Source organism: Clostridium sp. CTA-17, from assembly GCF_054767895.1.
In genome coordinates, this window is sequence record NZ_BAAABF010000001.1 from 865,071 (window position 1) to 922,741 (window position 57,671).

General features: G+C 28.2%; 56 protein-coding genes and 1 riboswitch (2 of these 57 cut by a window edge). Of the genes, 27 read left to right on the plus strand and 29 right to left on the minus strand.

Annotated elements, in window-relative coordinates:
* The 15 genes from citC to ACYUCG_RS03865 form a co-directional block, all read left to right on the plus strand.
* On the plus strand, positions 1-731 hold the 3' portion of the coding sequence (citC, locus tag ACYUCG_RS03795) for a [citrate (pro-3S)-lyase] ligase (RefSeq protein ID WP_415319054.1). It extends 307 nt beyond the left edge of the window; the window shows 731 of its 1,038 coding nt (coding positions 308-1,038); its start codon lies beyond the left edge, outside the window; it ends in the stop codon at positions 729-731.
* Between the two features lie 22 nt (positions 732-753).
* Positions 754-1,059 (plus strand): citrate lyase acyl carrier protein, encoded by a 306-nt coding sequence (gene citD, locus ACYUCG_RS03800; RefSeq protein ID WP_139933301.1) that lies wholly within the window; start codon positions 754-756, stop codon positions 1,057-1,059.
* Complete coding sequence (gene citE / locus ACYUCG_RS03805) at positions 1,047-1,937, plus strand: citrate (pro-3S)-lyase subunit beta (protein WP_415319053.1); 891 nt, start codon at positions 1,047-1,049, stop codon at positions 1,935-1,937. The genes citD and citE overlap by 13 nt, the downstream gene beginning before the upstream one ends.
* A gap of 3 nt (positions 1,938-1,940) precedes the next feature.
* Entirely contained in the window at positions 1,941-3,500 is a 1,560-nt protein-coding gene (citF, locus tag ACYUCG_RS03810) for a citrate lyase subunit alpha (RefSeq protein WP_460268157.1), read from the plus strand.
* 18 nt (positions 3,501-3,518) lie between these two features.
* On the plus strand, positions 3,519-4,031 hold the full coding sequence (citX, locus tag ACYUCG_RS03815) for a citrate lyase holo-[acyl-carrier protein] synthase (protein WP_460268158.1): 513 nt from the start codon (positions 3,519-3,521) through the stop codon (positions 4,029-4,031).
* 40 nt (positions 4,032-4,071) lie between these two features.
* Positions 4,072-5,217, plus strand: coding sequence for an NAD(P)-dependent malic enzyme (locus tag ACYUCG_RS03820; RefSeq protein ID WP_460268159.1), 1,146 nt, complete (start codon positions 4,072-4,074; stop codon positions 5,215-5,217).
* Between the two features lie 20 nt (positions 5,218-5,237).
* Positions 5,238-6,578 carry a 2-hydroxycarboxylate transporter family protein gene (locus ACYUCG_RS03825; protein ID WP_139933306.1) on the plus strand — a complete coding sequence of 447 codons (1,341 nt, stop codon included), beginning with the start codon at positions 5,238-5,240 and terminating at the stop codon, positions 6,576-6,578.
* 368 nt (positions 6,579-6,946) lie between these two features.
* Positions 6,947-9,181, plus strand: coding sequence for a formate C-acetyltransferase (gene pflB / locus ACYUCG_RS03830; protein ID WP_011592175.1), 2,235 nt, complete (start codon positions 6,947-6,949; stop codon positions 9,179-9,181).
* 286 nt (positions 9,182-9,467) lie between these two features.
* Positions 9,468-10,175, plus strand: a complete 708-nt coding sequence (gene pflA, locus ACYUCG_RS03835) for a pyruvate formate-lyase-activating protein (protein WP_460268161.1) — start codon at positions 9,468-9,470, stop codon at positions 10,173-10,175.
* A 262-nt stretch (positions 10,176-10,437) separates the two neighbouring features.
* The gene (mutS, locus tag ACYUCG_RS03840) at positions 10,438-13,167 is read left to right on the plus strand and encodes a DNA mismatch repair protein MutS (protein WP_460268162.1); all 2,730 of its coding nucleotides are present in this window, start codon (positions 10,438-10,440) and stop codon (positions 13,165-13,167) included.
* Between the two features lie 26 nt (positions 13,168-13,193).
* Complete coding sequence (gene mutL, locus ACYUCG_RS03845) at positions 13,194-15,218, plus strand: DNA mismatch repair endonuclease MutL (RefSeq protein WP_164809194.1); 2,025 nt, start codon at positions 13,194-13,196, stop codon at positions 15,216-15,218.
* A gap of 17 nt (positions 15,219-15,235) precedes the next feature.
* Entirely contained in the window at positions 15,236-16,168 is a 933-nt protein-coding gene (gene miaA, locus ACYUCG_RS03850; RefSeq protein WP_049039439.1) for a tRNA (adenosine(37)-N6)-dimethylallyltransferase MiaA, read from the plus strand.
* 43 nt (positions 16,169-16,211) lie between these two features.
* Entirely contained in the window at positions 16,212-16,454 is a 243-nt protein-coding gene (gene hfq, locus ACYUCG_RS03855; protein WP_003460455.1) for an RNA chaperone Hfq, read from the plus strand.
* 104 nt (positions 16,455-16,558) lie between these two features.
* Positions 16,559-17,839 (plus strand): methionine gamma-lyase family protein, encoded by a 1,281-nt coding sequence (locus ACYUCG_RS03860; RefSeq protein ID WP_283681417.1) that lies wholly within the window; start codon positions 16,559-16,561, stop codon positions 17,837-17,839.
* Between the two features lie 259 nt (positions 17,840-18,098).
* Entirely contained in the window at positions 18,099-19,004 is a 906-nt protein-coding gene (locus ACYUCG_RS03865; RefSeq protein WP_198610309.1) for a hypothetical protein, read from the plus strand.
* Positions 19,005-19,194: 190 nt separating this feature from the next.
* On the opposite strand, the gene lexA is transcribed toward ACYUCG_RS03865, so the two are convergent.
* Positions 19,195-19,806, minus strand: a complete 612-nt coding sequence (lexA, locus tag ACYUCG_RS03870; RefSeq protein WP_003452542.1) for a transcriptional repressor LexA — start codon at positions 19,804-19,806, stop codon at positions 19,195-19,197.
* 207 nt (positions 19,807-20,013) lie between these two features.
* On the opposite strand from lexA, the gene ACYUCG_RS03875 reads away from it, so the two are divergent.
* Positions 20,014-20,406, plus strand: a complete 393-nt coding sequence (locus ACYUCG_RS03875) for a hypothetical protein (protein ID WP_003477798.1) — start codon at positions 20,014-20,016, stop codon at positions 20,404-20,406.
* A 90-nt stretch (positions 20,407-20,496) separates the two neighbouring features.
* Here ACYUCG_RS03875 and ACYUCG_RS03880 read toward each other — a convergent pair whose 3' ends face one another.
* Entirely contained in the window at positions 20,497-21,504 is a 1,008-nt protein-coding gene (locus tag ACYUCG_RS03880) for a tyrosine recombinase XerC (RefSeq protein ID WP_306424323.1), read from the minus strand.
* An 858-nt stretch (positions 21,505-22,362) separates the two neighbouring features.
* The gene (locus ACYUCG_RS03885; protein WP_060796514.1) at positions 22,363-22,581 is read right to left on the minus strand and encodes a DUF3892 domain-containing protein; all 219 of its coding nucleotides are present in this window, start codon (positions 22,579-22,581) and stop codon (positions 22,363-22,365) included.
* 127 nt (positions 22,582-22,708) lie between these two features.
* Between ACYUCG_RS03885 and ilvA the strand changes: the two genes are divergently transcribed.
* Positions 22,709-23,908 (plus strand): threonine ammonia-lyase, encoded by a 1,200-nt coding sequence (ilvA, locus tag ACYUCG_RS03890; RefSeq protein WP_198614619.1) that lies wholly within the window; start codon positions 22,709-22,711, stop codon positions 23,906-23,908.
* A 40-nt stretch (positions 23,909-23,948) separates the two neighbouring features.
* On the opposite strand, the gene ACYUCG_RS03895 is transcribed toward ilvA, so the two are convergent.
* Entirely contained in the window at positions 23,949-25,418 is a 1,470-nt protein-coding gene (locus ACYUCG_RS03895) for an amino acid permease (protein ID WP_060796512.1), read from the minus strand.
* Between the two features lie 123 nt (positions 25,419-25,541).
* Positions 25,542-25,716, minus strand: a riboswitch (Lysine riboswitch).
* A 202-nt stretch (positions 25,717-25,918) separates the two neighbouring features.
* Here ACYUCG_RS03895 and ACYUCG_RS03900 point away from each other — a divergent pair.
* A complete protein-coding gene (locus tag ACYUCG_RS03900; protein ID WP_460268163.1) occupies positions 25,919-27,139 on the plus strand; it encodes a dicarboxylate/amino acid:cation symporter in 1,221 nt (406 codons plus the stop codon).
* Positions 27,140-27,173: 34 nt separating this feature from the next.
* Here the strand turns inward: ACYUCG_RS03900 and ACYUCG_RS03905 are convergent, their stop codons facing one another.
* Positions 27,174-27,506: a hypothetical protein gene (locus ACYUCG_RS03905; RefSeq protein ID WP_060796510.1), complete on the minus strand. Its 333-nt coding sequence runs from the start codon at positions 27,504-27,506 to the stop codon at positions 27,174-27,176.
* A gap of 275 nt (positions 27,507-27,781) precedes the next feature.
* On the opposite strand from ACYUCG_RS03905, the gene ACYUCG_RS03910 reads away from it, so the two are divergent.
* Positions 27,782-28,426: a YczE/YyaS/YitT family protein gene (locus ACYUCG_RS03910; protein ID WP_011010299.1), complete on the plus strand. Its 645-nt coding sequence runs from the start codon at positions 27,782-27,784 to the stop codon at positions 28,424-28,426.
* A gap of 32 nt (positions 28,427-28,458) precedes the next feature.
* Here ACYUCG_RS03910 and ACYUCG_RS03915 read toward each other — a convergent pair whose 3' ends face one another.
* The 3 genes from ACYUCG_RS03915 to ACYUCG_RS03925 all read right to left on the minus strand — a co-directional run bounded on the left by ACYUCG_RS03915 (position 28,459) and on the right by ACYUCG_RS03925 (position 30,209).
* Positions 28,459-28,677 carry a hypothetical protein gene (locus tag ACYUCG_RS03915; protein WP_003453540.1) on the minus strand — a complete coding sequence of 73 codons (219 nt, stop codon included), beginning with the start codon at positions 28,675-28,677 and terminating at the stop codon, positions 28,459-28,461.
* 62 nt (positions 28,678-28,739) lie between these two features.
* Positions 28,740-29,123 (minus strand): NUDIX domain-containing protein, encoded by a 384-nt coding sequence (locus tag ACYUCG_RS03920; RefSeq protein ID WP_003456607.1) that lies wholly within the window; start codon positions 29,121-29,123, stop codon positions 28,740-28,742.
* A 351-nt stretch (positions 29,124-29,474) separates the two neighbouring features.
* The gene (locus ACYUCG_RS03925; protein WP_003453545.1) at positions 29,475-30,209 is read right to left on the minus strand and encodes an HAD-IB family hydrolase; all 735 of its coding nucleotides are present in this window, start codon (positions 30,207-30,209) and stop codon (positions 29,475-29,477) included.
* 170 nt (positions 30,210-30,379) lie between these two features.
* Here ACYUCG_RS03925 and ACYUCG_RS03930 point away from each other — a divergent pair, with 170 nt between their 5' ends.
* Positions 30,380-30,916, plus strand: a complete 537-nt coding sequence (locus tag ACYUCG_RS03930) for an ECF transporter S component (protein WP_460268164.1) — start codon at positions 30,380-30,382, stop codon at positions 30,914-30,916.
* Between the two features lie 141 nt (positions 30,917-31,057).
* Here ACYUCG_RS03930 and xth read toward each other — a convergent pair whose 3' ends face one another.
* Positions 31,058-31,810: an exodeoxyribonuclease III gene (gene xth, locus ACYUCG_RS03935; protein WP_131439786.1), complete on the minus strand. Its 753-nt coding sequence runs from the start codon at positions 31,808-31,810 to the stop codon at positions 31,058-31,060.
* Positions 31,811-31,993: 183 nt separating this feature from the next.
* Here xth and ACYUCG_RS03940 point away from each other — a divergent pair, with 183 nt between their 5' ends.
* Positions 31,994-32,416: a GNAT family N-acetyltransferase gene (locus tag ACYUCG_RS03940; RefSeq protein WP_060796506.1), complete on the plus strand. Its 423-nt coding sequence runs from the start codon at positions 31,994-31,996 to the stop codon at positions 32,414-32,416.
* Positions 32,417-32,536: 120 nt separating this feature from the next.
* On the opposite strand, the gene ACYUCG_RS03945 is transcribed toward ACYUCG_RS03940, so the two are convergent.
* The 12 genes from ACYUCG_RS03945 to manA all read right to left on the minus strand — a co-directional run bounded on the left by ACYUCG_RS03945 (position 32,537) and on the right by manA (position 43,794).
* Positions 32,537-32,959, minus strand: a complete 423-nt coding sequence (locus ACYUCG_RS03945) for a GNAT family N-acetyltransferase (protein ID WP_139933321.1) — start codon at positions 32,957-32,959, stop codon at positions 32,537-32,539.
* A gap of 323 nt (positions 32,960-33,282) precedes the next feature.
* On the minus strand, positions 33,283-33,861 hold the full coding sequence (gene pyrE / locus ACYUCG_RS03950) for an orotate phosphoribosyltransferase (protein WP_110060708.1): 579 nt from the start codon (positions 33,859-33,861) through the stop codon (positions 33,283-33,285).
* 150 nt (positions 33,862-34,011) lie between these two features.
* Positions 34,012-34,911: a dihydroorotate dehydrogenase gene (locus tag ACYUCG_RS03955; RefSeq protein ID WP_460268165.1), complete on the minus strand. Its 900-nt coding sequence runs from the start codon at positions 34,909-34,911 to the stop codon at positions 34,012-34,014.
* 19 nt (positions 34,912-34,930) lie between these two features.
* The gene (locus ACYUCG_RS03960; protein ID WP_003469544.1) at positions 34,931-35,671 is read right to left on the minus strand and encodes a dihydroorotate dehydrogenase electron transfer subunit; all 741 of its coding nucleotides are present in this window, start codon (positions 35,669-35,671) and stop codon (positions 34,931-34,933) included.
* A 24-nt stretch (positions 35,672-35,695) separates the two neighbouring features.
* Positions 35,696-36,559 carry an orotidine-5'-phosphate decarboxylase gene (gene pyrF / locus ACYUCG_RS03965; protein WP_460268166.1) on the minus strand — a complete coding sequence of 288 codons (864 nt, stop codon included), beginning with the start codon at positions 36,557-36,559 and terminating at the stop codon, positions 35,696-35,698.
* A gap of 9 nt (positions 36,560-36,568) precedes the next feature.
* Complete coding sequence (locus ACYUCG_RS03970) at positions 36,569-37,768, minus strand: dihydroorotase (RefSeq protein WP_460268167.1); 1,200 nt, start codon at positions 37,766-37,768, stop codon at positions 36,569-36,571.
* Between the two features lie 21 nt (positions 37,769-37,789).
* Entirely contained in the window at positions 37,790-37,948 is a 159-nt protein-coding gene (locus ACYUCG_RS03975) for an aspartate carbamoyltransferase (protein ID WP_003475997.1), read from the minus strand.
* A 4-nt stretch (positions 37,949-37,952) separates the two neighbouring features.
* Positions 37,953-38,876 (minus strand): aspartate carbamoyltransferase, encoded by a 924-nt coding sequence (gene pyrB, locus ACYUCG_RS03980; protein ID WP_003453538.1) that lies wholly within the window; start codon positions 38,874-38,876, stop codon positions 37,953-37,955.
* A 428-nt stretch (positions 38,877-39,304) separates the two neighbouring features.
* Positions 39,305-40,084 (minus strand): serine hydrolase, encoded by a 780-nt coding sequence (locus tag ACYUCG_RS03985; protein WP_060795756.1) that lies wholly within the window; start codon positions 40,082-40,084, stop codon positions 39,305-39,307.
* Positions 40,085-40,318: 234 nt separating this feature from the next.
* Complete coding sequence (locus tag ACYUCG_RS03990; protein WP_060795754.1) at positions 40,319-41,419, minus strand: 6-phosphofructokinase; 1,101 nt, start codon at positions 41,417-41,419, stop codon at positions 40,319-40,321.
* 210 nt (positions 41,420-41,629) lie between these two features.
* Positions 41,630-42,544, minus strand: a complete 915-nt coding sequence (locus ACYUCG_RS03995; protein WP_060795752.1) for an undecaprenyl-diphosphate phosphatase — start codon at positions 42,542-42,544, stop codon at positions 41,630-41,632.
* A 272-nt stretch (positions 42,545-42,816) separates the two neighbouring features.
* Positions 42,817-43,794, minus strand: coding sequence for a mannose-6-phosphate isomerase, class I (manA, locus tag ACYUCG_RS04000; protein WP_060795750.1), 978 nt, complete (start codon positions 43,792-43,794; stop codon positions 42,817-42,819).
* Between the two features lie 260 nt (positions 43,795-44,054).
* Here manA and ACYUCG_RS04005 point away from each other — a divergent pair, with 260 nt between their 5' ends.
* From ACYUCG_RS04005 to ACYUCG_RS04020, 4 genes are all read left to right on the plus strand, one after another.
* On the plus strand, positions 44,055-45,410 hold the full coding sequence (locus ACYUCG_RS04005) for a Mur ligase family protein (protein WP_283681449.1): 1,356 nt from the start codon (positions 44,055-44,057) through the stop codon (positions 45,408-45,410).
* A 17-nt stretch (positions 45,411-45,427) separates the two neighbouring features.
* Positions 45,428-46,159, plus strand: a complete 732-nt coding sequence (locus ACYUCG_RS04010) for a type 1 glutamine amidotransferase (RefSeq protein WP_061427949.1) — start codon at positions 45,428-45,430, stop codon at positions 46,157-46,159.
* A gap of 242 nt (positions 46,160-46,401) precedes the next feature.
* On the plus strand, positions 46,402-46,590 hold the full coding sequence (locus ACYUCG_RS04015; protein WP_283681426.1) for a hypothetical protein: 189 nt from the start codon (positions 46,402-46,404) through the stop codon (positions 46,588-46,590).
* A gap of 18 nt (positions 46,591-46,608) precedes the next feature.
* Positions 46,609-46,806, plus strand: a complete 198-nt coding sequence (locus ACYUCG_RS04020) for a hypothetical protein (RefSeq protein WP_283681427.1) — start codon at positions 46,609-46,611, stop codon at positions 46,804-46,806.
* Positions 46,807-46,866: 60 nt separating this feature from the next.
* Here ACYUCG_RS04020 and ACYUCG_RS04025 read toward each other — a convergent pair whose 3' ends face one another.
* A complete protein-coding gene (locus tag ACYUCG_RS04025) occupies positions 46,867-47,769 on the minus strand; it encodes a DUF2156 domain-containing protein (protein WP_283681429.1) in 903 nt (300 codons plus the stop codon).
* Positions 47,770-48,025: 256 nt separating this feature from the next.
* Between ACYUCG_RS04025 and ACYUCG_RS04030 the strand changes: the two genes are divergently transcribed.
* Positions 48,026-49,288, plus strand: a complete 1,263-nt coding sequence (locus tag ACYUCG_RS04030) for a VanW family protein (RefSeq protein ID WP_460268168.1) — start codon at positions 48,026-48,028, stop codon at positions 49,286-49,288.
* Between the two features lie 29 nt (positions 49,289-49,317).
* Here the strand turns inward: ACYUCG_RS04030 and ACYUCG_RS04035 are convergent, their stop codons facing one another.
* The 3 genes from ACYUCG_RS04035 to yjeM form a co-directional block, all read right to left on the minus strand.
* Complete coding sequence (locus tag ACYUCG_RS04035; protein ID WP_139933334.1) at positions 49,318-50,094, minus strand: putative ABC transporter permease; 777 nt, start codon at positions 50,092-50,094, stop codon at positions 49,318-49,320.
* Between the two features lie 49 nt (positions 50,095-50,143).
* On the minus strand, positions 50,144-50,554 hold the full coding sequence (locus ACYUCG_RS04040) for a hypothetical protein (RefSeq protein WP_003453591.1): 411 nt from the start codon (positions 50,552-50,554) through the stop codon (positions 50,144-50,146).
* A gap of 114 nt (positions 50,555-50,668) precedes the next feature.
* Entirely contained in the window at positions 50,669-52,165 is a 1,497-nt protein-coding gene (gene yjeM / locus ACYUCG_RS04045) for a glutamate/gamma-aminobutyrate family transporter YjeM (RefSeq protein WP_139933335.1), read from the minus strand.
* A 312-nt stretch (positions 52,166-52,477) separates the two neighbouring features.
* On the opposite strand from yjeM, the gene ACYUCG_RS04050 reads away from it, so the two are divergent.
* Positions 52,478-53,056: a metal-binding protein gene (locus ACYUCG_RS04050; RefSeq protein ID WP_139933336.1), complete on the plus strand. Its 579-nt coding sequence runs from the start codon at positions 52,478-52,480 to the stop codon at positions 53,054-53,056.
* A 33-nt stretch (positions 53,057-53,089) separates the two neighbouring features.
* Here ACYUCG_RS04050 and ACYUCG_RS04055 read toward each other — a convergent pair whose 3' ends face one another.
* From ACYUCG_RS04055 to ACYUCG_RS04070, 4 genes are all read right to left on the minus strand, one after another.
* On the minus strand, positions 53,090-54,526 hold the full coding sequence (locus ACYUCG_RS04055) for a HAMP domain-containing sensor histidine kinase (protein WP_060796104.1): 1,437 nt from the start codon (positions 54,524-54,526) through the stop codon (positions 53,090-53,092).
* Positions 54,513-55,190: a response regulator transcription factor gene (locus ACYUCG_RS04060; protein WP_060796103.1), complete on the minus strand. Its 678-nt coding sequence runs from the start codon at positions 55,188-55,190 to the stop codon at positions 54,513-54,515. The genes ACYUCG_RS04055 and ACYUCG_RS04060 overlap by 14 nt, the downstream gene beginning before the upstream one ends.
* Before the next feature lie 237 nt (positions 55,191-55,427).
* Positions 55,428-56,690 (minus strand): 2-hydroxyacyl-CoA dehydratase, encoded by a 1,263-nt coding sequence (locus ACYUCG_RS04065; protein WP_283681434.1) that lies wholly within the window; start codon positions 56,688-56,690, stop codon positions 55,428-55,430.
* An 8-nt stretch (positions 56,691-56,698) separates the two neighbouring features.
* Positions 56,699-57,671 carry the final stretch of an acyl-CoA dehydratase activase-related protein gene (locus ACYUCG_RS04070; RefSeq protein WP_283681436.1) on the minus strand. It continues 1,955 nt past the right edge of the window, so the window shows 973 of its 2,928 coding nt (coding positions 1,956-2,928); the start codon falls outside the window, past its right edge; it ends in the stop codon at positions 56,699-56,701.

A 57,671-nucleotide genomic window follows, 5' to 3' on the forward strand; every position in this document is an offset into this window, starting at 1 on the left:
TTTTTATATACACAAAACCAAAGAATTCAAAGCTTTTTGAAAGTCTAGGTTATCACGAATTAATAAATATTCCTAATTTAGTTTCTTTATTAGAAAACAAATCAACAGGAATTAGAACTTATATAAGTAATTTACAAAAAGAATCTTATCTACAAGGAGCAAAGGTAGCTTCAATAGTTATGAATTGTAATCCATTTACAAAGGGTCATAAGTATTTAATTGAAAAAGCTTCAAAGGAAAATGATGTTGTTCATTTATTTATATTAACAGAAGATAAATCAGAATTTTCTACTAAAGATAGAATTAACATGGTTAAACTTGGAACTAAACATATAAAAAATGTTTTGGTACATGAGGCAGGGAAATATATTATTTCAAGTGTCACATTTCCTTCATACTTTATAAAAGAACAAAAAAATATTACAAAAGCTCATGCTTATTTAGATTTAACTTTATTTTGTGAGTATATATCAAAAGCATTAAACATTAAATACAGATATGTAGGAGAAGAACCTTTTTCAAATTTAACCAATGAATATAACCAATATATGAAAGAGATACTTCCTAAACATAATATACAAGTCATAGAAGTTAAAAGATTAAAAGAAGATGGACAAGCAATTTCAGCTTCTAATGTAAGAAGCTTATTGAAAGAAGGAAATCTAGGAAAAGTAGAGAGTTTAGTTCCTAAAACAACATTTGATTATTTATTAGACATAATTAAAAAATAATAAATATTTTGGAGGGTTTCATATGGAAATTAAAAAACCAGCTTTAGCTGGAACATTAGAATCAAGTGATTGTATAGTTTCAGTAGAGCCTTCAAGGGATAACACTATTGAAATTAATTTAACAAGTACTGTAAAAAAGCAATTTGGAAATGAAATTATAAGAGTTGCAAAGGAAACCTTAAAAAACTTAGGAGTTAACAGTGTTGTTATGGAGATAAATGATAAGGGCGCCTTAAATTGTGTTATTGAAGCGCGTATAGAAGCAGCAATATGTAGAGCTTCAGAAATAAATGAATTTGATTGGGGGAGTTATAGATGCCAAGATTAAGAAGATCAATGATGTTTGTACCTGGAAGTAAGCCTGCTATGATAAAAGATTGTACTATATATGGTGCTGATTCTGTAATGTTTGACTTAGAAGACTCAGTTTCTATAGCAGAAAAAGATTCTGCAAGAAGATTAGTTTATCATGCCTTAACCTCTATGGATTTTGGAGATACAGAAACTGTAGTTCGTGTTAATGCTTTAGATTCAGACTTTGGTATTGAAGATTTAAAAGCAATTGTAAGAGCACAGCCAGATGTTATACGTTTACCTAAAACTGAAACTGCTCAAGATGTTTTAGATATGGAAAAGGTTATTGCATCTATAGAAGAAGAAATAGGTCTTCCTATTGGAACAACTAAAATGATGGCTGCTATAGAATCAGCTTTAGGTGTTTTAAACGCTTATGAAATAGCAACCTCTTCAAAACGTTTAATGGGAATTGCCTTAGGTGCTGAAGATTTTGTAACTGATATGAAAACTAATAGATCTCCTGAAGGGAATGAACTTTTTGCAGCACGTAGTCATATAATATTAGCTTCAAGAGCAGCTAAAATTTCAGCTTTTGATACAGTTTATTCTGATGTAAATAATGAAGAGGGCTTTATTAAGGAAGCAACATTAATAAAACAACTAGGCTTTGATGGAAAATCCTTAATAAACCCAAGACAAATAGACTTATTACATAAAGTTTTTGAACCTACTGAAAAAGAAATTCTTAAAGCAATAAAAATTATAGAAGCTGCTAAGGAAGCAGAAAAACGTGGCTCAGGCGTTGTATCTCTTAATGGAAAAATGATTGATAAGCCAGTAATAGCAAGGGCAGAAAGAGTTCTTATGTTAGCTAAGGCTTCAGGAATATCATATGAAAAGGAAGTGTAATTTATGGGAATCAATAGTATCAATATAAATATACCAGATGACATATTAAAAGAGAGAAAAACTGTAGAATTTAAAGGAGAATTCTCATTAGAACCTAAGGGGAATATTCAAGGAAGAAAAATAACAGCAACTTTTTGCGGGAAAAATAAAAAGTTATCATCTATAGCTGAATCTATAGAAAAAGCAGGACTTAAAGATGGTATGACTATATCTTTTCATCATCACTTCCGTGCTGGAGATTATATTATTCGTATGGTTATGAAGGAAATTGCTAATCTTGGAATTAAGGATTTAAATCTTTGTGTAAGTTCTTTAACAAGTGCTCATGAATTTTTAATAGATTATATAAAAGATGGTACAGTAACAGGAATAGAAACAAGTGGTATTCGTGGAAAACTAGGAGAAGAAATTTCAAAAGGAATAATGAAAAAACCAGTAATTATCCGTTCTCATGGTGGACGTGCTCGTGCAATTGAGGCTGGTGATACAAAGATAGATGTAGCCTTTTTAGGTGTTCCTTGTTCAGATGAATATGGAAATGCCAACGGAATACATGGAAAATCTCAATGTGGTTCTTTAGGATATGCTATTATAGATTCTAAATATGCAGATAAGGTAGTTCTTATTACAGATACTATGATGCCATATCCTAATGTACCAGCAAGTATATCTCAACAGGATGTAGATTATATTGTAGGAGTTGAAGAAATAGGTGATCCAAATGGTATTGCTTCAGGGGCTACAAGATTTACAAAGGATCCTAAAGAGTTATTAATAGCAAAATATGCTTCTGCGGTAATTGAAGCTTCTGGATATTTAAAAGATGGTTTTTCAATTCAAGCAGGTACAGGTGGAGCTTCATTAGCAGTTGCTCGTTTCCTAAAAGAGAAAATGGAAGAAAAAAATATAAAGGCAAGCTTTGGCCTTGGTGGAATAAGCAAACAATTTGTTGATTTACATGAAGAAGGATTTATAGGAACATTATTTGATGTTCAAGGATTTGATTTAAAAGCTGTTGAATCTATTGGTAAAAATAATAAACATGTAGAAATAGATGCTTCTCTTTATGCAAATCCACATAATAAAGGATGTATTGCTAATAAATTAGACATAGTAATATTAAGTGCTTTAGAAGTGGATAAAAACTTCAACGTAAATGTTATAACTGGTTCTGATGGTTATATAAGAGGGGCATCAGGTGGACACTCAGATACTGCTGCTGGTGCTAAATTATCAATGATAGTTTCTCCTTTAGTTCGTGGTAGAATACCAACAGTAGTTGATAAGGTTAATACTGTAATAACCCCTGGTGAATCAATAGATGTCATTGTAACAGAACGTGGTGTTGCTATAAATGATAAGCTTTCTAAGAATAAAGAATTAAAAGAAAGATTAGAATCAAATAAAAATATTCCTATATTATCAATAGAAGAGCTCCATGAAAAAGCTTTGAAAATTACAGGGACTCCAGAACCTATAAAATATGAAGATAGAGTTGTTGGAATTGTTGAATACCGTGATGGTTCAATAATAGATGTTATACACAAGGTTAAAGAGGATTAAAAATCAAGAGGATAAAAAATGAACGAAAAGAATAAATTTTTGATGGAAATATTAAAAGGTAGAGAAGAGAGAGCATTTGAAATAAAAAAACTAAATGAAAGATTTCATGGAACTATTATATGTTTAACATTAAATATTCCTGGTCCAGATAAATTAGATGAACTTTATTATTATGCATTTAATGAAGCCACTAAGGCATTGGAGGCTTCATTAAATATACATGTTTTAAAAGAAAGATCTCCTCTTTCTGGATATGAAGCTTATTTTGTTTCAGATAAGGATATAAAAGAAATAAAAAAAATAGCTTTAACTTTAGAGGAAAAACATCCTTTAGGAAGGCTATTTGATATAGATATATTCTATAAAGACTTATCTAAAATAAGCAGGGAAGATTTAGGAGAGCCTAAAAGAAAATGTTTTTTATGTGGAGAAGATGCAGTATCCTGTGGCAGAAGTAGGAAACATTCAGTTTACGAACTTATTTTAAGTATAAAAGAAAAAATACTTCAGTATAAAAACAGTAAAAATTAATTAGTATAAAATATGGTATAGTTTGAAAAGAGGTAATAATATGACTAAGGACGAATTGTTAAAACAAAGAGAATTAGCTCATGGATTAATAAGTATAAACCCTAATTTTGATATAAATAATAGAGAACAATTATCACAAATATATACTCCTGGAGTATCAACTATTTGTAAAGAGGTTGAGCATCATCCTAGTATGGTGAAAACACTAACTTCTGTTGGAAATTCAATAGCTGTTATAACAGATGGTACGGCGGTTTTAGGTCTTGGGAATATAGGTACCCTTGCAGGATATCCTATAGTAGAGGCTAAAGCTTTAGTTTATAAAGATCTAGCTGGTGTAAACGCTATCCCATTATGCGTTGATCAAATAGGATGCAATGAATTAATTAAAACAATAAAAAATATATCTTCAAGTTTTAGTGGAATTCATCTTGAAGATATAAAGGCACCAGAATGCTTTTATATAGAAGATGAGCTTAAAAAAACTTTAAACATTCCAGTTTATCATGATGACCAACATGGTACTGCCATTGCTGTTTTAGGGGCTCTTTATAATGCATCTAAAGTAGTTAATAAGGATTTTTCAAAATTAAAGGTATTAATTTTAGGTGCAGGAGCTTCAGGAATTGCAACAGCAAAATTATTATTAAAGGCTGGAATAGAAGACATTATATTAGTTGACAAAAATGGCGCTTTAGTTAGTGGGGATGAAACTCTTAATGCTCCTCAAAAGGAAATGGCTAAAATAACAAATAAAGAATTAAAAAAAGGAACTTTAGAAGAGGTAATTAAAGGACGAGATGTGTTTATAGGTTTATCAGAAGGAAATCTTGTAACTAAGGAAATGGTAGAAAGTATGAATGATGATCCTATAATATTCGCTTTGGCTAATCCAATACCAGAGATAAAACCTGAAACTGCAAAGGAAGCTGGTGCAAGGGTTATTGCAACAGGTGGACCTTCTTATCCAAATCAGATTAATAATATATTAGTTTTCCCAGGACTATTTAAAGGGTTATTAGAAGCTAAGGCAACTGATGTAACTTATGATGTAATGATAGCAGTTAGTAAAAAATTAGCTTCCTTAGTTGAAAATCCAACTGCTGAAAAAATAATACCTGGAGTATTTGATGGTGATATAGTTAAGTCTGTTTCTGAAACTGTGGTAAAAAATATTGAGAAGTAGTTAATTTAGGGGGAGTTTATATGGAATTACAAAATAAAAAGGTAGATGGTAAAGAAGAGAGCTTGCTTAAAAAGTTTTTTAATATAAATCTTTTTGGAGTGCCAATGTTATTGTTTTTGGTTGGAGCAATAATCATAATATTAGGTATATCAACAAATTCATTACCAAAGGATATGGTTGGAAGTATATTTTTAATATTTACTTGTGGTATTGTTTTAGGTAAAATAGGTGATTCAATACCTATCTGGAAAGATTATTTAGGTGGAGGTGCTATTTTAGCATTCTTAGTAACTTCATATGCAGTTTATATAGGATTAATTCCTACCACTTATGTAAAGGATATCAAAGGACTTTTTGATAGTGGATTCTTAGAGTTATATATTTCAATAATGATTTGTGGTTCTTTATTAGCAATAGATAGAAAATTCTTAGCAAAAACTGTAGGTGGATTTATACCTATGGTAATTATTGCAACTTTAACTGCTGCCTTAGGCGCTGTAATAGGAGGATTAATTACAGGAGTTTCTCCAAAAGAAGTTATATTAAATTATGCCCTTCCTATTATGGGTGGTGGAAATGGAGCAGGTGCTATTCCTATGAGCCAAATTTGGGGACAAGTAACAGGAAAAGATCCAAAGATATGGTATTCATCAGCAATGGCAATATTAACAATTGCAAACATAATAGCAATATTAGCAGGTGCTATTTTAAATGGTATAGGTAATAAGAAACCTCAACTTACAGGTAATGGAGAATTGATTAAAGGGGCCAAAAATGCAGAATCTACAAAATCTAATTTCAAAGCAACATTTGAAGATGGAGCAGCAGGTCTATTTATAACACTTGCGTTCTACTGTCTAGGAAATTTATTTGGAAAAGGATTCTTCCCAACAATAGGTGGAGTTTTCATTCACCCATTTGCTTATATGGTTGTATTTGTATTAATAGCTAGTGGATTTAACTTGGTTCCAGAAAGAATTAGAGTTGGTGCAAAACAAGTTCAAAAATTTATGGTTGGTAATTTATTTTATGTTTTAATAGCTGGTGTTGGTATAGCAATGGTTGATTTTGGAGCTTTATTAAAAGCATTCAATTTAACAACTGTTATAATATCATTAGGTGCAGTTATTGGAGCTATATTAGGTCCTTGGATAACTTCAAAAATATTTGGTTTCTATCCTATAGAAGCTTCCATAGCAGCTGGATTATGCCATGTTAATAGGGGAGGTTCTGGAGACTTAGAAATATTAGGAGCTGCTAAGAGAATGAATTTAATGGCATATGCTCAAATAGCAACTAGACTTGGTGGAGCAATTATATTAGTTTTAGCAGGATTCCTATTTAGTTTATGGTTAAAATAATTTAAATAAATACATATATAAATGTCAATTAAGAGAGATTTTATTTAATTTAAGAAATAGAGTCTCTCTTATTTTATTTGAAAATTGTAATTTAAATTAAAAGTAAATGTCAGCTTGGAAATAATTGTGATTTTTTTATTTATAAATTATTAAGTATGTGAAAATTTTAAATATTTATTATTTATATTTTTTTAAAAATACCTTATAATTTAAGTGATTATTTTATAATTCGATTTAAATATTAACAAATTAATAAAAATTTTCCTGTAAGGTATTGAAATTGATTCTCAAAAGCTTTACAATGTGATGAAAATGTGTTAAATTTAGATTGATAAAAATTTTCAATTAAGAAAGAGGGGGTAGACCATATGTTTAAACAATGGGAAGGCTTTAAAGAAGGAGTATGGCAAAAGGGAATAGATGTTAGAAACTTCATACAAAAGAACTATACTGCATATGAAGGAGACAAGAGTTTCTTAGAAGGAACAACAAAAAGAACTGATGCAGTTTTAGAAAAAGCTCAAAAGTTAATTATAGAAGAAATAGAAAAAGGCATTATAGATGTTGCTACAGATAGAGTATCTGGAATAGACAATTATGAGCCTGGATATTTAGATAAAGATAACGAAGTTATCGTTGGTTTCCAAACAGATGCACCACTTAAAAGAATAGTTAATCCTTTCGGTGGAATGAGAATGGTTGAAAGTTCTTTAAAAGAATACGGCTATGAATTAGATAGCAGTATAAGAGAACATTTCAACGCTTATAGAAAAACTCATAACCAAGGTGTATTCGATGCATACTCAGCTGAAACAAGAGCTGCAAGATCTGCTGGCCTTTTAACTGGTCTTCCAGATGCTTATGGTAGAGGAAGAATTATAGGTGACTATAGAAGAATCGCCCTTTACGGTATAGATTATCTAATAGAAGAAAAGAAAAAAGATTATGCTAATATATCATTTGAAAGCGAAGGCTCAGTAGAAGAATATATTCAATTAAGAGAGAATGTTTCAGAGCAAATAAGAGCTTTAGAAGCAATAAAGTCAATGGCTGCAAGATATGGCTTTGATATATCTAAACCAGCTGCAAACGCTAAGGAAGCAGTTCAATTCTTATACTTTGGATACTTAGCTGCAGTTAAAGAAAACAATGGAGCAGCAATGTCTCTAGGAAGAACTTCTACTTTCTTAGATATTTTCATAGAAAGAGATCTTAAGGCAGGAACTTTAACTGAGTTAGAAGCTCAAGAATTAATAGATCAATTTATAATAAAATTAAGATTAGTTAGACACTTAAGAACTCCTGAGTATAATGATTTATTTGCTGGAGACCCAACTTGGGTAACAGAAGGTATTGGAGGTATGGGTGTAAATGGTAAACCATTAGTAACTAAAAACTCATTTAGATATCTTCAAACTTTAATAAACTTAGGACCTGCTCCAGAACCAAATATGACTGTTTTATGGTCAGATAGATTACCAGAAGGATTCAAAAAATTCTGTGCTGAGGTATCAATTAAAACTGACTCAATTCAATATGAAAATGATGAGTTAATGAGACCTATATACGGAGATGATTACTCAATAGCTTGTTGTGTATCAGCAATGCAAATTGGTAAGCAAATGCAATTCTTCGGAGCTAGAACTAACTTAGCTAAAGCTTTACTTTACACTATAAATGGTGGTATTGATGAAAAATCAGGTAAAGTTGTTATTAAAGGTTTAGAGCCAATAACAGACGAAGTTTTAGATTATGATAAATTAAGAGCTAACTATGATAAAGTTTTAGAGTACGTTGCTAAGCTTTATGTAGATACAATGAATGTTATCCACTACATGCATGATAAATATGCTTATGAAGCTGGACAAATGGCTTTACATGATACTCATGTAGGAAGATTAATGGCATTTGGTATAGCTGGTTTATCAGTTGTAGCTGACTCATTAAGCGCAGTTAAATTCGCTAAAGTTAAGCCTATAAGAGAAAATGGAATAGCTGTAGACTTTGAAATCGAAGGTGACTTCCCTAAATACGGAAATGATGATGATAGAGTTGACGATTTAGCTGTAGAAATAGTTAGAAAGTTCTCAAGTGAGCTTAAGAAACATCCATTATATAGAGGTGCTAAGCACACATTATCAATATTAACTATTACTTCAAACGTAGTTTATGGTAAGAAAACAGGTTCAACTCCAGATGGAAGAAAAGCTGGTGAAGCATTTGCTCCAGGAGCTAACCCAATGCATGGAAGAGATAACAGTGGAGCTTTAGCTAGCTTAAACTCAGTTGCTAAAATTCCATACTGTGAAGTTTGTGAAGATGGTGTATCAAACACATTCTCAATCGTTCCAGATGCTTTAGGAAAAGAAGAAGATTCTAGAATAGATAACTTAGTTGCTATCATGGATGGTTACTTCAAACAAGGAGCTCACCATCTAAATGTTAATGTATTTAACAGAGAAACTTTAATGGACGCTATGGAGCATCCTGAAAAGTATCCAACATTAACAATCAGAGTATCAGGTTATGCTGTTAATTTCAATAGATTAACTAGAAATCAACAATTAGAGGTTATAAGCAGAACATTCCACGATTCTCTATAATCTTATATAATAAGAGTGTATAAGGTTACTTAAAAAACCTATAAATATATTCTGAAAATTACTAGATTTCACTAAGAATTTATAGTTATTACTCCGAATATATTTCTAAAGCTTCGAAACTTGCTTCGCTTCGAACAGTCTCAGCTTTTTAACGAAATATATTCTACGTAATAACTTAAATTCTAAAGTTCATCTAGATATTTTCTTCATTATATTTATAGGGTTAATTAAGTTAAGACCTTGTACACTCTTTTTTGAAATGTTTACTGTAAGGAGGGACAGCATTATGGTTAAAGGAAGAATTCATTCATTAGAAACTATGGGGTTAGTAGATGGACCTGGTATAAGATTTGTAGTTTTTATGCAAGGGTGTGGAATAAGATGTGCTTTTTGTCATAATCCAGACACTTGGTGTAAAGAAGGGGGTACTGAATATACTCCAGAGGAGCTTGTAAATAAGATAAAAAGATTTAAAACATATTTTAATGCATCCGGTGGTGGTGTTACTTTCTCAGGTGGAGAGCCTCTTCTTCAACCAGAATTTTTACTAGAATGTTTAAAGTTATGTAAGAAGGAAGGAATACATACCACATTAGATACTGCAGGTGTTGGATTAGGAAATTATGAAGAAATTTTTGAATATGTTGACCTTATATTATTTGATGTAAAGGAAACTGATCCTGACAAATATAAGAGTTTAGTAAGGATTCCAATAGATAAATCCTTAGAGTTTCTAAAGGTAGCTCAGTCCATGAATAAAAAAATGTGGATAAGACATGTTGTAGTTCCTGGATATACAGATAATAAAGAAGATTTAATGAGAATTAAAAAATTTGTAGATGGTCTTAATAATATAGAAAAGGTTGAACTTTTACCTTATCATGTTTTAGGTGTAAATAAATATGAAGGGCTTAATATTCCATATAGATTAGAGGGAGTTCCACCTTTAGATAAAAAGTGGTTAAAAGAACTTGAAAAAGAAATATTTAATTAATATAATTATTTAGATAAAAACTAAAGTCTAATTTTAGGCTTTAGTTTTTTCTTACATAAAAAATATGTTAGAATAATTAGTATGACATAATTAACATTTTAAAAAATCAAACTATATTTTATTAACTTTTTAAAGAAAAGTTTTTGGGTTTTAGTAATTAAATGAAAAGAATTTATATTTAAAAGTTATAATAGTTATTCATTATGATATTTTTAGAAAATGTTATAAGGTTTTAGCATATAGAAATGATGGAGGTACTAAAATGAAGCTGACTCCGATGATGAGGCAATATTTTGAGATAAAGGAAAATTATAAGGATTGTATTCTATTTTTTAGACTTGGAGACTTCTATGAGATGTTCTTTGAGGATGCAGAAACAGCTGCAAGGGAATTAGAATTAGTTCTTACTGGAAGAGATTGTGGCTTAGAAAAAAGAGCACCTATGTGTGGAATTCCATTCCATGCATCTAATTCATATATAGGAAGATTAGTAGCTAAGGGATATAAGGTTGCTATTTGTGAACAAGTTGAAGATCCTAAAGTTGCTAAAGGAATTGTTAAAAGAGATGTTATAAAGGTTATAACTCCTGGAACATATACAGACTCTTCTTTTGTTGAGGAAACAAAAAATAATTATATAATGACTATTTATGCAGACTTAGAGAGAAATAGATGTTCACTAGCTATAACAGATATTTCTACTGGAGATTTCTTAGCTACAGAGGGAGAATTAGAAAAGGGAGTTATTTTAGATGAAATATCTAAGTTTAATCCTAAAGAAATAATACTTTTAGATTCTTTAGATCAAGAGCTTATAAAAGATATAACATTAACTACTCCAGCTTTAATAAGTAGAAAGCCTATAGAATATTTTGAGGAAAACTTTGAGGAAGTATTAAATAATCAATTTGGAGAAAAATCAAATTCTCTAAGTTTAATGATTAAGAAAGCAAGTAATGCTTTAGTTAAATACATACTAGATACTCAAAAAATAAGCTTAACCAATATAAATGATATAGAAGTATATAGTTTGGTTGATTTTATGACTATAGATTTAAGTTCTAGAAGAAATTTAGAGCTTACAGAGAATTTAAGAGAAAAAAGCAAGAAAGGTTCTCTTCTTTGGGTATTAGATAAGACAGAAACATCTATGGGAAGTAGAATGCTTAGAAGATGGATTGAAGAACCTCTTGTTAATAAGGAAAAGATAACTTTAAGATTAAATGCTGTTGAAGAATTATTTAATGATCTTTCTTTAAATGACTCTCTTAAAGAAGCTTTACATGATATTTATGATATAGAGAGAATATTAGGTAAAATTTCAAATAAAAATGCTAATGCTAAGGATTTAATAGCATTAAAAACATCTATAGGTAAAATTCCTAATGTAAAAGGAATTATAGAAAATTGCACTTCAAGTCTTCTAAAGAATTATCACCATAATTTAGATGACTTAAAAGATATTTATGATCTTTTAGAAAAATCTATAAAAGAAGATCCATCCCTAACATTAAAAGATGGTGATTTAATAAAAGATGGATTTAATGGTGAAATAGATGAATTAAGACTTGCTAAGACTAACGGTAAGGATTGGATATCTAGCTTAGAAAATAGAGAAAGAGAGTTTACTGGCATAAAATCTTTAAAGGTAGGATTTAATAAGGTCTTTGGTTATTATATAGAAATATCTAAGGCTAATTATAGTTCTATTCCTGAAGGAAGATATATAAGAAAGCAAACTTTAGCTAATGCAGAGAGATTTATTACTCCAGAACTTAAGGAGATAGAAGAAAAACTTTTAGGAGCTAGTGAAAAACTTTGCTCTTTAGAATATGATATTTTCCTAGATATAAGAAATGAAGTTGAAAATCATATAGATAGGCTAAAAACTACTGCTAAGATAATTGCTGAACTAGATTGCATAAGCAATTTAGCTTTTGTAGCTTTAGAAAATGATTTTATAAAACCTGAAATTAATGAAGATGGAGAAACTAAAATAGAAAATGGAAGACACCCTGTTGTTGAAAAGGTAATTCCTAAAGGCGAGTTTATTCCTAATGACACTATTATAAATAAAGATGATAATCAACTTCTTATAATAACAGGGCCTAATATGGCTGGTAAATCAACATATATGAGACAGGTAGCTATTATTACTTTAATGTGTCAAATAGGTTCCTTTGTGCCAGCTAATAAGGCTAATATAAGTGTAGTAGATAAAATCTTTACTAGAATAGGAGCTTCTGATGATTTAGCAGGTGGTAAAAGTACATTTATGGTTGAAATGTGGGAAGTTTCTAACATTTTAAAAAATGCTACAGAAAATAGCTTGGTTCTTTTAGATGAAGTTGGAAGAGGAACGAGTACATATGATGGATTAAGTATAGCTTGGTCTGTTATAGAGTATATATGTAAGAATAAAAATTTAAGATGTAAAACTCTTTTTGCTACTCATTATCATGAGTTAACTAAATTAGAAGGAGAAATTCACGGAGTTAGAAACTATTCAGTAGCTGTTAAGGAAGTTGATAACAATATTATCTTCTTAAGAAAAATAATAGAAGGTGGAGCAGATCAATCTTATGGTATTGAGGTTGCTAAACTTGCTGGTATTCCAGATGAAGTAATAAATAGGGCTAAGGAAATCTTAGAGAAACTTGAAATGGAATCTTCAAAGGATAACTTAGATTTAGCTCTTAAAGAAGTAAATGTTTCAAAAGAAGACATAGAAGAAGCCTCTATTACAATCTCTTATGAAGTTAAAGAAAATCTAGTAGAAGAGGATAAAATTGAAATTAAAGAAGAAGTTATTTCAAAATCTTCAGAGGCTAAAACACATAAAGAAGATGATCAAATACAATTGGATTTTTCTGCCATAGGAAAAGATAATTTAATAAAAGAACTTTCAGAAGTTGATATTTTATCTTTAAATCCTATGGAAGCTATGAATAGATTATATGCTCTAGTTAAAGAAGCTAAAAATTTAATTTAGCTTATGGGAAGGAGCTGTTATAAATTTTGAATAGAATAAATATTTTAAATGCAGATACAGCAAATAAAATAGCAGCAGGAGAGGTTGTTGAAAGACCCTCTTCTGTGGTTAAAGAACTTGTAGAAAATTCGTTAGATGCAGGGGCTAAAAATATAACTATAGAGATTCAAAATGGTGGAGAATCTCTTATAAAAATAATAGATGATGGCTCAGGGGTTCATCCAGAGGATGTTGAAAAAGCTTTTAATCCTCATGCTACAAGTAAAATAAAAGATACTTATGATATTTTTAGTATAAATACCCTTGGATTTAGAGGAGAAGCACTTCCTAGTATAGCTTCTATAGCAAGGGTTGATTTTAAAAGTAAAGTATCAGACTTTGACATGGGTAAGGAACTAATAATTAGCGGAGGAGAAAAAGAATCTTTAACAGATTGTTCTATGAATAGAGGAACTCAAATAGAAGTTAGGGATTTATTCTTTAATGTACCTGCTAGAAAGAAGTTTTTAAAGACAACAGCTAGGGAAAGTGCCTTAATAAATGACTTAGTAAATAGAATTTCACTGGCTAACCCAGATGTATCATTTAAATTATTTAATAACAATAAAAAGATTTTAAATACTTACGGTAATGGAAAACTAATAGATGTTATAAGAACTATTTATGGCAAGTCCACTGCTGAAAATTTAATATATTTTGAAGAGCATAAGGATACAGCTTCTGTTTATGGATTTATAGGAAATGATACTTTAGCAAGAGCATCTAGAAATAATCAAAGTCTTTTTGTAAATAAGAGATATGTAAAAAATAGAAGCTTAACTGTAGCTGTGGAAAATGCCTTTAGATCCTTTAACGTTACAGGTAAGTTTCCATTCTTCGTATTATTTATAGATACTTATCCAGAGCTTATAGATGTTAACATACATCCAACAAAATCTGAAATTAAGTTTAAAGATGAACGTTTTATATTCAAGGTAGTCTTTGATGCTGTTCATGCAGCTATGAGGGAATATGTAAAAGACACCTTTACTCTTCCAGAAGAAGAGGAGAAAAAATTTGAAGCTTTAAAAGAAGAAGTTATTCAGGAAAGCTTAGATAAGGAAATAAGTACCTTAGAAAAATTAAAAGAAAATATAAATTATAAGGTAAGTGAGGATAGAAAGAAGGAAGAGATTTATTCTTATAATCCCTCTAAGGATTATGAAGCTAAAACAGAGGTTAATATTCCAGTAGATTTCTTGTCTAAAGAAAATCAGGATGAATCTTCTAAGTTTAATAACTCTTTAGAAAATAATGAGTTTAAAGAGGTTTCAGCTAAAAGAGAGATTTCATATGATCCTATACTTATAAAAAATGAAATTAGGGATAAAGTAAGTGAAAATACTTATGATTCACTTGAAAGAAGTGATTATAAATGTAATAAGAATGAATATGGAAATTCCCTAGAGGAAACAATTTATAAGGAAGCAAAATTTCCTAAGCTAAAAGTTATTGGTCAATTTAATAAAACCTATATATTAGCTGAGTATGATTCTACTTTATATTTAATAGACCAACATGCAGCTCATGAGAAGATTCTTTTTGAGAAGTATTCTTCAGATATAGCTAAAAAGAAGGTTGAAATTCAGCCTCTAATGATTCCACTAGTAGTAACATTACCTACAGAGGATTATCTTTATTATGATGAAAATAAAGAGATTTTTGAAAAGGCAGGATTTAAAATAAGTGATTTTGGTGATAATTCTATAAGAATTGAAGAGGTACCATACTTTTTAGATAAATTAAATCCAACAGAGCTAATAACATCTATGATAAATAACTTAAAGAAAATGGGTACTGGAGAAACTGTAGAGGTTAAATATAATAAAATAGCATCTATGTCCTGTAGGGCGGCAGTTAAGGCTAATGATGTTTTAAGCATATTAGAAATGGAAAACTTAATAGAGGATTTAAGATATATAAATGATCCTTTCCACTGTCCACATGGACGTCCAACCATAATTAAATTTACTAGTTATGAATTAGATAAGAAGTTTAAAAGAATAACTTAAGGAGAGAGACAGTTTAAATGAATAATAATTTACTTATTATTGCTGGGCCAACAGCCGTAGGAAAAAGTGACCTTTCAGTAGATCTAGCAAAGAAGCTAAATGGTGAAATAATCTCTGTTGACTCTATGCAAATATATAAATACATGGATATAGGTTCAGCTAAAATTTCTAAGGAAGAAATGGGAGGTATTCCTCACTATTTAATAGATTTTGTTGATCCTAGTAAGGAGTTTAGTGTAGCTGAATTTAAAGACTTAGCTACAGAGAAAATTAAAGATATACAAAGTAGAGGAAAACTTCCTATATTAGTAGGAGGAACTGGACTATATATAAATTCAATCATATGCAATATGAATTTTGCAGAAAGTGATAAGGATGAAGAGTATAGAGAAGAGCTTGAAAAAATAGCTAATGAGCATGGAAATGAATATTTACATGAAATGCTAAAAGATATTGATTTAGAAAGCTATAATTCAATACATTTTAATAATAGAAAAAGGGTAATTAGGGCACTAGAAACTTATAAGTTAACTGGAAAACCATTTTCATCTTTTAAAGCTAAGAATAGTATTTATGAAACTCCATATAATATATATTATTATGTACTTAATATGGATAGAGCAAAGCTTTATGACAGAATAAACAAAAGAGTTGATATAATGTTTGAAAAAGGTCTTTTAGAAGAGGTTAAGAATCTTAAAGCCATGGGATTAACTGATGATATGCAATCAATGAAAGGTATAGGATACAAAGAAGTTTTATATTATCTTGATGGCAAAATCTCTTTAGAACAATGCATAGAGATGATTAAGCAAGGTAGCAGAAACTATGCTAAACGTCAGCTTACTTGGTTTAGAAAGGATCCTAGAGCTATATTTATAGAGAAAGATACTTTCGCCTCTGAAGAAGATATTTCTTCCAAAATTATTAATGACATAATAAATTCTTAGGTTTATAATTAAATTATATTAAAAATTTATGGAGGGCAATAGAATGAATAAGTCAATCAATAACCTACAAGATATATTCTTAAACAATGCAAGAAAGGAAAGAATTCCTGTAACAATATTTTTAGTAAATGGGGTTCAATTAAAGGGTATCGTTAAAGGGTTCGATAGCTTTACAGTAGTTTTAGATAGTGATGGAAAGCAACAATTAGTTTATAAACATGCTATAAGCACAGTATCACCAGCTAAACCTATTTTATTTAATAACGCGCAAGTTTTTGATAATTAAATATAGAAAAGAAAAATAGGTAAACCCTAGATGGTTTGCCTATTTTTTTTCTATATGATAAGATTTATAAATGTACGATATTTTAATAATGCGGGGGTATAATAATGCTTAATGCAACTATAGAATTACTAAAAAAACAATATGGTTTCACAGATGAAACTATAAAGCTTTATAATCAAGCTATAATTGATGTAGAAAATGAATTTAAAATATATGATGAAATAAGAGAATATAATCAATTAAAAGTTCTTAAGGCTTTCCAAGAGGAAAGAATTTCAGATAATCATTTTACTAATTCAACAGGATATGGTTATGGTGATATTGGAAGAGACACTTTAGATTTAGTTTATGCTAGAATCTTTAATGCTGAAAAAGCTTTAGTTAGACCACATTTTGTTAATGGAACTCATGCTTTAGGAACAGCTTTATTTGGAAACTTAAGACCTGGAGATACTATATTAGCTGTTACTGGTAGTCCTTATGACACTCTACATAGTGTAATTGGTATAAGTGGAGAAGAAAATATAGGTTCATTAAAAGAGTACGGTGTTAATTATAAGCAAGTAGATCTTGTAGATGGAAAGATTAACATAGAAAAAGCTTTAGAAATGATTAAAGAAGATGAATCAATAAAGCTAATACATATGCAAAGATCAACTGGATACGGTTGGAGAAATGCTTTCCAAGTTAAAGAATTAGGAGAAGCTATTAAAGCTATTAAAGAATTAAGAGAAGACTTAATAGTATTTGTTGATAACTGCTATGGAGAATTTATAGACATAATAGAACCTACAGATGTTGGTGCTGATTTAATAGCAGGATCATTAATTAAAAATATAGGTGGAGGAATAGCTCCAACTGGTGGATACATAGTAGGAAAAGAAAAATATGTAGAGCAAGCATCTTATAGACTTACTGTACCTGGTATAGGAGCAGAATGTGGATGCACATTTGGGGTAATGAAAGATTTCTACCAAGGATTATTCTTAGCTCCTCATGTTGCTGTAGAAGCCTTAAAAGGAGCAATATTCTGTGCTAGAATAATGGAGCTTGCTGGATTTGAAGTTCTTCCTAAATATAATGATAAGAGAAGTGACATAATTCAGGCTATAAAATTCAACGATAAAGAAAAACTTATAAAATTCTGTAAGGGTGTTCAATATGCTTCACCAATAGATTCTTTTGTTGAATGTGAACCATGGGCTATGCCAGGATATTCAGATGAGGTTATTATGGCTGCTGGTGCCTTTATTCAAGGTTCTTCTATAGAGCTTTCAGCAGATGCACCTATAAGAGAGCCATATATAGCTTATTTACAAGGTGGATTAACTTTTGACCATGCTAAAATAGGTGTATTAATAGCTCTAAATAACATTTTTAAATAATATGTCTAATTTAAATTAGTAAATACAAAAATTAACATAGGCTTTTATCAAAAAATAATAAGATTTACAAAGATATTTCTTCAAAATTATTTACTTTAAATCTTATTGAAATTTATTTTGATAAAAGCCTATTTTTTATATTCTTTTTATGGAATAAATCTTTTTTATAATATATAATTAAAAATAGCTAATAATTTAATATTACGTATTACGTTTCATATATTACATATCGTATTACAAAGAAAGGCAGGAGAGTGCTTTGGAAGAGAGCAGAAACAAAGAATTAAAAGTAAAAAGCTTTAGAGTAACTGAAGAAACTTTTGATAAATTTAAAAAAATAGCATCTGATGAGTTTGGAAATCAAGGACAATGTTTAGATGCATTAATATCACTGTATGAATTAGAGAATTCTAAATCAACATTAATAGAGAGGAAGTTAGAAATAGAGTCTTTTCAGGATTATTTAAACAAAATAAACCAACTTTTCTTAACTTCTCTTCAAATGAGTGAGGATGCAGGAAAAAGAGCAGAAGAGGAGTTTGTTAAGAAGCTTTCTATAAAGGATGTGACCATAGAGAGGCTTCAAAGAAGAGAAGAGGAACTTATAGAGAGAGATAAGACTTTAAAAGAGGATAATAAAGCTAAAACAAAGGAAATAGAAGAGCTTAAAGAAAATATAAAAACTTTAGAAAAAGATAAAAGTACTTTATCTCAATTAGTATCCAGAAACTATGATTTAATAGAAAAAAATAAAGAAGAAATAGCCTCTTTAAAATCTTTAGAATCTTTAAAAGGTGAAAATGAAGAGTTACGAAATAAGAGAGAAGAGGATAGAGCTTCTTTAAAAGAAAGAGAATCTCATATAAAATCTCTAGAATTAGAAAAAGAATCTCTTAAAGAAAAGTTAAATTTCTATGAAGAAAAAGAGAAGTCTTATAAGGAAGAGGTAGAATCATATAAAAAGCTTGTAGAAGCTATGAGAAAGGATCATAAGAAGGAGTTAGAGTTATTAGAGACTAAATACTCTAAAATGGCAGAAAAAGAGTCTGAGAAGCTTAGAAAGGATTTTGAAAGTAGGTTGGAATTGGAGAAAAGAACCTTAGAATTAGATATAAAAACTTTAAAATATGAAAAAGAAGTTTTAGAGAGTAAGTTGAATTCATAATTAATTGATTTGTGAATTGAATTAATAACTCAATTTAGATAATTTGTGTAATTTAATATTCTGTATAGATTATATAGTTGAATATTTAGTAAATAATAAGAAAATAATAACAATATAATAAGTTTTTATATTGTTAAATAAGAAAAATGCTAGGGAATTTTATGCGTTACAAATTTCCTAGCATTTTTTCTTAATAAGCTCTATAAATTCCTACTAATTTACCTAAAATAGAGCAATCTTCAACTATTATAGGTTCATAGTTTTTGTTTTCTGGTTGTAGTCTTATAAATCCATTTTCCTTAAAAAATCTTTTTATGGTAGCTTCATTTTCTATTAGTGCTACTACAATATCACCATTTGTTGCTACGTTTTTCTGTTCTATTATTGCTAAATCTCCATCTAAGATTCCGGCTTCTATCATACTGTCTCCAGTAACTTTTAAAATAAATAAATCATTATTGTGCTTAACGTAGTTTATAGGTATTTGAAACATATCTTCTATGTTCTCTGTAGCTAAAATAGGCATACCAGCAGTAACTTTACCTACTATAGGAATATCTATTAATTCCTTTTCTTCATTAGATAATTCTACTATTTCTAAAGCTCTTGGCTTAGTTGGATCTCTATATATTAATCCTTTTTTCTCTAATCTCTTTAAATGTCCATGAACAGTTGAAGTTGATTTCAAGCTAACTGCTTGACATATCTCTCTAACTGAAGGTGGATACCCCTTTGATTTTGTAAATTCAATTAAAAAGTTATATATTTGAGTTTGTTTATCTGAATTTTCCTTAATAATCATAGTAATTGCACCTCACGATTCTTTGGTAATATTATACCACAGTAAGGAGAGTATAGCAAACTTATGTTCTCATACCGTAACTTTCATAAAAACACTTAAAATAAGATGATTTTTGTATTATTTTTTATGGGAAAATAACTTTTTATTTGATAAAAAAGAGTATATTTGTTATAATGAAAAGATGATTTTTAAGTAAGAGGTGACTTTATGGATAAAAAAGTATTTAACAATGATGATTATTGTGATGTGTATAATGGGAAGATTTGCGATAATTGCGGTGATTGTCTAGAGATGCAAGGAATAGATACAAAAGCCATAAGAATAGCTGACATAGCAAAAGAAGTTGAAGAAAACAAGAAAATAGAAGAAACTCTTAAAAAACTTGCTGAAGAAGAACAAGAAGAAATGGAAGATGATTTAGAAGAAGAGCTTACAACAGAAACTTGGGAAGAGTATTTAGCTAAGCAAGATGAATATGAGGATGCTTTTGATCATATTGAATATCTTGAAGATATAGATTTAAATGATGATTTAACTATGGAAGAAATGACAGAAGAAGTATTTCCAGGGGTTAGAAAACTTAAAATAAAAGAAAAGTAGAAGAGTGTTTCTTATATAAAAGTGCTAAAAATACGAGGGTAGAACATATGTTCTACCCTCGTATTTTTTACATAAAATCAAGAAGTGGTGCTATTTTATATTTGCTAAAGGATTAGTTTTAACTGCTTCTCTTAAAGTTTCATCATCTACATGGGTATATATTTGGGTTGTTGAAATATTTTCGTGGCCTAATATATTTTGTAAGCTTCTTATATCTACATTACCATACTTATACATAAGTGTAGCAGCTGTATGTCTAAGTTTGTGTGGTGTATATTTTTGATCTTTAAATCCTGCATTTTCTATATGTTTTTTCACTAAAATCTCAACACTTCTTTTGTTTATAGGCCTATATTTACTTGATAAAAATAAGTATTTTTTAGCTTCTTCAGTAGCTTTTGAATCATTTCTATTTTTCAAATAGTTTTCTATAGCTGCAATTGAAGCTTCATTTAAATAAACAGTTCTTTCTTTATTTCCTTTACCTATAATAGTTAAGGTATCTCCTTTGATTTTTTCTATTTCAATATTACAAAGTTCAGATAATCTCATTCCGCAGTTTAAAAATAAAGTTAGTATACAATAATCTCTATAATAATTTTTATTTTCTTTATCCATAGAGTTTAAAACAGTTATACTTTGATCTAAGGTTAAATAAACTGGGTGTCTTTTATTTATCTTTGGAGATTCTAATTCTACTGTAGGGTTTTCATCTATTAGTTTTATTTTAGAATTTAAAAACTTAAAGAAAGATTTTAAAGTAGCAACTTTTCTAGCTCTGGCATAAGCACTATTGTTTCTAACTTTTTCTAAAAAAGCTAAAAATGCATATATATCAGATAGTGTTATATCCTTTATAAAATTATCACCTAAATCAGAAATTTCAACTTCTTCAATTTTTTCTAATCCAATATTATTTTCTAGACCTTTATAAACTTTTAAAAATTTAAAAAATAATCCTAAATCAACTGAATATCCTTTTACGGTGTTTAGAGATTTTCCTTTTACATTTTCTAAGTAGTTTAAGAATTCAATAACTCTTTTGGGGTGCTTCGATTTCTCTAAAAAATCAAATTTTAATTTATTCTTTTCGAGCAATTCATCTTGTTTGCTGTTTTTAAAATTTGATTTTTCAACAGAATCGCCACCTTTTTCTACTTCCAAAAGCTTGTCCATTCCAAGTTCTTTTAACCATCGTTTAATTATTCTTTGATTAACTTTATAGATCTCTGATAAATCTGTAATACTAAGCTTTCTTTTAAAAATAAAAATATAAATATCTTCAATTAAATCTTCATAGTCACGCTGGATATTTTGAGAATCGTAATAGTTATATATGTGATCAAGATTATTTAAGTCATCATTACTTAAATTTATATTCAGTAATTTTTTGATTTCTTGTGAGTATTTAAAATTTTCGAATTGATTCGCTTCATTATTCATAGTCTAAAATCCTTTCAAAGCCTTGATATGACTATATTGTAGCATATTTTATCAAAAAACACAACAACTTCGCTAAATGTATATTTAGCGAAGTTGTAAAATGGGGATATTTTAGAAATTCATATGTGTATTTTAAAACAATCTCAAAATTAGATCGTTTTTAGGCTTGCTTAACTCAAAAACTTTTTATTTTTATCAAGAGTAACTTCCGATAAAAATACTCTAAAAACATTTTGCTAAAATAATTAATTGTAATACTTTAAGTATTACATATAAAAGTAATACAATTAATTATAGGTTTATAATAAATATTTAATATACCTTAAGTATAACCAAAACCACAGTAAATATACATTATAAATAAAATAATATAATTTATACTTACTAATTTAATTACCTATATAAATTAAAGACCCTATTCTAATATCGCATTTAGATATTAAAATGCAAAAATAATGAAGATAGCTTAAATTTAGCTATCTTCATTATAATCTAAATATCTCCAACTTTTAATTATGATAATTCATCTAAGTTGTTACTTTCTTTCCCATCAGGAATACTTCTTAAATAAGCTTCCCCTTTCTTTGAATGAGAAATTATTACTCCATCAATCATTCCCTCTTCTGCAAGTTTTACACCTTCAGCTTTAGAAACAGTCTTCCCATTACTTAAAACATAATCTGTAATTTCTCCATTACTATTCTTTTTTACTTTAACTATAGAATCTGACATAATTATCACCTTCCTTTACTATTATTTTGCATACTTTTTTAAAAAATATTCCCTGTAAAAAATCATTTTTATTTGTTATAATTAAGTTATAAAAGGTTTACATAATGAGGGATGAGAGGTGATTATTTTGTATTTAGAAAAAATTATTAAAGCAAAAAAAAATATAGAAGATGTAGTTATAAAAACACCTTTAATATACAGTGAGGTATTTTCAAAGAAATCTGGAAACCAAGTGTATATGAAATGTGAAAACTTACAATTAACAGGCGCTTACAAAATAAGAGGTGCATTAAATAAAATAAGATCCTTATCAGATGAAGATAAAGCAAAAGGGGTTGTTTGCTCTTCTGCTGGAAATCATGCTCAAGGCGTAGCTTTTGCAGCATCACAAGCCAATGTTAAATCAACTATAGTAATGCCAAAGACTACTCCTCTACTAAAAATCCAATCAACAAAGGATTTAGGAGGAAATGTTGTTTTATCAGGTTATGTTTATGATGATGCATTTAATGAGGCTAAAAGAATTGAACAGGAACAAGGAGCCTTATTTATACATCCATTTAATGATATTGATGTAATTTGTGGACAAGGTACAGTAGCTTTAGAAATATTTGAAGATTTAAAGGATGTAGATGTTATTCTTTGTCCTATAGGTGGCGGTGGCTTAATAAGTGGAGTTACCTTAGCTGCTAAGGCATTAAATCCTAATGTTAAAGTAATTGGAGTACAGGCTGAAGGTGCAAATGCAATGGTTAAAAGTTTTAAGGCAGGAGAAATAATTGCTTTAGACTCTGTCGATACTATTGCTGATGGAATTGCAGTAAAAAGACCAGGTGATTTAACATTTAAATTTATAAAAGAATATGTTGACGATATAATAACTGTATCAGACCATGAAATTGTTGAAGCATTCTTTACCTTAAGTGAAAAACATAAACTTTTAGCAGAAGCTTCAGGCGCTGTATCATTAGCAGCCTCTTCTAAATTAAATTTTAAAGATAAGAACGTGGTATCAATAATAAGTGGTGGTAATATAGATATGGTTACTATAACTTCATTAATAAATAGTGCATTAGTAGCTAAAGGGAGACTTTTTGGCTTTAGTCTAGAAGTTCCTCATAAACCAGGACAAATATTAAAAATTGCTAAAGTACTTGCTGATACTAATGCTAATATAGTAAAACTTGAACATGATCATTTTAAAGCAACAGATGCTCTTAAGAATATGGTTATAGAAGTAACCTTAGAAACTAATGGCCACTCTCATATAGATGAAATTAAAAAAGCTTTAACAGATCAAAACTATGTAATAAAACAAATTTACTAATTTTAAAATAAAAAGAGGTGATTTTTCACCTCTTTTTTAGTTAGTAAGAAAATACTTCATCTTCTATACTCTCATCAGTATCTATATGATCCACACTTAAGTCAACGTCTTTTAAGTCTATTAGTTTAGTTTTATGCTTAATTTTATAATATGCAAATAATCCAAAGAATAAAGGTAATCCAATATAAGATGAAATTAATCCACCCCAGTCTACTCCATTTCTAACATCTAAATATGCATATCCTTGACCTAAAACTATTATTCCGCATAATATTAAAGCAATTATAGGTCCTAAAGGAAATAATTTAGCTTTGTAAACTAATCTGTTCATATCTTTACCCTGTGCCACATAAGCTTTTCTGAATCTATAGTGACATATTGCTATTCCAAGCCAAGCTATAAATCCTGATAATCCTGAGGCTGCTACAAGCCATACATAAACTGTATTTTCAGCATAAATACCTGTTAAGAAACATAAACTTGCAATTATTGTTGTTATTATAATAGCATTAACTGGTACTCCTCTAGAATTGGTTTTTTCGAAAATCTTAGGTGCCATTCCACTTTTAGCCATGGCATAAAGCATTCTACTTGATGCATACATACCAGAGTTACCAGCTGATAAAACAGAAGTAAGTATTATAGCATTCATAATTGAAGCAGCTCCAGCTAATCCTAATTTCTCAAATACTATTGTAAAGGCACTTGTTTCTACTCCAGCTTGAGCATTTGGCACTAAAGCACCTATTACCAAAATTGTTCCTAAATAAAATAATAAGATTCTCCAAAATATTGTATTAACAGCCTTAGGTACATTTTTTTCAGGATCTTCACTTTCTCCAGCAGCAACCCCTACTAATTCAGTTCCTTGGAATGAGAAACCAGCTATTAAGAAAATCATGAAAATTGATTTTGCTCCTCCAATAAATGGCCCTCCATTTTCATAGAAGTTTTTGAATCCTACATTATCTCCACCTAATATTCCAAAAATCATAAGAACCCCTACGATTAAGAATATTATAACAGTAGCAACTTTTACAGCTGCAAACCAAAACTCTGATTCTCCATAAGCTTTAGCAGATAATAAATTAAGAGTTAATATAATTACTAAAAATAATGCGCTCCAAACTATTGCTGGAACATTAGGAAACCAAAATTTCATTAATAAAGAGCCTGCAACCATTTCTGCTGCTATTGTTATAGCCCAGTTATACCAGTAATTCCATCCCAGAGCAAATCCTAAAGCAGGATCAACGAATTTTGTTGCATAAGCTCCAAAAGAACCTGTTTCTGGCATATATGTTGCCATCTCCCCTAAGCTTGTACATAAAAAATATACCATTACTCCTATAATTCCGTAAGCTACAAAAGCTCCTCCAACACCAGCTTGATGAAGTGTATCTCCCATTGCTAAGAAAATACCAGTTCCTATGGCACCTCCCATAGCAATCATACTAAGGTGTCTTGATTTCAAGCCTCTTTTTAGATTAGTATTTTGTTCTTGACTCATTTTTAGTCCTCCTTATGGTTTTAATAATTAAGCCATAAGTGATAACTAAGTTTTCGCTAACAAAAGAAACCCTTAAGCGTGTTTCATGCTTAAGGGTTCGTAAAGTTATATACAATACTCTTCTTTCATGATAGCACACCACAAAATAATTTGTGACAGTGTTACATATATTCTATGTAACCCCAACCTAATAGAATTAAAGCCTCTTCTAATGGTTTCGGCGATTCATCCTTTCACTTTGCTTCAATGTGCTTACCTCTGCAAAGATACTCTTAATCATCGCGCCTCTATCTCAGTTATTCACTTTATATTAACAATTATGAGATTAAATTTGCAAAATGTCAATATTTTTTTGTTGATAAATAAAAATTATAAACAAAAATTACTGAACAATTTATGAAATAATTTAGATTTTATTGTTGACTTTAAATCCTAACTATAGTAATATGTACTCATATAAAAAACATGTGTATTCAATAAGAATACAAAAGGGGGCTATTATGAAAAATTTATCCTTAATAAAAAGAATATTTGTTGCAATTATTTTAGGAATACTTATTGGGCTAGGATGTTCCTATATTAATTTAGATATACCTATTAGAATATTAATGACCTTTAATAGCATATTTGGAAATTTACTTAGTTTCTTAATCCCACTTATAATAGTTGGGTTTATAGTTCCTGGTATAGCATCCTTAGGAAATAAATCAGGAAAGGGACTTTTCATAACTACTTTAATTTCATATGCTTCAACATTTTTAATAGGAATAATTACTTTCTTTATAGGACGTTCATTACTTCCTAAATTTATAGTAAGTGCTTCTTTAAGCACTGGTTCAGTAAATGTTGATCCTTATTTTACAATTGATATTCCTCCAATGTTTGGTGTTATGTCTGCTTTAGTTTTTGCATTCTTATTAGGAATAGGAATATCAAGAATAAAAAATAGTTATTTATTGAAGGTATCAGAAGAGTTTAATCATGTTATTTTATTAACTATAAAAAATGTATTAATACCTTTAGTACCTATTTACATACTTTCAATATTTTCAAAGTTAAGTTATAATGGTGAGATTTTTACTACTCTAAAGTCTTTTGGACTTGTGTACTTAGTTTTATTTTCAATACAAGGATCTTATTTAGTGGTTCAATATGTTTTAGCTGGAACTTTAAAGAAAGAAAATCCATTAAAATTATTAAAAAATATGATTCCTGCATATATGACAGCTTTGGGAACTCAATCATCAGCAGCTACAATCCCAGTTACTTTAAATTGTACTAAAGAAAATAATGTTGACCAAGATGTAGCAGATTTTGTTATTCCTTTAGGAGCAACAATAAATTTAGCAGGTGATACTATTACTCTAGTTCTTGCATCAATGGCTGTAATGTATATGAAAGGACAAACTCCAACTTTCTCTGTTATGATTCCATTTATAGTTATGTTAGGAGTAACTATGGTAGCAGCACCAGGGGTACCAGGTGGCGGAGTTATGGCTGCTTTGGGATTACTTGAAGGTATGCTTGGATTTGGTAATGTTGAAAAATCCTTAATGATAGCACTGCATGCTGCTCAAGATAGTTTTGGAACAGCAACTAATGTAACTGGAGATGGAGCTATAGCTATAATAGTAGAATCAATATTAAAGAAAAGAAACAATACTAACATTAAAATTGAAGAGGCTGAAGAAGAATTCATTCCAAAGGTTAGTTGTAATTAAAAAAATGACTATGAGAATTTCTCATAGTCATTTTTTATTTAAGAATTATATTGCTACTTTTAGGGAATAATTGATCATATAAAGAATCAAAGCCCTCATCAGCTAATACTACTTCTGTATCATCATTTACATAAAATTGATTCATAGTATTCATTATAAGTTCATATTTCTTTAAATTACCCTCTTCAAGTAAAACTTCATAAAGATATGCTAAGTGATTTTGCATATACTCTTGCATTTCCTTAAGTTCTTCATCAGAAACTTTATTTTCTTTATGAAGCTTACTTACAGGTCCATTTCTAAAAATAAAATACGTTGAAGCTTTTGCTATTCTAGCAATATGTTCTTTAGTCTTAGTATCCTTCATATTTTCCACCTCTCCCATCTAACGTAATAATTATAAAATAAAATTAAGTACATTTCAATTTTCTTATTTATTCTAATATAGAAAGTTTTAACATTGGATTTTTGCTTAATTATGAATTTTTTTATTAAAGTATTAAATTTATTTGACATATAGATTAACAATGGTTATAATCATTTTGTTTGGTTTTCTTTTAAGTTTTTAAATACACATTAAATATTTAAATTCACATTCAAAAATACGATTCACAAAACTCAAAAACAAGGAGTGTATTAAAAATGAAAAAAGAAAAATTTATTCCTAAGCTTATATTTTTCTTATTAGGAATGGCAATCATACAATTAGGTGTTGTAATATTCTTATTAAGCGGAGCTGGATCAGATCCGTTTACTGTATTTACTCAAGGACTTTCAAAAGCTCTAAGCGTTTCAACTGGAACTGCTAACATGATAATACTTGTTACTTTAGTTATTGCAATCTTCATTGCAGATAGAAAACAACTTAAAGTTGGAACTTTTGTACTTGTTTTAGTAGTAGGCCCTACTATAGATGCAATCATGGGAATATTACATAGATTTGGATTAGATACTTCACTTAGTAACTTTAATTTATTTACAAAATGCGTAATTGTAGCTGTAAGCTGTATTATAATAGCTATAGGATTCTCATTCTTAGTTAGTACTGAATTAGGAGTTGCACCAAACGATTTAGTTCCTCTTATAATAAGAGATAAAACTAACTTCCAATACCGTTGGATACGTATCGGCTTAGATTTAAGCTTCCTAGTAGTTGGTTATTTACTAGCTGGTGTTGTAGGTCTTGGAACAATAATAGCAGTACTTTTCACAGGTCCAGCTATACAATTTTTTATGCCGCCATGTGAGAAAATTGTACATAAATTTATAGGCAAAAATGCTGCTTAATAATAGAAAAACAGTCCATATGGACTGTTTTTTTATATTTCTTGATATCTAGCTATAAGTTCTACTAATTCATCACAGAAAGCATCATATTTTTCTGTAGGATGTTTCACTGTAATTGTAATTTCTTCACCAATTTCTACTCTTTTCTGATCCGGCGAAAATGTAAATGCCAATGTATCTTCTCTGTTATATATAGGTTTTATAGTAACATGAAAATCTTCTCCTAAAATTTTCTTTCTTAATAATGTCATAATAATCACCTCACCGTTTTATTATAACAATAAAAGAAAAACATGCCAATATTGGCATGTTTTTATATAGTATCAAAAAAAGCGTTTATCTTTTCTAATTCTCCATTTGCAAAAGTATAATCATCTAAATCATCTTTATTTATCCATTTATATGTAGTTATATTAGCGCCACAAGTAATTTTTTCTTTTAAGGAACCTGTAAAAACTCTTAAAGTTTCTTCTTCATTAACATTTAAATCACATAGTTGATTTAAATCAAAAACTATAGTTTTTAAATCTTCCTTTATTGCTCTATTTGCGCATTTTTCTGGAGTTTCTCTTCCTTTTATTTTTCTTTCAAAAACATACCATAGGTGCTCATCTGCTTTTTTCCCTTTTCTTTTTGAAATTAAAATATTATTAAAGTCATCCTTTATAATAATAGAACAAAATTTAATATTACTCATATACGTCTCCCCTTTTACACATTTCGCTTTTTATATACATATTATAGCAAATTATTATATATTATTCCTCTATTTTAATATAAATTCAAATAAAGTTTTCAATGTTGTTTAATAGTTAATTGATTTTAAACTATCCAAGTTTTTTTATATTTTAACATATTATTTTATTAGTTTTTAATTTTCAATACATACTTTAATAGTAATATTTAACGAATAAAAAATTAAAATTTAAGCAATAAATTCATAATATAACGTATATTTATTGCTACTCAAAAAATACAAACCCGTAATTTTTGATAAAAAGACGAATTATAAGATTGATTAGTAAAAAATATATACTTCTTTTATAATCTAAAGAAGTTTTAAGTTATTTATATCTAAATCATAAGTAACATCTTTTCTTTCAACTATTACTTTAATTTTTTCCTTAATTTCATCACATTGAAGAACTTTAGTGATAAGCTCTCTTGTTGGATTAATTGCATATGGTATTCCAACATTTTTAAACATTGTAAAATCTCCAGAGGTATCTCCATAAGCATAACTATTTTCTAAGTCTATATTATGTTTTTCTTTTAATTCTAAGATAGCTTTTTCTTTGCTTTCAGAATCCCACATTGGAATTATATCTCCGTTATATGTATTATTATGATCAAGCTTATATATAGTTCCTTTAAAATCATTCATATTATATTTTTCTGACATTTCCTTTACAAGCTCATAAGGGGAGCCAGAAATAGCTATAACAATATGACCTTGTTCTTTATGCCATTTAATTCTTTCTCTAGTAAATGTATAAACCCTATCCCCTTTTTGTTCTATTACTTTCTTAGCTATATACTCTATATGATGATTGCTTATTCCTCTTATTGCTTCAGTATATATATCAACCATTTTTAGTAAATATTCATCATAACCACCTTGTCTTTTATCCCATTTTATGAATGATGGACGTACATCCTTATACCACTTAGTTTCATCAACTAATTCGTATTTTATTATTTTTTTAAATACTTCTGTTATTAATCCTTCTCTATATATTGTTCCATCAATATCAAAAAATGCTGCTATGTTTTTTTCTTTCATTTTTTTCACTCCTCTTCTGTAAAATTTCCATTTATGTATTTTTTAACAGTATATCATAAATAAATAAATTTTAAAGGGATTATATAAAATATAATTGTACCCATACATTTGATAATACATTGATAATATTTTAATATATAAATATATTTTGGTTCTGGAGGTAAAAAAATATGAATGTTAGTAGTAATAGTAAATTTCATAAGACAGTTTTCACAGCACTAATGATTGCAATAATATTTATATCAGCCAATTTAATAAGAATTCCTACCGTAGGAGGCTTTGTTCATCTTGGAGATTGTATGGTTCTTTTAGCAGCAGCCTTACTAGGGAAAAAGCGTGGAGCTTTAGCTAGTGGTATAGGAATGGCTCTTGTGGATTTATATAGTGGATATATAATTTGGGCACCTTTTACATTTATAATAAAAGCTTTAATGGCATATATAGCTGGGGCTATTTTAGAATATAATCATAGAAAAAGTTATTTAGTACCATTTTTAATCTCTGGTATATTCATGGTTGTAGCTTATTTCTTCTCCGGTGCAATAATAGCATTTTTATTTACAGGAAGCTCTAATACCATAATAGGAGCTTTAGCATATTCAGCAAAGGATATAATAGGTAATATACTTCAAGTTGGTGTTGGTATAGTTATAGCCTTACATCTTTCAAAAGTATTATATAAACAAGAAAAGAGAGCCTTTAATTAAAGTTTCTATTTAAATATAAAAAGACAAAAGAGAATGTATCAAATAGTGTTTAAACAAAACTTGTAAGTGAAATTCAATCTTTCTTGAATATACTTATAAATTTTATGTTTAACATTTAATACATCCTCTTTTTAGAAAAAACTATTCCATTATTAATTTAACAGGGCAGTGATCTGATCCTAGTATTTCAGTATCTATAGAAGCTTCTTTTATTCTATCTTCTAAATTATTTGAAACTAAGAAATAGTCAATTCTCCATCCAGCATTATTTTTTCTTGCATTAAATCTATATGACCACCAAGAATAAACTCCCTCTAAGTCTGGGTTGAAATAACGGAAAGTATCTATAAACCCACTTGATAATAGTGTAGAAAATTTATCTCTTTCCTCATCTGTAAAGCCAGCATTCTTTCTATTTGTCTTAGGATTCTTTAAATCTATCTCCTTATGAGCTACATTTAAATCTCCACATACAACTACACCTTTTTTAGATGAAAGCTCTAAAAGATAATTTCTAAAATCATCTTCCCATTCCATTCTATACTCTAATCTAGCAAGTTCACTTTGTGAATTTGGAGTATAAACAGTTACCATAAAGAAGTCTTCAAATTCTAAAGTTATAACTCTTCCTTCTTTATCATGATGCTCCATATTTATTCCATAATAAACATTTAGAGGTTCTTTTTTAGTGAATATTGCAGTTCCTGAATACCCTTTTTTCTCAGCATAGTTCCAGTATTGATAATATCCCTCTAGATCTAAGTCTATTTGTCCTTCTTGAAGTTTAGTCTCCTGTAGACAGAATATATCAGCATCTTCAGATTTAAAGTAATCTAAAAAGCCTTTTTTAACACAAGCTCTTAAGCCATTAACATTCCATGATATTAATTTCATTTAAATTTCCTCCTATACTTAATCAATATAAAATATAATTAAGTTTAAAATATAACAACTGATTTATTTATAAATTTAATTGTATATAATATATTGTAATAAAAAAATTTAAATAAATCATTATTTAATTTTAAATAATTGTAATATAATTATTTAAAATTAATAACAAGGGGGCTAAATTAAATGAATAAAGTAATTAGATTTGCTAATCAAAAGGACTTAAAGGCTACTATGGAATTTGATTTACACAAAAATGAAGAGGTTATTTCTAACAAAATAGATATGAAGGAAGTTATAGTAGCTGAATTAGATAACCAAGTTGTAGGTTGTCTGAAAATAGAGTATATATGGACTCATATACCTTTTATAAGTTATATAGTGGTTAAAGATGGACTTAGGGGTTCTGGAATAGGTGAAAGCCTTTTAAACTTTTTAGAGGAGTATTTAAAGAAAGAAAAAAATTCTGAGTTTTTATTAAGCTCTTCAATGACTGATGCTTCAAAAGCTCAAAAATGGCATATCAGAAGAGGATTTGAAGAGTGTGGATTTATTACTTCAATAAATGAAAATAACGTTGGGGAAGTATTCTTTAGAAAAAATTTATAATTACATATGTTATAAATTAAGAAAATGATATATTTAATAAAAAATATTAAAGTATTTATTAAATGAAATAAAGCAACAAAGAACATCATTTAAATATTGATGCTCTTTGTCTCTTTAAATTTACTCTATATAATTTACAAAAGCTACTCCATTATAAGAATCAATTGATTTAAATCCTATATTTTTATAAAATTCAATTGAGGAATCTTTATCCTCACTTATTAGAATCTTTTGCCTAACGTGTTTATATTCATCTAATACAGAATTAATCAAACCTCTACCAATACCATTACCTTGATATTCGGGAAGTACTACTATATCTTGTATGTATATTATAGTTAGTCCATCTCCAACAACTCTAATAAGACCTATTAATTTTTCTTCATGCCATGCTGAAATTATCTTTAATGAATTTTTAAATGCCTCTTCTAATTTTTCTAAATCTTCAGTATAGTCAAACCATCCTGCGCTTTCATATAAGGAAGAAATACTTTTTATATCCTTAATTAAATCTTTTTTTAAAATCACTTTTTCTAAATTCATAATACCTCTTTAATCAAAATAATATTTTTTTATTTATTATATTCAATATTAATCTATATAAACTTTAAATATTTTAGATACATTATGAGTTGAATCCCAAATACCATCCACTTGAAAATTATATTCTCCTTTTTTCCTCTGGAAGCATAAATAAAAATATACTCAACTTATAATATCCCTTCTTTATTATAATTAAATGTATTTTATTCTATTATAAGTAATAAAATGGAAAAATTCAATTACTTATAATAAGTTTTTAGAATATATTTTCTAAAATAAAAAAACTCTAGCTTTATAACTAGAGTTTTTATAAATTTATTCAATTATTTTATATTTCTGCTTCCTGGCTTTATGTAAGGAATTCCTTCTTTACATAGTGGGCAATTTTCTGCCTCAAAGCTTTCTATATCAAGTTTTATTGAACTATACATTGGGAAATCTGTTACATTTCCTGGAGTTCTATCTACTATACAAACTACTGCAACAACTTCTCCACCTTGTTCTTCAATTACCTTTGCAGCTTCCTTAAAGCTCTTACCTGTAGTTACAACATCCTCTGTTATTACTACCTTTTGTCCTTTTTCTATAGTAAATCCTCTTCTTAGAGTCATTTCTCCATTTTCTCTTTCAGTAAAGATTGCAGGCTTACCTAACTGTCTTCCTAATTCGTAAGCTACTATAACTCCTCCCATAGCTGGTCCTACAACTAAGTCAAAGTCTATATCTTTTAATTGATCAGCTACAACCTTTAATACTTTCTCAGCTTTTTCTGGGTATTTTAATAATTGAGCACATTGGCAATATCTATTTGAGTGTCTTCCTGATGATAATAAGAAATGTCCTTCTAATAATGCTCCAACCTCTTTTAATGTATCTATAACCATAGCGTCTGTATTTTTCATATTTAATTCCTCCAAAACTTTCTTATTTATTTTCTTAATATCTTCAAAATTACTTTTTATAAAAATCACTATATTAATATGAAGATAAATTTTGTGATTTAATAATCTTTAAAATATATTTATAAGCTTTATTAGCTATTTAATCTTTTATTACTTTATACACCCTACAATTTCATTAATATTTTTTAATCCTTCTTTTTTGCAAAAGTCTTCTAAGCCTTTTATTATTTCTATACCTGCTTTAGGATTTACAAAGTTTATTGTACCTATTTGTATAGCTGATGCTCCTGCCATCATAAATTCTATGGCATCCTCTGCTGTAGAAATTCCTCCTAATCCTATTACTGGAATGTCTACAGTTTTAGCAACTTCATGAACCATTCTAAGGGCTATAGGTTTTACAGCTGGGCCAGAAAGTCCTGCATACATATTATTAAATACTGGCTTTCTATTTTTTATATCTATTGCCAGTCCTTTTAATGTATTTATTAAAGAGATTGAATCTGCTCCTGCCTCGGCACATTTATATGCCATATTGCATATATTCTCAGCATTTGGTGATAATTTTACCATTAAAGGTTTATCACATATTTTTCTAACCTTAGAAACCACTTCATATGCTACATCTGATTGTATTCCAAAGGCCATTCCACCAGATTTTACATTAGGACAAGATATATTTAACTCTATCATGTCTATTTTTTCTTTATTTAAAAGAGATACTGCTTTTTCGTAATCCTCTATAGTAGCTCCCCCTACATTTGCTATTATATTTGTTCCTAGTTCTAACATTTTAGGAAGTTCTACTTCTATAAATTTCTCTATTCCTGGATTTTGAAGTCCTACTGAATTCATTATTCCTTGAGGAGTTTCATATATTCTTATTCCTTCATTACCTTCTCTACTATTAAGAGTTAGTCCTTTTGAACTTATTCCTCCTAATTCTCCCACATCATAGAAGTTATTATACTCAGCTCCAAAGCCGAAAGTACCTGATGCTGCTATAACAGGGTTTTTAAAATCTACTCCATTTATAACTGTTTTTAACATACTTTTAACCCCTCCTAAATTAGAATTCAACTTCTAATCCATTAAATACTGGACCATCTTTACAAGTTCTCTTATTTCCTGACTTGGTTTTACATGTGCATACTAAGCAAGCACCTACTCCACAAGCCATATGTTTTTCCATGGAAATATACACATTAACCTTAGCTTCTCTGCACATTTCAACTACCTTCTTCATCATGATTTCCGGTCCACAGCATAGCACTGTATCATACTCTTGAAGAGGAAGAATTTCTGTTACAAACCCTTTATGTCCATGTTTTCCTGTATTTGTTGAAATTTTAACCTCGTCTACATATTCTGATATTTCATCTACTAAGTATATGTCATCTCTAAATCCACCATAGAAATCCATTTTCATATCTTTATTATTTTTTCTAAGGCTTTTTGCAAGTTCTAGCATTGGAGCTGTTCCTATACCTCCACTTACTAAGGCAACTTTTCCGTAATCTTTATTTATATCGAAACCATTTCCTAAAGGACCTATTATTTCTATTTCATCTCCAGAAATCATTTTTTTCATCTCATTTGTTCCGGATCCAACAGTAGCATACACAAAACGTACATCATTCCCATTTACTTCACAAACACTTATTGGTCTTCCTAAGAAAGTGTTTGGAGTTTTTATCATATAAAATTGTCCTGCATTTATTTTAGCTTCATGCTCTACTACTAGTGAGTATATTCCCTCTACTAATTCAATATTTTCCTTTACTTTACCTTTGAAATATTCCATAGCCATAATCTGTCCTCCCAAGTGTTTTATCTATTTTAAAATTGCTTCTCTTATACTGTCTCTCATTAAAATGGCTTCTTTTCTAGCACATTCTGCAAAGTTTTTACTATCTTCCATGGCTTTATAGGCTAATAGTATCTTTCTTGAAGAGTTTACAATTCCACCATTTCCATTTTTAAGATAAGCTGCTACATCTTTAGCAGTTCCTCCCTGTGCACCATATCCAGGTATTAAAAATGGCATTGTATCTAATTTATCTCTCATTTCTTTTGCTTCTTCTTGATGAGTACAACCTACAACTCCACCTATTGAGCTATAACCATGTTTTCCTAAATAGTTTTTTCCTAGAGTATTTAACTTTTCTCCAACTACATCATAAACTTTCTTTCCATTTCCGGCTTCTAAATACTCTATATCTTCAGCTCCCTTATTTGAAGTTCTTACTAGTACAAATACTCCTTTTTCATTTTTTTCTATATAAGGTAAGTATGGATCTATGCTATCCATTCCCATATATGGATTTAAAGTTATAAAATCACTTTCAAAATCTCCTTCAAAGTGAGCCTTTGCGTACATTTTAGCCGTTGCAGCTATATCTCCTCTTTTTATATCAGCTATGATTAAAGCATTCTTTTCTCTTAAATAACTTAAAGTATTTTTATAAGCTTCTAATCCCTTAAGACCAAGAGCTTCGTAATAAGCTATTTGAATTTTAAAACATGCAGATACATCTAGTGTGGCATCTATTATTTCTTTATTGAAGGCAAATAACATATCGCTTTCATTTGAAAACTTACTTTTAAATTCCTCTGGTATATAATCTAAGCTTGTATCTAGGCCAACACAAACTACTCCGTTTTTTTCTACTTTTTCAAATAATTTATCAGCTATCATACATACCTCCTAAAATTCACCCTTATAAACTATTTTTCCGTCTTTTATTGTTAGCACTACATCTCCATAAAACTCCATTCCATTAAATGGTGTGTTTTTACTTCTAGATACTATATCTTCTTCTTTGAATATTCTTTTCTTGTTTAAATCTATAAGAACTAAATCCCCAATAAAACCTGGTTGAAGTTTTCCTTTATTTATGTTTAATAACTTAGCAGCATTTCCACTCATTAATTGACTTAGCTTATTTAAGCTTATGTTATTTTCCTTAACTAGCTTCGTATAACATATTGAGAAAGCTTGTTCAATTCCAATCATGCCAGGTGCTCCTTTTTCCTTATCTTCCTTTGAATGAGGAGCATGATCTGTTCCTATACAATCAACATAGTTCATTTTTATTGCCTTTATTAAGAAATTTACATCTTCTTCTTCTCTTATAGGAGGATTAACTCTATAATTACTAATCTTATTATTTAAAGCTAAGTGGTGAGGAGTTATTTCGCAAGTTACTTTAACTCCATCATTTTTTCCTTCTATTATATATTTCATAGCTTCCTTAGTACTTACATGAGACATATGAAGTCTACAATCTACAAACTTTGCTAGTGTAATCTCTCTCCATGTCATCATATTTTCAGCTAATCTCATATCAACCTTTGAAAACTCTGGGCTTTCAGCATGGGACATTACTATCCAGTTATTTTCTTTAGCTATTTTCATAGCCTCCATCATAATCTTAGAATCTGACACACCTTTACCGTCATCTGTTATTGCCTTAACATTAGGATTGCCCTCAAATTCTCTAAGATGATTTATTTCTTCACCTGATAAATTCTTTGTTATAGAAACTGTTTGATATAAATCTACTAAGCCTACCTCTTTACCCTTATTAACCACGTAATCTAATACTTTTTTTGAACTACAAACTGGTTTTGTGTTTGGCATTAAGGTTACTGTTGTGTATCCACCTCTCACTGCAGCCTTAGATCCACTTTCAATATCTTCTTTATATTCAAAGCCTGGATCTCTAAAGTGTGCATGAGTATCTATAAATGCAGGCATAAGTACTAAGCCTTTTCCATCTATTGTTTCACATTCCTTATTTAGTTCAGTTCCTAATTCTTTTATTAACCCTTTTTCTATATATATATCACCAAAAAAGTTGTTGCTTTCATCTATTAAATTTACATTTTTAATTAGCAAATTCATCTTAATTATGTCCTCCTAAATTTAATGCTTTTGAAAAGTGTTTTCTGCGTTACAATAATCACAATTGTATGTATTATTCTTTTTGTCTATTAAAGTAAAGCTTTGAGGAACATATTTTTCCACTTGAGTTATACATTTTGTGTTTTTACATTTATAATTTTGTAATTCTCTATTTTTCATCCTATTACGCCTCCCCTAAAAGTTTTGCCATTAAGGCCATTCTTACATACATTCCGCATTTGGCTTGCTTAAAGTAAAATGCTCTTGAATCTTCATCTACTTCATAGGCTATTTCATTTACTCTTGGAAGAGGATGAAGAACCATCATATCTTCTTTGGCACCCTTCATTTTTGCTTCATCTAATACATATACATCTTTTAATCTTTCATACTCACTTTGATCTACAAATCTTTCTCTTTGTATTCTTGTCATGTATAAAATATCAGCTTCTTTAATTCCTTCTTCTAAGCTAGTAATTTCTTTGTATTCTATATTATTTTTTTCTAAAATTTGCTCTCTAATATAATTTGGGATTCTAAGTTCTATTGGAGATATTAAGATGAATTTATTATTTTTATATCTTGAAAGTGCTTTTATAAGAGAATGCACTGTTCTACCGAATTTTAAGTCTCCACATAATGCAATTGTATTTCCTTCTAGGTTTCCTTTATATTCTTTTATTGTAAGAAGATCTGTTAATGTTTGAGTTGGATGTTGATGCCCTCCATCTCCTGCATTTATAACTGGGATATCTGAATACATTGAAGCAACTTTTGCTGCTCCTTCTAAAGGATGTCTCATTGCTATAAGATCTGCATAGCAGTTTACTGTTTTAATAGTATCTCTTAAAGATTCTCCTTTAGAAACTGATGAAGAATTTGGTTCTGAGAAACCTATAACTTGTCCACCTAGTCTAAGCATTGCTGATTCAAAAGACAATCTTGTTCTAGTACTTGGCTCATAGAAAAGTGTTGCTAGAATTTTACCATTGCATATATTTTGATATTCTTTTGGATTTGCCATAATTTGATGTGCTAATTTGAAAATTTCATCAAATTCCTCTATTGTGAAATCTGATGGATCTAATAAGTGTTTGTTTTTTAACATAAAATTTCACTCCTTTTTAACCTCTCTGTGTTAATTTAAAGAAGAAAAGTTATATAATTTTATTAAAAAAAGTCTTCCTAAGATAAGGAAGACTTTTCACGTATAAATAAATCCTTTAAGATTATAATTCAACTATATAACTTCCTTATTGACCTCTCTGGATCAAATTTAAAGGTTATTTTATTCAGCCTCTCTGGACTGCTTTTATTGTGCTTATAATATCATATTAAAATATTTATGTCAATAATGTTTTTAATAATTATTTTTATATTTTCAGTTAAAAATAAAACTTACAAACATATTTTGAGAATTGCTATATTCCTATAAGAATTTATAATAATTTAAATTCTAAAATCATTATAGATATTCCCTTCATACTATTTGTAAGTCTTATTATTAAGGTTTTATACAGCACATTAAATATTATATTAGTGCCAATTGTTCATGATGGCGTCCCAGGTCATTTTACCAGACTTTGCCAAAGTCACAGTTCCGTAGACTGAGTTAGGAATTCCACTTGACATCACCGTACAAGCAAAGTTTCCTTTTTGAGTATGAATTAAGGCCGTATCATTCTCAACTCCCTTTTTGTCTCCTGTTTTGCTTGATATATCAAACTTAAGGTTGTCTGGTATATATAAAGCTAGTTTGTTTTTAATCTGTTGTCTTGTAAGTATATCTATAAGCATTTGAGAGTTTTCTTTACTTAAGAAAGAACCCTCACTAAGTTTTTTCCAGGCTAAAGTTAAATCATAAGCTGTTGTATAATTTTCTACATCTGATTTGAAATTTCTTTCATCGGCAGTTTTTCTATTAAGCTCAGTATTTTTCATACCTAATTCTTTAATAGTTTCATTTATTTTATTCATACCAACTAAATCAATTATTTTATTTGCTGCTGTATTATCACTTTGGATTAGCATTGCTACCATAAGTTCAAATACAGTATAATCTCTCTCTCCAAATTCATGTATTATACCAGTTCCATAGACCTTATCTGAACTTTCTATTTTAACTTTATCCAAAAAGTCTATTTTGCCTTCCTCTACTTCTTTTATAAGAGCTATAGCTATAGGTAATTTCATACAACCTGCTGAAATCATTTTAACGTTTTCATTGTAACCATAAGTATAACCACTCTTTAAATCCTCAAAGAAAAAGCTATACGAACCAATTCTGCTCTCTAAATATTTTTGAACTTCTTTCATAAATACCCACCAGCTTTCTTTTAATGTTGCTTTTATTGTTGCCTTGTTTAAAGTGTACCATATTTTCAGAAAATTTTGAAGTATTAATTGTAAATTTTTTCTTGTTAACGTTTAATTTTTTTTGATTTTAATATACATATTTATCCTTATAATTTACTAAATTATAAGTGAAATTTTACTAAATAGAAAAGAAAACACTCATCAAATTTTAATTTGATGAGTGTTTTTATATTATTAATCAGCAAAACTAATTCCTATACTTTTAGCGGTGTTTACTAATTCACCTTCTGGATTTACATTTTTAGTATGTCCAATTACATTTTCTAAACTTTCATAGGATACTTTATTTCCTTTTAATGCAACCATGTTTCCAAATAAATTGCTATTTATAAGTTCAACAGCTTTAACTCCATATTTAGTTGAAAGTATTCTATCATAAGTAGAGGTGTTTCCCCCTCTTTGTATATGTCCAAGCACAGTGCTTCTTATTTCATGATTCTTTATTAATCCTTCTAAGTCAATGGCTAATTTGTTAGCTATTCCCCCTAGTCTTACTGGGTCTGGACTATCATCAACTATTTTAGAAACAACTACTTCTCCATCTTTAGGTTTTGCTCCTTCTGCAACTACAATAATTGTAAACTGTTTTCCGGCTTCTTCTCTTTCTTTTACTTTTTCAACTATTTTGTTTATATCGTAAGGTATTTCAGGTAATAATATTACATCAGCAGAACCAGCTATTCCTGATTCTAAAGCAATCCAACCAGCATTTCTTCCCATAACTTCTAAAAGCATTATTCTATGATGTGACTCAGCTGTAGTATGAAGTCTATCTAAAGCTTCTGTAGCTATTTCTGTGGCAGTATTAAATCCAAAGGTTACATCTGTGGCTAATAAATCGTTATCTATTGTTTTAGGAACACCTATTACATTTACACCTTTTCTTGAGAAATCTCTTGCAGAGGTTAAGGTTCCATCTCCTCCAATAACAACTAAAGCATCTACCCCTTCTTTTTTTAAGTTTTCTACACCAACATCAGAAACATCTTTTTTAACTATTTTGCCATTTTCATCTTCAACTTGATAATCAAATAGGTTGTCCTTATTTGAACTATGAAGTATTGTTCCTCCTCTATGAAGTATTCCAGAAACAGAATCAAGATCTAATTTTACAAAGTCATTATTATAAAGACCTCTATATCCAAATTTATAACCTATAACTTCATATCCATATTTTAAGATTGCAGTTCTGGTTACAGATCTTATTACTGCATTTAATCCAGGGCAATCTCCTCCCCCTGTTAGTATAGCTATTTTCTTAATTGGTTGCATCATATAAAATCCTCCTCCTAAACAATTTTACACCATAGTCTGTAAGTTTTTTACAATTACCTTCTAAGTAAATGATATCATAGAAAGCTTTGTATTTAAAGTAAAATTATTTTAAAAATTAAGAAAATTAAAATTTGTTTACAATAATATTAGTAAAACTATTAGTTTGTTTAATAAAAAAAAGACAAGGAGTTTAATCCTTGTCTTTTTTTATTAACTAATTACTTTAGTAAATATTAAAATAGCTAATACTATACCAGCAAATACTCTATATATAGCAAAAATTCTCATAGGTTTTTTCTTTAAGTAATTTATAAACTTGTCTATAACAACTAATGAAACTATAAATGCAACTATAAATCCTAAGATTAATGCTATTAAATAAGTTCCATCCATTTGAGAATAATCAAATTTAAATAATTTTAATCCTGATGCTCCAACCATAACTGGTATACCTAAGAAGAATGTAAATTCTGTAGCAACAGTTGTACTTAATCCAGAAATCCATCCTCCCATGATTGTTGATGCACTTCTTGACATTCCAGGCCATAAAGATAAACATTGGAAGCATCCAACTAATAATGATTGTCCATATGTCATTTTATCAATATCTTTTACAATTTTACTTCTTTTGGCTCTTTTTCTAAAGTTATTTTCTATAACTATAAGTAGTATACCACCTACTATAAATCCTACAGCTACAGTTTTAGTTGAAAATAAATATTTATTAATCTCATCATCAAATAAAAATCCTAGAATAGCAGCTGGTATAGTGGCTATAATTACATTTATACCAAATCTAAAACCAGTTTTTGATTCCGCAAGTCTTTTTTCATATTTTCTTTTATCACTTGATGTTTTTGAACCGATAAATGAAAATATGTAACTTAAGAACTCAACTACTGAGCTACTTATCTTTCTCCAATATAATACTACAACTGCTAGTATTGCACCTAATTGAATAACAACTTCATACATTTCAGGGAATCCACCTGATTGTGTATTAAAGTGAATAAGGTCACCAACTAGAATCATGTGTCCTGTTGAGGAAACAGGAACAAACTCTGTAAGACCTTCAACAACTGCGATTATTAAGGCCTTAAGTATGAATAAAAAATCAATTCCCATAACTACACTCGCTTTCTAATAATTAAGTTTTACTTTTTTATTATAATTTCATTAGTTAAATTTGTCCACTTTTACACAAATATAAATAAAAGAGTATATATAAAACTAATTTTAATAACAATTATTATAAATTATTATTACTTCAAGATTTTCTCTAAAAGTAATTCATAATTTATTATTTTAAATTAGTTTTCATATACTCTTTCTTTAAATTATACAATTAAATTTATTTTTGCTTTTAAACTTAGTTCTGTTTTTATTAATAAATATTATTAAGCTTTTACAACTGAAAGTATTTCTTCTTCAACCGCACCTTCTTTTGGAACATAACTCTTTAATAATGACATATTTCCTTTTAAAGAATATTTTCCTAAGGATGCTGGTATGAATATACTATCACCTTTTTTAATTGCTAATTCGCCTTCCTCTGAAGCTATGATTCCTTCTCCTTCAACACATGTAAATATGAAGAATCTTTCTTTATCGCTTTCCTCTTCACATACTCCATGTATATCATATTTTTCTAATGAGAAATATTCACATAGTGAAAGATAAGTTTTATCATATTGATCATATGAAACTTTTAATCCCTTAGCTTTTTCTCCTTTTAATGAGAAATCTATACAATCTAAAGCTTTTTCAACATGGATTTCTCTTCCTCTATTATAGTCATATACTCTATAAGTTGTATCACTATTTTGTTGGATTTCAGCTATTATAACACCTTCACATATAGCATGAACTAGTCCACTTCTTACAAAGAAAGTATCACCTTTTTTAACTTCTACTCTATTTAAATACTGATCAAATTCACCAGTTTCTATAGCTTTAACAAATTGTTCTCTAGTACAATCTTTTGTTCCTACTATTAAATTAGCTCCTTCAAAAGCTTCAACAACATACCAAATTTCAGTTTTTCCAAGTTCTCCTTCAACTCTCATACCATATTCATCATTTGGATGAACTTGAACTGATAATTTATCCTTAGCATTTATTAATTTTACAAGTAGAGGAAATTTCTCTTTTGATATTTCAGTTCCTACTAAGTCACTTCCTAATTTATCTATTAATTCATCTAATCTTAAACCTTTATATTCACCATTTTCAACTATACTCATTCCATTTGGATGACAAGCAACATCCCAAGTTTCTCCTATCATTCCTTCTGGCATATTGTCTCTGAAAAGTTCAAAATCTCTTCCACCCCAAACTTTATCATAGTATAAGTTTTCAAATCTTATTGGATACATTTAGTATTCCCCCTAGTCTAGTTTTTTTATAGTCATTTGTATAATTAATTCTATTTAATTATAACCTTCCTATATATAATACAATATTTCTACATATATTGCATTGTAAAATTTCTAGTAAGTATAGAATAAATACATTTAATTATTTAATAATAAAAAATTCCTTCTTATTATTAATAAATTACTATATTGGTAAATTAAATACTTTGTGCTATACTATAATAGTTTAAGAAGATTGACTAAAAAGTAATTGTAAGGTGGTGTTTAAAATAGCTATTAAATCTTATCTAAGCATAATCTTATCTAAAATGACACAATTTATTTCAAAGAAAGTTTTTAAAGGTGGAACTAACTTTCCAGGTAAAGTAGCTTTAAAAATCGATAGAAACATTTTAAAAGTAGTTTCTAAAAATTATAAAGTTATTTTAGTTACTGGAACTAATGGAAAGACTACTACTACTTCAATGATATATAATGTCCTTAAAGGTAATGGATTAGATGTTATAACTAATGCTACTGGAGCAAATCTTTATCCAGGAATAGTTAGTACATTCGTAGCTAATTACAAATTCTCTTCAAATAAAGAAAGATATGCAGTAATTGAAGTTGATGAAGCTAACTTAAAATTCATAACAGAGTACATAACTCCAGAAATAATAACTGTAACAAATCTTTTCAGAGACCAGTTAGATAGATATGGAGAGGTTTATACTACTCTAAGTAAAATATTAGAAGGAGTTGTTAAAGTACCAAGTACCACTCTTCTTTTAAATGGAGATGAATCTTTATTAGGAAGACTTGATGTTAAAAATCCTAAAGTTTATTATGGATTCGAAGTTTCTCCAAATAATAATAAGAATATAGAAATTAATGCTGATGCTAAGTTCTGTAAGTTCTGTAAAGAGCCTTATTCTTATAACTTTATAACATATAATCATCTTGGAAGTTTCTACTGTCCTAACTGTGGATTCAAAAGAGAAGATTTAAAATATAAGGTAGAAGAAATAGTAGAACTTACCCCTGAAAGTTCTAAGGTTGTTATAAACGGTAGTTTATTTACAATAACTCAACCTGGTACTTATAACATATACAATGCATTATGTGCTTATTCTGTTGCAAAAGAATTACATATTAATGATGAAATTATTCAAAAATCATTCTCTAATCAAAGTTCATCCTTTGGAAGACAGGAAACAATAAAAATTGGAGATAAGGAAGCTAGAATTATCTTGGTTAAAAATCCAGCTGGATATAATCAAGCCTTAGATACTCTTCTTCTAAATTCAGAAAGCTTTGCTGCAGCATTCTTATTAAATGATAATTATGCAGATGGTAAGGATGTTTCTTGGATCTGGGATGTTGATTTTGAAAAATTAAATTCAATGGACTTAAATGAAATATTTATCTCTGGAATGAGAGCTTATGATATGGCTGTAAGATTGAAAATTGCTAATCTACCAGTTGAAAAGTTTTTAATAAAAGAAGATTTTGATGGCTTAACAGAGGCAATCAAAAATTCTAAGGAAAACAAGGTTTATATCCTTGCAACTTATACTGCTATGATTAACTATAGAAAATACTTACATTCCAAAGGTTATATTGATAAGCTTTGGTAGTTAAAGGAGAGATTCATATGGAATTAAATATATGTCACTTATATCCTGATCTACTTAATGTTTATGGAGATGTAGGAAATATTTTAATATTAAAGCATAGAGCAAAATTGCGTGGAATCAAAGTAAATGTAATAAATGTTTCTATGGGTGATAAATTTGATAAAGATAATTACGATATAGTATTCTTTGGTGGTGGTCAAGACTTTGAGCAATCAATAGTATCTGATGACTTAATAAACCTAAAAAAAGATGTTCTAAAAGAATATGTTGAAGAAGGAAAAGTTCTTTTAGCTATCTGTGGTGGATATCAACTTTTAGGTAATTATTATACTGCCCCTACTGGAGAAAAAATAGATGGCTTAGGAATTTTAGATATATATACTGAAGGTGGAGACACTAGATTCATAGGTAACACAGTTATACATAACGAAGAATTTGATGAAACTTATGTTGGTTTTGAGAATCACTCTGGTAGAACATTTATTGGAGATTTAAAACCTCTTGGAAAATGCATTCATGGTTATGGAAATAATGGTGAAAGTGGTTATGAAGGATGTATTTATAAAAATACTTTCTGTACATACTTCCATGGATCACTTTTATCTAAGAATCCAGAGCTTGCAGATAGAATTTTAACATTGGCTCTTAGTAATAAATATGATGATGTTTCATTATCACCTTTAGATGATACCTTTGAAATTAAAGCTAAGAATGTCATGATAGATAGATTAAATAATGAAAATAAATAATTTTTTTTAAAACAGAGATTTTTCTCTGTTTTTTCTATTTTTATTTTTAATTTGATTTATTTTTTCTTTTTTATTTTAATAATCATTTACGAGTATATTATTTAAGATAATATTTTGTATATAAACTATAATATTTAATTTTTAAAAGGAATTGTAAGGAACTAGTTAATTTTATTTCCACTTATTATTTCTATTAAATATACACAAGCTATAATTGAAAAAATTTTAAAGGTGGTGTTATTATGAGAAATAATGCAAAAGATAATTTTAGACTTGCTATTAATGAACTTTGTTCTTGCCAAAATCACTTAAACAATGCATATATGAACTTAACTGAAGAAGAAAATAGAACAGAAGTACATGCTGCTTTAAAATCTGTTGCTAGTGCTATAGAACATGCCCAAAATAATTACAACAACTATGGAGATTAATTTTAAGGAGTGTTAGTTATGGGAGACTCAAATAAAAATATAAAAAGAGAACTTAATTTTGCAGTGAAAAATGCTCTTCACGCTCAAGAATATATAAATTTAGCTTTAAATACAGTTGAAAAGAATGAAAATAAACAACTTATTCAAAATACATTAAATAATATAAATAGATCTATAGATATGACAAAAACTTCATTCTATGGATTTAAAGAATAAAATAAATTTAAAATTATATGAATAAAAATAGAATATTAAAATAAAGTGAGACTAAAAAACTCACTTTATTTTAACTAAATATTTTCTTTCAAAAAACTTTGGGTTATAAGACATTTTAGATTTTCTTAATCCTAACACACCTAAATCCTCTTCTCTATTAACATATTTTAAATCTGAAAAAGAATTTTTTAATAGTGCATTATTTATAAAAGCATATGCTCCTTTGAATTCTCTTAGGCACTTCTCCACATGGACTATATACATGCTATCATTAAATCTCTCCCCTATGGAAATTCCTATTAATTTATTGTCCACATAAAGTTTTATTAAATCTAGGTCTAATTCACCTAAATAATTTATTAAGTTCCTTGTTCCATCTATTTCAGCTAAAAACTCATCATCAATTTCTTTATTTTCTAAAGACCATTCATCTAAAAATTCTAAGCATTCTTTCTTTTCTTTATTATCTAAAAAACTTTTAAAGAATGCTGTTTTATAATTATAGTTTTTAATAAACTGATAATATTTATTTCTTTTTTTTCTAAATTTTCTTCCTGATAAATTTCTTAAATCATCAAAGTTATATACATAATCAAAGTTATTTATTTCATCCTCAAAAATTAAATTCTCCTTATATATAGCTTCTAACCTATTAAGAAAATTTATGTTTACATCTCCAAATAACCATTTACTCTTTTCTTTTTTTCTTATGGATTCTAAATAGTCAATAATATTTATTAAAGAATTATCATCTATATCCCCTAAAGGTTCCATGAAAAAAACTCCATTTTTATTATCATATTTTTTAATAATAAAAATATTATTTACTATATCGTATTCTATTTCATTGAACTCTTTCCACATAAAAAGAGTAGCAAAAGAATATTCGCAGCTTAGAAATTTGTTTTTATCTATATATTTGTAGTAAAGAGATTTCTCTTTTAAAGTAATTTTTTTAAACATAATTCCTCTTAAAATTTTTAGCTTATTAAATATAATATGAAAAATACCTCAAAGTTGTATATTTTTTCAATATTATATATTATAATTAAAAGAGGTTAATATAAAATCTACTAAACATAAAACTTTTTTACTATATAATTAAAACTATTTGAATAAAGCAAATTATGTAAAATCTACACATTTTATTTATATTTATTTGTTAAATTATACTTACATATTTTTATAATATTAATTAATAATAGTTGAGGTAATAAAGGTGAGAAGTAAGAGAATAAAAAAATTAAATTCAAAAAAGATAGCACTACAAATTTCACTAGTACTTATAGCTTTATTCTTAATTTTAATTTCTGTAGTTTTATTTAAAACTTATTCTAGTAAAGATGTTACTTATGAAGGAATTTATGTTGAAAACATTAATATGTCAAACCTAAGTGAGAAAGATCTAAAGGAAAAATTAAATGAGCACTACTCTAATTTATTAAATAATTTTAAAATAACTTTTAATTATAAGGACAATTTTAATGAAACTTTTTCAGCAAAAGATTTAGGTTTTTTCTTTGATATTAACAATTTATCTAACGAGATTCTTTCCTTTGGAAAAAATAGTAATATATTTTCCAATACAATAGAAAGATTGAATTTAAAATCTAATCCAAAACATTTTCAGTTTAAACCTGAATCAAACTCAGAGATTTTAAGTGAAAAACTTTCTGAAATAAGTAATAAAATTGATAAAGAAAAGGTTGAACCAACTATTTCTTTTTCAAATGATTCTATATCAGCAACTAAAGAAAAAATTGGGTACAAGCTTGATTTAGAAAAGCTTACTTCTGAAATAATTAATGATTTAAATAATAGTCATGATAGTCTAAATTGCACTATTGATATACCTGTGGAAGAAATAAAACCTAAATTAACCCAGGAAACTGTTGATAACATGGTTATTTTAGGCTCTTATACTACTAAACTTCCTAGTTTAACAGGAGGTCGTACTAAAAACATTAGCAATTATTTAAGTAAGCTTAATGGTACCGTATTAATGCCAGGAGATATTTTTTCTGCTGATAAGGAAGGAGAAGATAGAACCGAAAGAAACGGTTATACTTATGCCCCTGGTTATATTGGAAACAAAGTAGTAGATATATTAGCCGGTGGAATATGTCAAGGAGTTACAACTCTTTATAATTCAGTATTATATGCGGATTTAAAAATAGTTGAAAGAGCTCCTCACAGCCTTCCAGTAACTTATGCTCCTATAGGTAGAGATGCTACTATGGCAAGTGGAGTTATTGACTTTAAGTTTCAAAATAATATGAATAATCCAGTTATTGTTCAAACTTATATAACTTCTTCTGGACAAGTTAAATCTAACATTTGGGGTATAAAAGAAGACCCAGGAAAAGAAATAGTTATATCTGTAGATCAACATGGGCCTAAATCATCAACAACTTATAAGGAAACTTATGAAAATGGAGTATTAGTAAAAAAAGAAGTGTTATCAAAAGACAAATATAATTAAAATAAAGGAAGCCAGTTAATTGGCTTCCTTTATTTTAATTTATCTTCTTTTCTTAATTTTTGAAGTAATTCATTGTATCTCTTATGTTTCATATTAGGGAATGCTTTTAAAAGTCTTCTTTGAAGAATATTATTTTTTCTTAGAGATTTAGCTCTATTTAACATTTCTTCTTTTAAATTAGCCTCACGTTTAAATTTACTCATAGTAAGTTCTAACTCTCTCTCAGTCTTATCTATAAAGGAAATTCCAAATTCCTCAAACTCCTTAGATAAATCTTGAAGATTGTGTAGTTTTGAATTTAATTTAAGCATAGCTTGTACTGTTACTACAAAATCAACAGCAATTATAGCTGCTAAAATTATTGTTACAATAAACACTATCTTTTCTGGAAATTTACTAACAAAATCAACTATAATAGGATTTATAAACTCAACTAATACAACTGACAATATACCAAACAGTGTGGAATTAAGTAAGCACACTCTTCCATGAATATTAAACTTATGTTTTGAATAATCCCACCACTTCGTATGGAATACTACCTCTAATAAAAAAGAAGTAATATACTCTAAAACTGATGTAATTATTATTCCTAATATAAATACTAATATTACGTTACTTTTATAAACATCTAAAAATGTTAAAACAAAAAAAGCTCCAAAGCCGTATACAGGGCATAGTGGCCCATTTAAAAAGCCTCTATTTGTAAACTTGTGATCTATTATATAACAATATATAACTTCACAGCACCATCCTAAAAAGCTATATATTATTATATACAAAATATTATATATAATGTTTTCCATAACTATAAAAAGAGAATTCCTCTCTTTTTAACTCACTTCCTTTCATAGTTTACTGATTATTTAGTATATTCTCTGCTTCAGGAGAAGCTATTTCCATGCCATATATGCCTAAGTCATTTACTGCTGTAATATTTACTACTACTTTTCCCTCGGATCCTTTTTGAAAATAGCCTGCTAATATTTCTTTATGAGAATCTCCTAAAATATCTGTATAATACATAACTAAAGAACCATTTCCCTCTGCTTTTACCTTTACTTCCTCTGAACCACCTGCTTTTATACTTGGTACACTAATATTTTTACTATTATTGCTATAACTTATTTGTAAACCACTTATTTCTTTATTAGTCTTATTATTAATAATGACTTTATATGTAGATTGGTTACTAAAAAAATAAAATCCTACTCCTATTAATACTATCAATATAACACCTAAAATAATTAATGTTTTTTTCTTCATATGCTACACTCTCCATTTTATTATTGTTAAAATAATTATACTACATAAATTCTATAAGAATCCATATTAAGAAAATATAAGAAAAACAACATCTTAAAAAGATGTTGTTTTAAATTATTTATTTTTCATTTTCTTTTCATAATTATGATAAAGTATAAAAGCAATTATAGAAAAAACTATTGGACCAGTTATTTGGAATGCCATAGCTGTATAATCCTTATCCTGAATAACAGGCTTTATTATTGTAAATAAATTTGCAAATCCAATTGTAAATGTTACTATTATTGACCAAATTAATGATGATTTATATGACTTATACATAACAAATGGTTTTTCTATATGTTTTTTCTTTTTAAATGCTGGGAAAGCTCCAGATAAGAACATATATGGTATTGTCATGGCCACATTACCCATTAATATTAAATAACTAAAGAATTTATTTGCAGATTCTCCACCAAAAGAAGCTACTAATATAAATATAACAACAACTATACATTGAATCCACATTGCATTAACTGGCATGTTATTTTCATTTAATACTGTCCATTTTTTTGGCCAAATTTCTTTAGGTGTTCCTTCTATTAATTGTTTAATAGGTGCATAGCTTAATGTAAAGAAAGCTCCCATTAAGGCTAACATCATTGAAAGACCTATGTATCTTGCAAACCAAGCTCCTAATTGAAGTGAAGCATTAGTACTCATACCAAAAGCTTGACCTAATTTTACACCTAAGTTCTGAATTACTATATATGCTACATTAGCTAGGTTAACATTATCCCCTGATAATACTTCTTGCCAATTTGTAAATAATCCAACACAAAGTATTCCAACAGCATATCCAACAGCTATTATTATAGATGCAATCATTAATCCTTTTGGGAAGTTCTTTTTAGCATCTTTAGTTTCATCAACTAATCCACTGACAGCTTCTAGTCCACCATAAGCAAAAACTGCAAAAACTAAAAATCCTAATACACCTATTGGTGATTGGTAAGATGGATTTTGTGCATGAACAAAGGCAGCACCATTTATTACCTGGGCAGGTTTAAATCCATTGCTTACAAAAACAATAATTGCTCCTAAAATAAGTACTATGTTTGATAATGCAACAACAGTTCCTCCAATTGAAGTAACCTTTGTTATACTCTTTAATCCTTTAGATGCTGCATAAGTTATAACTATTATAAGTATTGATCCTAATACAGCCATTGTCTGTGGAACACTTAATCCAAGTAAAGACCATGTTCCTGTAGTGTCCTTTCCATATATAACATTTGAGAAAGGAATCCATATTGATGATGAGTTACTAACTAACCATATTAAATTTGATGAATACCACATGAATGTAACTATGAAGGCATATTTAGGTCCTACAGATTTAGCCATCCATGAGTATATTCCCCCTCTTTCCTTTCTAAATGCTGCTCCATATTCTGCCATCATAAAAGCATATGGAATTGAGAAAGCTAATGCTGATATTATGTACCATGGAATAGCACTATATCCCATTAAATAAAAGGCCTTTGGCATGTTAGCAAAACCATATACTGATGTGAAAATCATTAATATAAGCGCTGTTAAAGACAATTTACTTTTATGTTCTGAGCTCATATTTTTCCTCCTTGGTTAAATTATTAAGTTATAATATTTTTATGCATATAATATACCATCTTATCATAAAATTTAAATATTTTAAATATTTTTTGAACTATATAATAATAATTTATTAATATTTAGTTAATATTTTATTATTATTATAATATCATCAGAAAATCAAAAGTTTTTTTATTAATTAAATTACTCTGTATATTATGATAAAATAATTCAAAATAAAAGTTTTAATATGTTAATATAATAAAATATATTATATTACTCCAAAATATGTTATATTATTATTATAAATATTTTTTGTGGGGTGATATTTTGGCAGCAGGAAAAACACATGACAAAATTACGGTTATTATGACCCCTTTTATAGCTTCTTTCTTTTTATTTATAAATATGATCTTCTTAGAAGACTTAGGAAGTAGCCTCGCCTTTACAATATTAGGCGTATCTATATATATGTTTGGTGGATATATGTTTTCCGGAGATTTAGATATTAAAAGTAGAGAATTTAGAAGATGGGGTTATTTAAAGTTTATTTGGATTCCATACCAAAAACTATTTGAACATAGAAGTGTTTTTACACACGGATTTATATTAGGACCTATAATAAGAATACTTTATGTATCTATTATTCCTATAACAATTTCTTCATTGTTATATTCTTTTTCCATAATTAATATATCTACACCAGAAATGTTAAAGTTAGTTTTTAGTTTTATATTAAAGAATAAAGTTTTATTTGGTAATATGGCTTTAGCCTTATTTTTAGGTTCTGGTCTTCATACCATAACTGATATGATATATAGTTATTTTAAAAAGAAATTCTCTTATAAAAAGAGAAAAGCAAGTAAGAAATATAGTAGAAGCAAAAGACCTGCAAGAAGGGTTGCATGATAAAAAAGGCTTAGCTATTAAAGCTAAGCCTTTTTATTTTATTGGTAATTCTATAACAAAATTGCACCCTTTTAAAGGACTATTACTTAAGTAGATTGTTCCTCCATGTTTTTCTACAATTTCTTTACTTATAGTTAATCCTAACCCTGAACCACCCTTTTTAGAATTTCTTGATTTTTCTTCCCTAACAAAAGGATTAAAAATATGTTTTTTTATTTCTTCACTTAAACCTATACCATCATCACTAACTATTATTTTAACTTTATCCTCTTCTTTTTTTAGACTTACTAAAAACTTAGTTCCTTTTTTATTATATTTAACACTGTTTATTATTAAATTGCCTATAGCTCTCTCAAGCCTTTTATTATCAAAATCTAAATAAAGCGTATCCTCACTTATTTCAAAATCAAAATCAAAGTCTTTCTCTTCTAAAAGATATATGTAATCAGCTATTAAATTTCTTAAAAATTCGCTTAAATCTTGATATTTTTTATATAAAATAAATTCAGAACTTTGAAGTGTATAAAATTCAAATAGTTCCATTATCATTTCATTTGCTCTTTCTCCATTGTTCTCAATTATACTTATATACTTATGTAAAGATTCTCTTTCAAGATCTGGGTTGTTTTTTATAATATTAGAATATCCTATTATACTTGATAAAGGAGTCTTTAAGTCATGGGCTATATTTCTAACAAATTCTTTTCTCAACTTTTCTGATTCCTCTTTTAACTTCTTTTCCTCTTCTATTTTAGAGGCCATATTATTAAAAGCCTCTCCAAGCTCCTCAAACTCATTGTTTTTTTCTATGTTAATTCTAGTAGAATAGTCCCCTAAAGATAATTTCCTAACTCCATTCATAAGTTTATCTAAAGGTTTAGTAAATGTCTTAGAAGTTAACTTTGAATAAAGAATTAAACTCATTGTAAAAATAAAGATATATAAAGAAATCATAATATATACAAATATCTTAAATCCGATTTTAGGATTTCTAGTAAAAATTTTTCCGAAGTTTTCCTCAGGTATTCTAGTAATTACAAAGAATCTTCCTTCCTTGCTATAGCCAGTATAAGATAAATAATTCTCATCTATATTAATTCCATGCATTTCATCCATCAAAATTTTACTGAATTCTTCACTTGAATATTTATCTCTTTTTACCTTTTGATCCCCAATTGTTTCTATTATATTTAAATCCTTATCTATGATTTCAATCCATCCACCATGCTCTGTTACATAATCTTGATTACTTATACTGTTATAGTCTTTATTTTCTATCTCTCCTGAAAGTATTTTAGAAGCTTCATTTTCTATTGGTTCACTTTTTAAATATATACTAATTCCTATAATAAAAGAAATTATAAATATAGTAGCAGTTATAATTGTTATAAGTAAAAATACCTTAAGATAATTTCTAAGTAATATATTTGATACCTTATATCTGTTTTTTCCTAGATTAAATTTTTTCAAACCTATATCCTATCCCTCTTATAGTTTTTATCTTACAAGGATTTTTAGGATCTTCCTCTATCTTATCTCTCAAATGGCTTATATGAACCATTATAGTATTGTCATCACCTAAATACTCCTCTTGCCATACATTTTCATATATTTGTTTTTTAGTAAACACTCTTCCAATGTTGCTCATAAGCATTTCTAAAATTTTAAATTCCTTTGCGTTTAAAGTTACTATTTCTCCATCTTTTTTAACTGTACATCCTTCTTTGCTAAGTTCTAAATTTCCTATTTTTATAAGTTCATTTTCTCCAGAATATTTATAACACCTTCTTAAATTTGATTTAATCCTAGCCATAAGTTCTACAGGTTTAAAAGGTTTTATAACATAATCATCAGCCCCTAAGCCTAAACCTAATATTTTATCATCATCCTCAATTTTAGCAGTTAAAAATATAACCGGAATCTGACTCCATTCCCTTAACATCTTTAATAAATTAAAGCCATCTATTCCATCCATCATAACATCTAATAAGGCTAAATGTATGTGTTCTTTCTTTAAGATTTCTAAGGCTTCTAGTCCATTTACAGCCTTAAAGACAGTGTATCCTTCCTTTAATAAATGTAATTCTAAAAGATTTCTTATATCTTGTTCATCCTCAGCTATTAAAATATTCATATTCCCCTCCTATATAGTAATTCCTTAAATACATTATAATATTAAACCCTACATTTGCTAAACTTAAAATTATATTATTTAAGATATTTTTAAGCTTAATATTTAACTTAATCTAGTATTATTTCTCTTTATACAACATATAACTAAATTTTTAAATAAAAACTATTTACAAAATTAAAATATTAAAGATTAAGGTCTCAAATAAAAAACAATTCCTTATTTGAGACCTTATATTTATTAGTTATTTAATATATATTCACTTAATTTAGCATTAGCTAACATTAATTTTATTCTATTTTCTTGATTTACCTTTGTTGAAGATGGATCATAATCTACAACAACTATATTAGCTTCTGGATGTTTCTCCATAATTCCTCTAATCATACCTTTTCCAACTATGTGATTAGGAAGACATCCAAAGGGTTGAGCACAAACTATATTATTTACACCACTATTTATAAGTTCTAACATTTCAGCAGTCATAAGCCATCCTTCACCCATTTTAACTCCTCTTCCTATGTACTCTTCAACAGAAGTTTTTAATTCCTTAAATGGAGCAGGTGCTCTAAACTTACTATATTTTTTTATTGAATCTATCATAACATTTTGTAAATGCTCTAAATATGAACATCCAACTTTAGTAAATTTACTTGAAACTTTTTTCATTCCATATAATTTATAATCTATTTCTGAATTAGATAAACAATACATGAAGAAATCTGTAACACCAGACATAACAACTTCAGCATTATCTTCTCTTAAAAATTCCTCTAAATTATTATTTCCTAAAGGAGAATACTTTAAATAAATTTCTCCTACTATACCAACCTTTACTTTTTCAGTTTCTTCTAGTTCTATATTAGAAAAATCTAAAATTATATTTTTATATAGTTCTCTTACTTTTAAATATTTTAAGCTTTCAAACTTCTCTTTTAAAATCTCAATCCACTTATCTAAAACCCTATCTGTTTCACCCTTATTAATCTCATAAGATTTACACTGATTATACATATACATAAGCAAATCTCCATAATAAAGAGCATATATGCATTTTATTAATAAGCCTGGATACATTTTAAACCCTTCATGCTTTTCTAATCCACTTGCATTTAAAGAAATTACTGGAACTTGCTCTAAGTTATTTTCTTTTAGTGCCTTTCTTAATAAATGTATATAGTTAGATGCACGACATCCTCCCCCAGTTTGGCTCATTATTAAAGCCGTTTTGTCTGGGTCATATTTTCCACTTTTTAAAGCTTCCATAAGTTGTCCAATTACAATCATAGCTGGATAGCATATATCATTATGAACACTTTTTAATCCTTCTTCAATAGCGCTATTTGTATCACCATCAAAAAATTCTAATTTATAACCATACTTTTTCATTATTCCAGATAAAAGTTTAAAGTGTATTGGCAACATTGTAGGAGCTAAAATAGTGTGAGTCTTTCTCATCTCTTTAGTAAATACTGCAAAATTTTTATTATTTTCTATTTCCATTCTATCACCTATTCCTGTGCTATAGCCTCTAGCAAGCTTCTTATTCTTATTTTAGCTGCACCTAAATTATTAGTTTCATCTATTTTTAATTGAGTATATATTTTGTTATTTCTCTCTAGTATGTCTTTAACTTCATCAGAAGTTATGGCATCTGTTCCACATCCAAAGGAAACTAATTGTATAAGTTCCATATCTTTATTTTTAGCAACATAATAAGCAGCATTATATAATCTAGCTTGATATGTCCATTGATTTAATATATTAACCTTTAGCTTTTCATGACTTACTTCAATAGAATCTTCTGTTAAAACAACAATTCCTAAGCTACTTAAAACCTTGTCTATTCCATGATTTATTTCTGGATCTATGTGATAAGGTCTTCCTGCTACTACTATAACCTTCTTATTGTTATTTTTAGCATACTCTATAAATTCTTCACCTTTTTCTTTTATATGCTTAGTATATTTCTCATACTCTATATAAGCCTTTTCTAAAGCATTTTTAACTTCCTTTTGTTTTATATCTCCAAAAGTTTTATTTAAAATCTCATAAAGTTGTTTGCTTAATAATTTTTTATTGTTTAAGCTTAAATATTCCATCATAAAGTTATTACTATTTAACTCTTTTACATTTGTCTTTAAAAGTTCTGGATAATAAGCTACAACAGGGCAATTAAAACAGTTATCTGATATACCTTCGTCAAAATTATAACTCATACATGGATAGAATATATGCTTTATATTTTTACTTATTAAGTTTTCTATATGGCCATGAGCTAATTTTGCTGGATAACACACAGTATCTGATGGAATTGTATGTTGACCTTTTAAATACATTTTCTTATTTGATTCATCAGATAAAACCACTTTAAATCCTAACTCTTTAAAGAATGTAGCCCATAGAGGAATATTTTCATACATATTTAATACCATTGGTAATCCTATAGTTCCTCTTTCACCTTCATCTAATGATTCATATTCT

Coding starts and splice junctions, on each gene's coding strand:
- citF (WP_460268157.1), top strand. CDS start 1,941: ATGGGAATCAATAGTATCAATATAAATATACCAGATGACATATTAAAA.
- ACYUCG_RS03820 (WP_460268159.1), top strand. CDS start 4,072: ATGACTAAGGACGAATTGTTAAAACAAAGAGAATTAGCTCATGGATTA.
- ACYUCG_RS03925 (WP_003453545.1), bottom strand. CDS start 30,209: ATGAAAGAAAAAAACATAGCAGCATTTTTTGATATTGATGGAACAATA.
- mutS (WP_460268162.1), top strand. CDS start 10,438: ATGAAGCTGACTCCGATGATGAGGCAATATTTTGAGATAAAGGAAAAT.
- ACYUCG_RS03955 (WP_460268165.1), bottom strand. CDS start 34,911: ATGTTAAAAACAGTTATAAATGGAGTAGATTTTAAAAACCCTGTTATA.
- hfq (WP_003460455.1), top strand. CDS start 16,212: ATGAATAAGTCAATCAATAACCTACAAGATATATTCTTAAACAATGCA.
- ACYUCG_RS04060 (WP_060796103.1), bottom strand. CDS start 55,190: ATGAATATTTTAATAGCTGAGGATGAACAAGATATAAGAAATCTTTTA.
- ACYUCG_RS03915 (WP_003453540.1), bottom strand. CDS start 28,677: ATGACATTATTAAGAAAGAAAATTTTAGGAGAAGATTTTCATGTTACT.
- pyrF (WP_460268166.1), bottom strand. CDS start 36,559: ATGATAGCTGATAAATTATTTGAAAAAGTAGAAAAAAACGGAGTAGTT.
- ACYUCG_RS04065 (WP_283681434.1), bottom strand. CDS start 56,690: ATGGAAATAGAAAATAATAAAAATTTTGCAGTATTTACTAAAGAGATG.
- ACYUCG_RS03940 (WP_060796506.1), top strand. CDS start 31,994: ATGAATAAAGTAATTAGATTTGCTAATCAAAAGGACTTAAAGGCTACT.
- pflA (WP_460268161.1), top strand. CDS start 9,468: ATGGTTAAAGGAAGAATTCATTCATTAGAAACTATGGGGTTAGTAGAT.
- ACYUCG_RS04015 (WP_283681426.1), top strand. CDS start 46,402: ATGAGAAATAATGCAAAAGATAATTTTAGACTTGCTATTAATGAACTT.
- ACYUCG_RS03975 (WP_003475997.1), bottom strand. CDS start 37,948: ATGAAAAATAGAGAATTACAAAATTATAAATGTAAAAACACAAAATGT.
- manA (WP_060795750.1), bottom strand. CDS start 43,794: ATGTATCCAATAAGATTTGAAAACTTATACTATGATAAAGTTTGGGGT.
- ACYUCG_RS03900 (WP_460268163.1), top strand. CDS start 25,919: ATGAAAAATTTATCCTTAATAAAAAGAATATTTGTTGCAATTATTTTA.
- ACYUCG_RS04010 (WP_061427949.1), top strand. CDS start 45,428: ATGGAATTAAATATATGTCACTTATATCCTGATCTACTTAATGTTTAT.
- yjeM (WP_139933335.1), bottom strand. CDS start 52,165: ATGAGCTCAGAACATAAAAGTAAATTGTCTTTAACAGCGCTTATATTA.
- ACYUCG_RS04020 (WP_283681427.1), top strand. CDS start 46,609: ATGGGAGACTCAAATAAAAATATAAAAAGAGAACTTAATTTTGCAGTG.
- ACYUCG_RS03970 (WP_460268167.1), bottom strand. CDS start 37,768: ATGAATTTGCTAATTAAAAATGTAAATTTAATAGATGAAAGCAACAAC.
- ACYUCG_RS03905 (WP_060796510.1), bottom strand. CDS start 27,506: ATGAAGGATACTAAGACTAAAGAACATATTGCTAGAATAGCAAAAGCT.
- citX (WP_460268158.1), top strand. CDS start 3,519: ATGAACGAAAAGAATAAATTTTTGATGGAAATATTAAAAGGTAGAGAA.
- ACYUCG_RS03875 (WP_003477798.1), top strand. CDS start 20,014: ATGGATAAAAAAGTATTTAACAATGATGATTATTGTGATGTGTATAAT.
- ACYUCG_RS04025 (WP_283681429.1), bottom strand. CDS start 47,769: ATGTTTAAAAAAATTACTTTAAAAGAGAAATCTCTTTACTACAAATAT.
- ACYUCG_RS03960 (WP_003469544.1), bottom strand. CDS start 35,671: ATGGCTATGGAATATTTCAAAGGTAAAGTAAAGGAAAATATTGAATTA.
- xth (WP_131439786.1), bottom strand. CDS start 31,810: ATGAAATTAATATCATGGAATGTTAATGGCTTAAGAGCTTGTGTTAAA.
- pflB (WP_011592175.1), top strand. CDS start 6,947: ATGTTTAAACAATGGGAAGGCTTTAAAGAAGGAGTATGGCAAAAGGGA.
- miaA (WP_049039439.1), top strand. CDS start 15,236: ATGAATAATAATTTACTTATTATTGCTGGGCCAACAGCCGTAGGAAAA.
- ACYUCG_RS03910 (WP_011010299.1), top strand. CDS start 27,782: ATGAAAAAAGAAAAATTTATTCCTAAGCTTATATTTTTCTTATTAGGA.
- ACYUCG_RS03945 (WP_139933321.1), bottom strand. CDS start 32,959: ATGAATTTAGAAAAAGTGATTTTAAAAAAAGATTTAATTAAGGATATA.
- pyrB (WP_003453538.1), bottom strand. CDS start 38,876: ATGTTAAAAAACAAACACTTATTAGATCCATCAGATTTCACAATAGAG.
- ACYUCG_RS03995 (WP_060795752.1), bottom strand. CDS start 42,544: ATGGGAATTGATTTTTTATTCATACTTAAGGCCTTAATAATCGCAGTT.
- citE (WP_415319053.1), top strand. CDS start 1,047: ATGCCAAGATTAAGAAGATCAATGATGTTTGTACCTGGAAGTAAGCCT.
- ACYUCG_RS03990 (WP_060795754.1), bottom strand. CDS start 41,419: ATGATGCAACCAATTAAGAAAATAGCTATACTAACAGGGGGAGGAGAT.
- ACYUCG_RS03985 (WP_060795756.1), bottom strand. CDS start 40,084: ATGAAAGAAGTTCAAAAATATTTAGAGAGCAGAATTGGTTCGTATAGC.
- ACYUCG_RS03920 (WP_003456607.1), bottom strand. CDS start 29,123: ATGAGTAATATTAAATTTTGTTCTATTATTATAAAGGATGACTTTAAT.
- ACYUCG_RS04035 (WP_139933334.1), bottom strand. CDS start 50,094: ATGGAAAACATTATATATAATATTTTGTATATAATAATATATAGCTTT.
- ACYUCG_RS03895 (WP_060796512.1), bottom strand. CDS start 25,418: ATGAGTCAAGAACAAAATACTAATCTAAAAAGAGGCTTGAAATCAAGA.
- citD (WP_139933301.1), top strand. CDS start 754: ATGGAAATTAAAAAACCAGCTTTAGCTGGAACATTAGAATCAAGTGAT.
- lexA (WP_003452542.1), bottom strand. CDS start 19,806: ATGATTATTAAGGAAAATTCAGATAAACAAACTCAAATATATAACTTT.
- ACYUCG_RS03860 (WP_283681417.1), top strand. CDS start 16,559: ATGCTTAATGCAACTATAGAATTACTAAAAAAACAATATGGTTTCACA.
- pyrE (WP_110060708.1), bottom strand. CDS start 33,861: ATGAAAAATACAGACGCTATGGTTATAGATACATTAAAAGAGGTTGGA.
- ACYUCG_RS03825 (WP_139933306.1), top strand. CDS start 5,238: ATGGAATTACAAAATAAAAAGGTAGATGGTAAAGAAGAGAGCTTGCTT.
- ACYUCG_RS03930 (WP_460268164.1), top strand. CDS start 30,380: ATGAATGTTAGTAGTAATAGTAAATTTCATAAGACAGTTTTCACAGCA.
- ACYUCG_RS04040 (WP_003453591.1), bottom strand. CDS start 50,554: ATGAAGAAAAAAACATTAATTATTTTAGGTGTTATATTGATAGTATTA.
- ACYUCG_RS03885 (WP_060796514.1), bottom strand. CDS start 22,581: ATGTCAGATTCTATAGTTAAAGTAAAAAAGAATAGTAATGGAGAAATT.